The sequence below is a fragment of the Hydrogenophaga sedimenti genome (assembly GCF_051857515.1).
Lineage (GTDB): Bacteria > Pseudomonadota > Gammaproteobacteria > Burkholderiales > Burkholderiaceae_C > Hydrogenophaga.
The window spans coordinates 1-56816 of the sequence record NZ_JBPZHA010000007.1 but is presented as its reverse complement, the minus strand read 5'-3'; the positions used below and the strand labels follow the sequence as shown (position 1 = coordinate 56816).

Sequence of the window (56816 nt, the reverse complement as noted above, 5' to 3'; positions counted from 1 at the left end):
ATCCTGAATGTGCACATGCGCAAGGTCCCGCTCGGTACCGATGTGAATGCCAGTGTGATCGCCCGTGGCACGCCCGGCATGAGTGGTGCCGATCTGGCCAACCTGTGCAACGAAGCTGCCCTGATGGCCGCGCGTCGCAACGCGCGCGTGGTCGAGATGCAGGACTTTGAAAAGGCCAAGGACAAGATCTTCATGGGCCCCGAGCGCAAGAGCATGGTGATGCCCGAGGAAGAGCGCAAAAACACGGCCTACCACGAGGCTGGTCACGCTCTGATCGGCAAGCTGCTGCCCAAGTGCGACCCGGTGCACAAGGTCACCATCATTCCTCGTGGTCGTGCGCTGGGTGTGACCATGAGCCTGCCAGTCCAGGACCGCTACAGCCAGGACAAGGAGTTCATGCTCAACCAGATCGCCATGCTGTTTGGCGGGCGCATCGCGGAAGAAGTGTTCATGCACCAGATGACCACCGGTGCCAGCAACGACTTCGAGCGTGCGACCCACATCGCCCGCGACATGGTGATGCGGTACGGCATGAGCGAAGCGCTCGGCACCATGGTGTACGCAGAAAACGAAGGCGAGGTGTTCCTGGGTCGTTCGGTGACCAAGACCACCAACATCTCCGAGCAGACCATGCAGAAGGTCGACGCTGAAGTGCGTCGCATCCTGGACGAGCAATACGGTCTGGCGCGCCAGCTGATCGAAGAGCACAGCGACAAGATGCACGCCATGGCGACCGCGCTGCTGGAATGGGAAACCATCGACGCCGACCAGATCGACGACATCATGGCCGGCAAGCCTCCGCGTCCGCCCAAGGACTGGACGCCACGCAATCCTTCGGTGGGTGGCGGCGGCAGCGGCGGGACGCCGGCAGTCAGCACCGATACGGCGCCGACTGCGGCCTGACCGAGCGTCGGACATCACTCTCACGGGGCCCCAGCGGCCCCGTTTTCATTGCACGAGCAAAACCATGCGCTGGACCACATCCCGATTCGACATCGACCTGAACCAACCCAAGGTCATGGCCATCATCAACGTCACGCCAGATTCCTTCTCCGATGGAGGACAGTTCGACAGCGTGGCCGCCGCGTTGCGCCAATGCGAACAGGTGATCAAGGATGGCGCGCACATGCTCGACATCGGTGGCGAGTCCACCCGCCCGGGCAGTCCGGCGGTGCCGCTGGAGCAGGAACTGGAGCGCGTGCTGCCGGTGGTGCGCGAAGCGGTGAAGCTGAACGTGCCGGTGTCGGTCGATACCTACAAACCGGAGGTGATGCAGGCGGTGCTGGACCTGGGTGCCGACATCGTGAACGACATCTGGGCGCTGCGGCGCGGTGACGCAATGCGGGTGGTGGCCCATCACCCGCGTTGCGGCGTCTGCCTGATGCACATGCACCGCGATCCGCAGACCATGCAGGTGGCACCGATGGACGGAGATGTCGTGGCACCCGTCAAGAGTTTCCTGGCCGAACGCGCCCGGATGCTCGAAGCGCTGGGCGTGGCCCGCGAACGCATCGCGCTCGATCCCGGGATCGGATTTGGCAAGACCGTGCAGCAGAACTTCAGCTTGCTGGCGCAGCAGCCCCAGCTTGGCGAGTTGCCATATCCATGGCTCGTCGGCTGGTCACGCAAGTCGTCCCTCGGGGCAGTGACCGGTCACGAACGCCCGGCAGACCGGGTGTCGGCTAGTGTCGCCGCCGCGTTGCTGGCTGTGGAGCGGGGTGCACTCGTGGTGCGTGTGCATGATGTGCGCGAGACGGTGGATGCGCTATCGGTGCTTCGTTCAGTAAGCGAATGTTCATAGCCACACAGTGAGTTACAAGTCGTCACAACAAAGTTCACATCCCCTGGATGTGGCCTGAAACGAACTAGTACCCAAGTTACAATGCCGCCCTGCCCAAAAATATTCAGGAGGATGCGGCAGCAAGTCAGGCGCAAACGCGAGACAGCGTGGCGTGGCTTGCACGCCCGACGCAGCCGTCATGCTGGACTGTCCGGATCTCGCGGTACCCAAGGAGGTGATGCAACACGTCGTGCACGTGGAGTCATCGCGCAACCCGTTCGCCATTGGCGTGGTGGGTGGGTATCTGGCACGCCAACCCCGAAACCTTGAAGAAGCACTGGCGTCTGTGCGCCAGCTCAAGGAAGAGGGCTACAACTTCTCCGTCGGCATTTCCCAGGTCAACCGCTACAACCTGGCGAAATATGGTCTGCGTACCTACGCCGAAGCCTTCGAAATCTGCCCAAACCTGCAGGCCGGCTCACGCATCCTGAGAGAGTGTTACGACCGCGCCCAGGATTGGGGCAAGGCGTTCAGCTGCTACTACTCCGGCAACTTCGTGACTGGCTTTGATCACGGATACGTGCAGAAGATCTTTGCGTCGATCCGAAAATCGCAGGTCGAGCAGACGGCTCCGGAATCGATTCGCGTGATTCCGTATGGGAACGGACAACGCAAGCCTGCGCGGGATGATGGGTTGCCGTTGGGTGGGGCAACGGCAGCCGCTACAGCGTCAGCTGCCGCCCCGACTTATCCGGAACCTGCACCCATACGGAAGACGCAAAAGGCAGTTCTTGTGACCAATATGGACACAGCGGAAGCCCGCCCCGCCATTCCTGTGCCAGGCCCCGGAGCTCTGTTGCCCACCTCAGTTGCCGCGTCCAAGCCAAAGGCACTGGATTTAAGTCAGATCCCTACTCAGGTTGTTGGAATCAACGGTGATCCTTACCTAACCAGAGTTTTACCTGTTCCGGCCGCATTTGGGAAAAGCTCGGACAAGTTGCAACCTCCTCAAGCGGCAGATTCGCTTGACGTGGGTGTGAGTTCTGCGCGAGGTGCTATGGCGAGATCCAAAGCGGCTACTCCCGTGCTTTCCCGTAGAGGAGGGAGCCTCTTGGGAGTCAACGAAACTGCTGCTGAAGTTCTGGTGAGGCCTGCAGCATCTGCGGAGGGAAAAAGACCTGCCCAAACGGAAAATCCTTCAGATAAATCATTTGTTTTTTAATAGGAGTCAGTATGAGCATCAATAAATCAAGGGTTCTTTATAAGGTAGGTGTGTCACTTTGTTTACTTGCTTGCTCTGGCGCACTGTTTGCAGCAGTTGATCCAGGCTTTGTTGGTGCATGCAAGAATGTGACTGGTTTCTTTGAAAACTTCGAAACAATTTTAAAAGTGGCATCTGTTTCGATTGTTACTATTGCAATTGTGTTTGCTGGGTACCAGATTGCTTTTGCGCACAAGCGGCTGTCTGACGTTGCGCCAATCTTGATTGGTGGCTTGTTGATTGGCGGGGCTGCGACGATTGCCGGGTGGTTTGTTAATGATTGGAAAACGGATGCTGGCGCCAATCAAACTTGCGCCATTAATAGTCCGACATGATTTTGAGTGCATTCAGGGGGTTTTGTGAATAAGGATGCATTGTTTCGTGGGTGCACGCGTCCTCCAATGATTTTGGGGGTTCCGTACGCTCCTTTTTTGATTGGGGCTGGGGTGCCGCTGTTGTTGGCAATGTATTTCTCTTTGTATATTTTGCTTTTGATTCCATTTGTCATTTTTTTGATGCGGATGATGGCAAAAAAAGACGAAATGATTTTTCGTTTGCTGGGGTTGAATATGGTTTTTCGATTTCTTCCTCGCAACGTTAAGGAAAGTGGAGGGGCTTGGGCATTTGGCCCGTCCGTGCGTGGCCCAGCGGCACGCAAGTCCATGCGGCCTTACGCCTGATCCTTCTTCAAGCCTGAATCGTCATGTCGCTTTTCTCCCCCGACGCTGATTACAGCAACTTCATCCCGTTCAGTACCCACGTGGACACCCACGTGGTGAAGTCGCGGGAAGGTGACTACATGGTCACCTGGCTGCTGAGCGGGTTTCCGTTCGTGGGACGGGAGGACTGGGAGCTCGAGCACCGGCACAAGTCGTTCAACAACCTCTTGCAGAGCCTGCGCGCACCGGATTTCGAAAATGTCGCGTTCTGGGCGCACGACATTCGTCGCCGCCGTCCGATCAAGGCGGAGGCGCGGTATCCGCACAGCTTCAGCCAGGAATTGCACGACAAATACATCGAACGCCTGTCTGGCAAGCGTCTGATGCAGAACGAGTTGTACCTGACCATGATTTACCGCCCGGTGGTCAGCGGCAAGAAGTTTGCGGCCATCGCGCGCGACGTCGAGGTGTTGCGAAAGGAAGAAAAGGCCTACCTCGAGAAGATTTACGAACTGGTCGGCAACGTGGAAGCGCTTCTGCAGGACTATTCGCCTTACCGGTTGGGCCTGTATGAGAGCGTGCACAAGCAGGTGTTTTCCGAGAATCTGGAGTTCTTCGGTTACCTGATCAATCACGTGGATGAGCCGGCTCCCGTGCTGCCGGCGCCGATCTACAACTATCTGCCGACGAGCAAGCACATGTTCTCGACCGGCAGCGGTGACTTTGCGATCCGCACGGCCAACGGCGAGAACTTCTACGGCGCGATCCTGAACATCAAGGAATACGCCGACAGTTCCTGGCCGGGCATTCTCAACGGCCTGAAGTACCTGGAGTTCGAGTACATCGTGACCCACTCCTTCACGCCCATGAGCCGCTACGACTCGATGAAGGCGCTGGAGCGGACCAAGGGCGCAATGCTGTCGTCGGAAGACAAGGCGGTCAGCCAGATCGTCGAGCTGGATTTCGCGATGGATCAGCTGGCTTCGGGCAACTTCGTGCTCGGGCAGTACCACTTCAACATGGCGATTTTCGCCAGCAACCAAGACGAGCTGTACAGCCACATCGCACAGGCGCGCGCGCAGCTGTCCGGCGCGAGCTTCGTGACGGTCAAGGAGGACGTGGCGATTCCCGCGGCTTTCTACGCGCAACTGCCTTGCAACTGGCGCTTCCGTCCCCGCATTGCGAATCTGAGTTCGCTCAACTTTCTCGGCCTGAGCCCGCTGCACAACTTCGCGACCGGCAAGCCCAACTTCAATCCCTGGGGCCCGTCGGTCAGCATCCTGCAGACGCTGAACAATCAGGCCTACCACTTCAACTTCCACGCCACCAAGCCGCACGAGTACTCGCTGGGCGAGAAGGCCATTGCCAACACCATGGTGATCGGCAAGTCGGGTACCGGCAAGACCGCGCTCATCAACTTCCTGCTGGCGCAGGTGCAGAAGATCGAGCCCGAGCCAACGATCTTCTTCTTCGACAAGGACCGCGGTGCCGAGATCTTCATCCGCGCTTGTGGCGGTCGCTACTTCACCCTAGAGAAGGGCAAGCCCACAGGTTTCAACCCGCTGCAGTGCGAGAACACACCGGATAACGAACAGTTTCTGGTCGAGCTGATCCAGACGCTGTGTGGCAAAGAGAAGTACTCGGCCTCCGAGCAGGAAGACATGCTCCGGGCGGTGCGTGCGATTCTCGACACGCCGATGCATCTGCGAACCATGACCAACCTGCAGAAGAGCCTGCCCAATATGGGTGAAAACAGCCTCTTCGAATGCATCTCGGTCTGGTGCAAGGGCGGCCCGGCGGCCTGGGTGTTCGACAACCCCAAGGACAACATCGACTTCTCGGGCTCCAACATCATCGGTTTCGATTACACCGAGGTGATCGAAGACTCGAAGACCCGCGAGCCAATCATCCAGTACCTGCTGCACCGCATGGAAGGTCTGATTGATGGCCGGCCGTTCATCTACGTGATGGACGAGTTCTGGAAGGTGCTGGAAGGCAAGGGCGGCCTCAAGGACTTCGCGAAGAACAAGCAGAAGACCATCCGGAAACAGAATGGCCTGGGCATCTTCGCGACCCAGTCTCCGCAGGACGCGCTCAACAGCGACATCTCTGCCGCACTGATCGAACAGACAGCCACACTGATTCTGCTGCCTAACCCGAACGCCGACCCGAAGGACTATCTGGAGGGTCTCAAGCTCACCCGGGCCGAGTTCGAATTGGTTGTGGGTCTGGACGAACGCAGCCGCTGTTTTCTCGTCAAGCAGGGTCACAACGCCGTGCTCTGCCAACTCAATCTCAACGGCATGGACGATGAACTGGCCGTGCTGTCCGGCTCCAGCGACAACGTTGAAATTCTCACCGCGTTGCTGGCCGAGCATCCAACACCGGATCTGCCGGATACCTGGCTGCCGGAGTTTCATGCGCGGCGCAAGGGCATGCGGTCCCAACGCAAGGCCTTCATGGCCAACAGCAATGAGTACCTGCGACATGCACCGACTGCGGAAGAAGAGGGAGTTTCCTGAAATGCATGGCTTCCATTCCCCGTCAACCGAACACGGTTCAACGCCCATGATCAAGAGTGCAGCTGCGGTGGTCGCGGTTTTTGGAATGTGCGTCTCGGCGTCTCTGGCGCACGCCGAGACTGGGCCTTGGCCGACCGCCCTGTCAAAAGGGAGTGATTGCGCGGCATGGACCATCAGTGCGAAAAAGACGGAGGTCGCCCGGCGCGCTGAAAAGAGCTACTGCGAAGCGCATAACCCAGGTGACCAGTCCAAACGGGAAGCCTGCTTGAACAACGCGAATGCCAAGAAGTTGGTGGAGTTTTTCACCAACCGCTGCGGCACTGACTACGTCATCGCTCTGGATGGTCAGGAGTGGCCATTGAAGCGTTTGTCGTCAGCCACCAAGCCGCCTTACCTGACCGGGCGCTATGTTGGGGACGGTGTCCGTGTGACTGTGGAGTCGCCGCGTCTGTTGAGCAAGGAATACGAAGCAGGGGAGGCGCACACCGAAGCCAACGTGGTCAGCGCCCGCTACTCGGTCAAAGTCCAGGTGGTGCAGGGACGCCGGACAAACCGGTTCTCGGGGGAGGTGTGGTACGGACGCTGAACGCGCCGACCACGACCGGGAATCAGAGAGAAAAACATGGCAAACCCCATCGACTTCAACATTCGCGGCAGCGCGGACGACATCGTGCGCCTGCTCAACGAAGGTCAGGGAGCGGCGGCATTGCTGCAGTTGCAACAATTGCGCGAGGGAAAGTCTCTGGTGGTCCAGGAGGCCATGGACCGCTATGTGGTAAGCCTGGCTCCGGAACAACTGCAACGTTTGCGGTCGTCCGGTGCGGATCCATTGACGGCATCCGTTCTTGACCGGCTCGATGCAGCCAAGGGGACTCCTCGCATGCCCGCCCAGGACAAGTCCGTGGGTGGCATGGACGAAGTTCCGCTGACGACCGCGCAGCGCCATGATGTGTACGCCAGCATGGTGTACACCCGTGGCAACGATGCAGCCCGTGCGGCTCTGGCGCGTGGGGACAGGGTGATTCTGGGGATGCGTGAAGAAAACTCCACGCTGGCCACGATGCAAAGCAGGGAGGCGCCGTCGGTGCCTCGACAGGACGATCCTGCCACTTCAGCCGTGGATGAAAGCCTGGCCGGGCGTGGCGTCTACAACGACCGTCTGGTGGTGCTGTGGCAAGGGGAAAACGGGGAGCGCGGGGTGGCAGAGGCCAACCGAGCCAACACCGAACCCACCGCCATTTATGACGAGCATGCACGGCCTGGAGACGGGCAAGCAGGGGCCTACAGACATGTTTCCGGCTGGAGAAAAGCCGAGGGTGACGATGTCAACGGGGATGACATCCGGGATCTCGGCCGTTTGCGTGAAGGTACCGTTGAGATGAAACGCACCACGCATGGCACAGACAACCACACCGCTTTCCGTCCCACGGAAGCCGCTGTCACCAACGGTGCAGGTCAGGTTCAGCGCGACACCAATGCCGATGGCCGTTTTGACAGCACCGATGTCAACGGCACCCAGGACTTGAATGACACCTTCAAGATCCATCGGGGATCGCGAGGCGCCACCGATTCAGCGGGTTGCCAGACGATTCATCCCGACGACTACGACAGCGTCATGGCTGCGGCTCAGGGCAAGGCGGATCAACGCAGCTGGCAGTATGTCCTGACAGAAACGCAACCTGCCTCGCAGCGGATGCAGGCGCCGGAACACCAGCCAAACCAGCCTGCGCTCCATCCCACAGAGCTGTCGCCACAGTCCCGCAGCTTGCTGCAAGACAGTCTCACGCAAGTGCAGCGGGTAGCCCAGGAGCGTGGCCAGACCTGGGACACGGGCATGACCAACACCGCATGCGCCGTCGCCTGTGGTGCCCGTGAAGCGGGCATGGACGGCGTGAACCTGCTGAACGTCAAGGACGGCTTGATCCGGTTTGGTCATCGGGCCGATGGACGCCTGATCGATGGCGCCATTGACGCACGGTTGGCGGCCAACACGCCTTCTGGCGAATCGCTCCTGCGCATGGCGGAGCTGGACATTGCCAGGGAGCCGAATGTGCGCGGCGAACCGGGTTTGACGAACCCCACGGCAATGGGGCGGGAAGCCGTCCATGGGCTGGAGTTGCGCATGTGAATTCGGTTTGGGGCACAGAACAAATTGAACAGGGTGGATTCAGGGGGGTTAAACAAGAATGAACATCAAGATCAGCAAAACATTGAGGCTGGTGGCCGTGCTGGGTGCGCTCGCTGTGCCGCTGGGAGCACATGCTGCGGCAGGGCAGTCCAACTGCGGAGGCATTGCCAAAGGCGCCAGCACCGGCGGTGCCTTTTTTGACAACGACCTGCCCGCCGGGCAAGACGTATTTTCTTTCTGCGCCTATGGCTATCCGCCGCACTGCTGGGTCGGCGTGAACCCGATTGCAGGCACTTGGAAGATCGTCAACCAGTATTGCTTCAACCCCAAGTGGACCAACAAATACGAGTCGGTGTGTCCGCGTGGGCTGAAGCCCGGTACCTGGAAAAGCCCCGGCAAGATGCCCTTCGACTACAAGGGCTCGCCCAACGCCCCGGACGGCCTCGAGGAATGCCAGCACTTGATGGAAGAGTGATGGCGACAAAGACAACAACATCAGGAGGAAAAACAATGCCATTGAACTGGATGCCCGGCATTCACCTTTGTAGCGTGGCGGTGTTATCGCTGTGCGCGATCAGCGCCCATGCGATCGACCTGCCCAAGCCTGAAGTTCCCGACACGGAAATCCTTTCGAAGCTGCCGGAGGGTGTCGAGATGCCTGATCCCGGCCAGATCAAGGGGGTAGTTGTGTCGTGCCTGCAGAACGGCAACATGGACATCACCCGCCCCACTTTGCCTTTGCTCAGTTGCTGGGAAAGCGCCAGCAACGGCAGCGACAGCGTTCAGGACCTCCAGAAGGCCTGTACCCAGCAGATGACGCCGATGAAGATCGATTCGACGCTCGTACCCAAGTGCCCCCCGAAGGCGCTTGGCACCTGCATCGGTGCACAAAACGGTGGCGGTGCCAGCGGTGAGAAGTCCGTTTCCAACCACTACCACTACACCCCGCAGTCACTGCTGGACTGGCGCAAGAGCAAGCAGAACTGCGAGCGCTCGGGTGGCAAATGGTATGGCTTGGGCAACAAGTTCAGGCTCTTCTGACAAACGGCTTATTCACCTGTATTCCAAACTCGATCGGGTTCACCAATCACTGTCAAGGAGCGAAATCGATGAGATCCACACTGAACAAACAACTTCCAGCCGTCACCCGGCGTGTAGCGATGCGTCTGGCTGCCGGTGCCGCGATGGGGCTGGTGCTGGCGGCTTGTGGAGGTGGAGGTGGAGGTGGAGGTGGAGGTGGAGGTGGAGGTGGAGGGGGAAGTAGTTCCTCTGAAGGATCTCATGACTTGCGTGCTGCGCTGGATCGGTTGCAGCCTGGGATGACGCTCGCGCAAGTTATTGCAGCTGTTGGTTGGGAGCCAAACGATCTTGGTGGTATTGCAGACTGGCAAGATGGTGATGAGTGGCTTCATGTATCGGTCAATTCTTTGGATGGAAGTGGCGTTTTGATCATTACTGCAGCGCATTGGCATAGGGTCTCAGAAAACATTGATCGGGCCTATGTCTGAAATGTTAAGCAGCATTGTTGTTTATTTATTTTTATCTGAGTTGGGTTTAAATTATGGCTAATGAAAATAACAAGATGAGCGTGGGTCGCCGTAGCCTGTTGGCGAATCTGATGCTTGCAGGCACAGCCGGATTGGCGTTGTCCGCGTGTGGCGGTGGTGGCGGCGGTTCAGATGACTCCCGGAATTTGCGAGCAGCATTTGAGCGCCTGAAGCCTGGAATGACGTACGAACAAGTTATTTCAGCTGTTGGATGGGCTCCCAATGAAGACTCCATTACCTGGGATAATGGTGAGGAATATCTGATTGTGACATTTGCTAATTATTATAATGACGGTATTTGGGTGATTACTACTGCTGTTTGGGGTGGTGGAGGGCGGTCTGAGCGGAGGTCTTATGTGGAATAAGCGTCTGACTAATGGTTTTCTTCTTTTTGTGCTATTTGCGTCGGTTGGTCCAGCAAATGCACAGTGGGCTGTTTATGATGATGAAGTAAAAAAGATTCTTGAGAAGATTAATAACGTTAAGTCTGTTGGCTCAAAGAGCCTGTCTGGATTTGATGATCAAGCGTTGTTGAGTGAGAAATTTGAATTGTCGTCTGTTTCGAGTCCTGAGAAGTACATTGGGACGGAGGTGGATTGTGGTGATGAGAAGTTGAATTTGATGCATTACAACGCGTGCCGTGGACTTCGAAACCTTAGACTGAAGACTTTAGAACAGACTGAGGCTATTCTGGAAAAAATAAAGAAGCGGCGCGATGAGATTAAGGCGTTAGTTTCCGATGCGCGAAAGGGCCAAGCTTCTGACGAGTCAGGGCAACTCCAGCGCTATCAATTCGAACTCCAAGGCATACAAGCCCATTTGCAAAATGACGCCATGGAGCTAGAAGCCCTGAGGTACGGCTACAAGCAGCGCGAAAAGATGTACGAGGTGCAGATGGCGGAGGCGCGCCGTGCCACGGACACGCGTCCGCCTGGGGGCGCGGGTGGCGTGAGCATCAATCTGGGCACGGTTCCGTTCGTGCGCGGCAAGTAATGCTGCGTTCGAACGGATAGACAAAGGAAAGTCACCTTATGGCGTGCCCCACCATCACATTTCCATCGCTTCTGGCGACTGCGCTCACTGGTCTGGATGGCCAGTACCAGTCGATGATCAGTGGCGCGAACTTCATGTGCCAGGTTCGCGGCTATCTGGTGGAAGACATGCTGATCGGCACATACCGCGATCAGGTGGCCTCGCAATTGGCCACAGCCCTGTTTTACATGTCCACCACGATCATGACGATCTGGGTGGTGTATCACGGCTTCATGATCATGACGGGTGGTAACCGCCAGCCGATTCTTCCGCTGTTTCTCAAGACCGGAAAGATGGCGCTGATCATGTCGCTGGTGTCGCTGATTGCTGCCAAGTCGCCCATCATCGCCGACTGGGTGGCCGATTTTCAGGCGCTCATCACGGCGGCCATCGTCGGTTCCGACATCGATCTCTACCAGATGATTGACATCAACATTGCGTTGGCGCAGGTGTTCAACGCGTTGGTGAATGGTCTGGTGGGGGGCAAGCAGGTGGCTGCCGACGGCAATCAGCTGACGACGATCGCCGGCTTGATCGGGCAGAGTGGTCCGGCGGTGCTGCTTTCGGTGCTGTCGGTGATGGCCGAGATTTCGATCGTCCTGGCGATCATGCTGGCGCCCTTGTTCCTGATGTTCCTGCTGTTTCAGCAGACATCGGCGATGTTCTGGACCTGGGTCAAGTTCCTGCTGGGAACCATGGTTTCACTGGCGGTGATCACGCTGGTGGGCAGCATCGTGCTGGACATGATGATGCGTTACGGCGCTTCGGTGGTGGTGGCCTTTTTTGTGAACGGTGCAATGGGAGCGGCCGGTGTCGGAGGCGGCTTTGACATCGGGGGCAGCGTGGTGCAGCTCGGGGCGTTGGGCGCGTTGTCTACCGCGCTGCTGACCATGGTGCCGCCGCTGATCATGCAGTTCTTCAATTCCGGGGCTTCGTTCGCGGCGAGTGCCATGTCAGGCGCAATGGGTGGCGGCGGCGCGGCGGGTGGCATGGCGGGTTTGATGAAGTCCGCATCGGCTGGTGGCGGAGGTAGTGCTTCTGGCGGTGGGGCACTGCAAGGTGGTGGGGCTGGAGGCAGCCTGGGATACGACGTCGGCGCCGGTGCTGCTGGTGGTGGTGGGGCTACCGGTGGACAGGCCGGATCTACGGTCATGAATCGGGATCTCCAACAGCACTCTGCAAGGGTGCTTGGCGACCAAAACGGTGGCTCTGTTCAAACGGCTGGCGGAGGCAATGTGCTGGGGAGCAGAGGGATCGCAGCCGCCCAGTCCGCAGACAACCCCAACGTTGCCGCCATTCAGCAGAAGCAGACCGATCTGGGTCACGCAAGTGAGCTTCGCCTGAACCCGAAAACCGGAATTTACGAGTCAGCGGATACGCAGCGACAGATGGCGGCCAACCCAACACTGGGGAGTGGCGGATCCCTGCCGGTGACTGGTTCGGACCGCCGCGTCTCGTCGGCAGCCGTCGCCAGCGAAGCGGGCTCGTCGTCGAGCGCCGGTGCGAACACGGTTGGGGCCTCAACACCGTCTCAGTCCGCAAGTGGGGGCGGAACAGCAACCCACATGGCTGACGCCAAGGGAGCAGGAACTGCTGCCGCAGGCGCCCGAAGCAGGCCAGTGACGCTTCCTTATGGCGAGGGACGTGTGCCAAGCCCTGTGCGTCAAGTGTGAAGACATCGATCGTGAATCCAGTTCCAACATCAATATGTATCCACAAGAAATGAAAAAACATTCCATCCACCTGTGGAGGGCAGGCACAGGACTCGTTCTGATTGCTTTGCTGCAGGCCTGCGCAGCCCCCAAAGCCACCGACATTTCCGACAACTGGAAACCGGTGAACTCGCTGGCCGCCAAACCGCAGGAAATCCCCCTGAAGGAAGAGGCCGAGCTGCCCAAGTTCCAGATGTTGCCGACTGACGCAACCCTTCGGCACATGCTGGAGCGTTGGGCCAAGGAAAACGGTGGTGCGCTGGACTGGCAGTACCCGAGCGACCTGACCTTGGTGACTGGTCTGGACAGCATCAAGGACAGCAACCTGCAACGCGCACTGAACTCGGTGCGCAAGACCTACGCGGCGCAGAAGCTGCGCATCCAGGTGTCGGCGAACAAGACCATGCTGGTCACGAAGATGCCCTGAGCGTTCACCAAAGTCGACGAACCCCACTCAAGAACACAAGGGATTTATGGCGTTGTTCAAGCGCGAGGTCTCCGAGGCCTCGCAAGAGATTCTCAAGAAGTCGATGGACTTCGAGTCGAACGTGATTTCGATGGTCAAGCGCAGCGAGCGCCGCGCATGGATCGTGGCGATCTGCGCGTTGGTGCTGTCGCTGATGATGGGTGGCGCGATCGCCTACATGCTGCCGCTCAAGGAGAAGGTTCCTTACTTGGTGACGGTCGATCTCAAGCGCAGCACCAGCACGATCTCCCCGCTGAGGGACAACGTCGCAGCGACGGGCATCTACGCCAGCGAAGCGCTCAACCGCAGCCATGTGGCGCGCTTCGTCCAGGCGCGTGAAGGGTACGACTACGACACGATCAACGAGTACGACTGGGAGTACGTGGCGTCGATGTCCAATGACCAGGTCAAGGGGCTGTTCGTCAAGCAGTTCGACGGCACCCCCAACAGTCCGGAGAAGAAGTGGGGGCGCAACAACGCCATCCGCATCAAGGTCAACAGCATCGTGTTCAACGGTCTGGACGAAGAACGTGGCGCGATTCCCACCGGCGCCACGGTGCGCTTCGAGAAGTGGCGTTTCGACAAGACGACCGGCAAGAGCGACTACCTCAGCAGCCACGTCGCCACGGTCCGCTACGAATACAAGACCAACCTGAAGATGAGCGACAACCTGCGCCTGCGCAATCCGCTGGGTTTCCAGGTGACTGCCTTCCGGGTGGACGACGAGTTCAATGCGCCGGTGTTCAAGGCCACCAACAAGGATGTGGGTGTGCCGCTGTTGAACGAGGAAGAGGGCGTGACACACCGCGGGGCGGATGCCCCCGCCAACGCCGGGCCGGCGGCAGCAACTGCCGCACCCAGCCAGCCGGCAGGTTTGCCCGGTGCTCCCGCCACCCCTCACCAAGGCCAATGATCTGGTGACCCCATGAACAATCGATTGAGCAACAGGGAACAAGCAACGATGACAAGCATGAAACGAATCAGCGGCTCCTGGCGCGCGGTGGGATCGACGCTGGCGTTCGCGACGGCACTTTTGAGCACCGGCGCAATGGCGCAGGAAGTGCGGGAGATCCCCTACCGTCCAGACCAGGTGGTCCGGGTCAATACGGGTCTGGGCATCGCGACGCAGATCGAGATCAGTTCGCAGGAACAGATCAAGGACTTCGGCACCGGCTTCAGCGACGGCTGGGAACTGGTCCGTCGCGACAACATCTTCTATATACGCCCGAAGAATGTGGATGTGGACACCAACATGTACATCCGCACCAACATGCGTTCGTACCTGCTGGACCTGCGCGTGTCGGCGACCAAGTGGAAGACGCTGGAAGAAGCCAAGAACGCCGGCGTGTTCTACAAGATCCGCTTCGTGTATGGCAGCGAGGAACCGGACAAGGCGAGCCCGCTGGCCTCGGCCAATGCGGTGCTTTCGCCAACGGCCGCTGCGCTGAACTCGCAGAGCAACTACCACCTGAACTACGACTACTCGACCAACAGCGATGTGTCGACGATCGTGCCGACCCGGGTGTACGACAACGGCCAGTTCACCTACATCCATCTGCCCCCGATGGCGAACTTTCCCGCCGTGTTCGGTCGCAACGACCGCAACGGGGAAGAGTTTCTCGTGAACACCAAGAGCGAAAAGAACGTGATGGTGGTTCTGGGTGTCTATCCGTTTCTCGTGATGCGGCTGGGCAGTGACGTGGTTGGACTCAGGAGGAACAAATGAGCATGCAGTTTCCCAACGGCAACGGACAAGGCCCTGTGCTGTCCGACAACATGCCCAAGCTCTCGGCGGGTCTGACCCGCGGAGTGAACAAGACGGCCATTGCCTACATCGTGCTGGTGTCGATTGCGACCATCGGCATGACGCTCTGGGTGGCGAGCAATGCCTTCTCGGCCAACGACAAGAAGGACAAGCAGGTCTCCATGGAGGAGGTCACGGTGCCGAAGAAGCCGGAGTTGTTGCTGCCGCCGCCCGCGGAGCCAGCGCAACTGGTGGCCAAGAACAACATGCCGCCGCTGCCGACGGACATGCCCCCCATGCCTGAGGGCAGCACGGTCGAGAAGAAGGACGACCTGCAGCAGCGCCGCATGGCCAGCGAGAACAACCTGGTGGCCGCCAATGCCGACAAAGGCAAGAAGAACCAGTTGTTCGAAGACGAGTACTCGACAGTCAAGCGGGGCGCCGTGGAGGTCCTGGCCAATGCCGAGTTCGTGATGACCCGTGGCACCTTCATCCGCTGTGCGCTGGAGACCAAGATCGTGTCGACGCTGCCGGGCATGACGTCCTGCATCGTGACCGAACCGATCTATTCGGTGAACGGTCGCCGCCTGCTGATCGACAAGGGCTCCAAGGTCACGGGTGAATACAAGTACGTCGACGAGAACTACGACCGCGTTGGCGTCGTGTGGACCCGCGTGCTGACGACCACGGGCCTGGACGTGCGCATCGACAGCGCGGGCACCGACGCATTGGGCGGCGCCGGCATCCCGGGCCACTACGACGGTCACTGGGGCGAGCGCATCGGCGCCGCCATGCTGGTGAGCCTGCTGGCCGACGGCATCGATGCGGGTGCACAGAAGTTCGCCAACGACAACGACATCCGCGGCCGGACGACCGTCTCGGCGGCGGGCGGCGTGGGCGTGGTGACCATCGACCCGTGGGAATCACAGACGGCTGCAACGGCCAAGAAGGCGGCCACCGACATGCTGGCCCGCTCGGCCAACCGCAAGGCGACGGTGACGGTGCTCAACGGCACGGTGATCAACATCTTCGCGGCGCGCGACGTGGACTTTTCCAGCGTGATGCGCTGAGCAGGGTGGTGGCTTCGACATGACGGAACGGTCCGATGGCGAAACCATCGCAAACATCTCGACGGAGTTTCTGGAGTACCAGTACCACGTGCTGGGGATTACCCAGTTCCTGAACGATCCGCAGGTCACGGAAATCTGCATCAACCGTCCGGGCGAGGTGTTTCTGGAGACGGTCAAGGGCTGGCAGCGCATCGATGTGCCGGGGCTGACCTTTGACCGTGCGCGCCAGTTCTGCACGACGGTGGTCAATGAGAGCAAGACCGGGCAGCGCATCACGGCGGTCGACCCGGTGGTGTCGCTGACCTTTCCGACTGGCCAGCGTGCGCAGTTCGTGCTGCCGCCAGCGGTGCCGGCGGACCATGTGTCGATCACCATCCGCTTGCCGTCGCGCTACACCAAGTCGCTCAACCAGTACCAGGAAGACGGCTTCTTCGCCCAGATCCTGGACGACACGGGCGGCATCAGCACGATGGACGAAGAACTGCTGGCACTCAGGAAAGCCAAGGACTACCACGGCTTCTTCAGCAAGGCGGTGTTCTACAAGAAGAACATCGTGGTTTCCGGCGCCACCGGCAGCGGCAAGACCACGTTCATGAAATCGCTGGTCACGCACATTCCCGAAGACGAGCGGCTGATCACCATCGAAGACGCGCGCGAGCTGTTCATCGAGCAGCCCAACCGCGTGCACCTGATCTATTCGCGTGGCGGACAGGGCACGGCCAACGTGACGGCCAAGGGCTGCATGGAGGCTTGCCTGCGCATGAAGCCGGATCGCATCATCCTGGCCGAAATCCGGGGCGACGAATCGTTCTATTACATCCGCAACTGCGCGTCGGGCCACCCGGGCTCGATCACCAGTTGCCACGCCGGCAGCACCAGCCAGACCTGGGACCAGATGGCGCTGATGGTCAAGGCCTCGCCCGAAGGCGCGGGTCTGGACTTCAACGAAATCAAGCGGCTGCTGATGCTGACCATCGACGTGGTGGTGCACATCAAGGCCCATGCGGGTCAGCGCTACATCACCGGCATCGACTTCGACCCGCAGCGCAAACAGGCGCTGGAGTCATGACATTCAAGGAGGACATCGTGAAAATCAAAACAACATTGACCATCGGCCTGCTGGGCCTGTGCGCTGCCGCCGTGCAGGCCGCCACGCCCGCGCCTGCCACCGGGCTGACCCCCGTGGACATGCGCGGCCTCTGGTTCCTGAAGAACGAGCAGGGCGCCGCCAAATGTGCGGCATACCTGGGCCGCAAGCCGGTCGAGCCCGATCCGGGGGCGCTGGTGATCAGTGAGCGCCAGTTGCAGCTGTGGGCGGAAAACACCCAGACCACGATGTTCTTCGTGACCGACATCCAGGCACGCCGCGCCAACACCTGGCGCCTGCAGGCCCTGGTCGACGTGCCGCCGTACGAAAAACCCAAGGTGCTGGAGACCTATGTCTTCGAGCTGCGCCAGGACGAGCTGCTGTGGTCCAAGCGCCGCAACGACGACCAGTTGCCCGAGCAGGTGGACACCGAGGTGTTTGCCCGCTGCGGATACTGAACCGGTCAGACCGCAGGGGGACGAACCATGGAAAAATCAAAAATCTGGCGTAGCGTGACGGGCCTGGGGCTGTTGCTCGCGGTCTCCGCATGTTCGAACATGCCCCTGGACTTCCTGCGCCCGCAGGCACAGGGCCTGGAGACGCTGTCGCAGAAAGTGGGGCCCGAAGGTTCACCGCTGAGCTTCGCGTTCGAGTTCGACGACAAGGCCGATGCCGCCGACGGGGAGGTCGGGTCCGGCTACATCGTGGTCAGCCAGGACGGCAAGGAGCTGCAGGCCCTGCCGCATGCGTTTGAAATGCCCCGGGATCGCCTGGACCGCCGCGAGTGGCTGTCCTTCAAGGACTTCAACGGCGACGGCTTGATGGACTTCAAGGTCACGCGCATGTACGTGATGGATGGCAAGGTGTCGGTGGACAGCCTCTACCAGTTCGACGCCAAGACCGGCCGCTTTGCCCAGGTCGACGTGGTGTCCAACGCGGGGGAGATCCAGTCGACGGCGCCGAACTGCGTGTCGTTGAAGGTGGTCGCCGCATCGGGCACCACCAAGATGGAGAGCCACTGCTATGTCGCTGCGTCGGGCCGCTGGGTGCGCGGCAAACCGGAGAGCGTGCGCAAGACCCAGGTGGCCGAACGCGTGGACGCTGCATGCGAGGCCGGCAGCCCGGAGCTGATCGCCTGTCGCCGCGCCCGCATCGAACAGGACAAATCCCTGCTGACCCTGGTGCGTGACTACCGCAATGGCCGCATGCAGACCCTGCAGGCGGTGCATGGGAAGGACTACGCCCAGGCCTACGCGCGCAGTCAGGACCTGGACCACAGCAGCTGGCGCACCTACCGGGACGCGCGTTGCGCCTCGCAGTCGCGCGAGCAGTCGGTGCCGGTCAAGGATTTGCCCGCCGCCACCGAGCTGTGCCGCTACGAATGGTCGCGCGACCAGCTGCGCCGCTACAAGGACCAGATCGCCCGCCTGTCCGACGGCAAGGGCAAGGCACGGCAATGAGGCGTGCCGCCTGGCTGCTGGCTCTGGTGCTGCTGGTGGTGGCACTCGCGACCGGGACCTACCTCAGCACCTACCTGATGGCCTGGTGGCTGGACCTGCCGCTGCAGCAGCTTGGCTGGACGGATTACTGGCGCTACTGGTCGGCGTATGCCGATGCGCCCAGGTACGGCCGCGTGATCAAAAGCAGCGGAATGATCGGTTTTGCGGTGCCGGTGCTGCTGCTTGGCGGCCTGGCGCTGGTGCTGCTGATGCGCAAGAAGCCCAGCCTGTATGGCGAGGCCCGCTTCGCGACGCTGGGTGACCTGCGCAGCCGCAAGATGCTCAAGCCCGAAGACACCGCGCTGGTGGTGGGCAAGAAAGACGGGCAGTTCGTCTATTTCAATGGGCAGCAGTTCGCACTGCTGGCAGCGCCAACCCGTTCGGGCAAGGGCGTGGGCATCGTGATTCCCAACCTGCTGAGCTACCAGGGCTCGGTGGTGGTGCTCGACATCAAACAGGAAAACTTCGACCTCACCAGCGGCTTCCGTGCGCGCTACGGACAGTCGGTCTATCTGTTCAATCCGTTTGCCGAAGACCGGCGCACACACCGCTGGAACCCGCTGTCCTACGTGTCGCAGGACCCCAACTTCCGGGTCAGCGACGTGCAGAGCATCGCGGCCATGCTCTACCCGGTGTCGGACCTGCACAAGGACCCGTTCTGGGCCAACCAGGCGCAGAACGCCTTTGTCGCGTTCAGTTTGTACGCCTTCGAGCAGTCCGCCTACATGGCCGAGCAGTACGACGTGCCGTTCGAAGTGCCGACCATGGGCGGGCTGTACCGACTGGCCTCGGGCCGGCCGGGGCAGGAATTCAAGGCCTACCTGGGAGAGCTGGCCGCCTGGCCGCACCTGAGCCCCAGCGCGCGCACCGCGTTCTCGACCCTGCTCGGACAGGCCAACGAGACCTTCGCCAGCATCATGGGCACGTTCAAGGAACCGCTCAACCCCTGGCTCAACCCGGTGGTGGACGCGGCGACCAGCGCAGACGACTTCGATCTGCGCGATGTGCGCAAACGCAAGATGAGCATCTACGTCGCGATCCAGCCCAACAAGCTGGCCGAGAGCCGCCTGATCCTCAACCTTTTCTTCAGCCAGCTGATCAACCAGAACACGCGCGAACTGCCGCAGGCCAACCCGGACCTCAAGCACCAGTGCCTGTTGTTGATGGACGAGTTCACCAGCATCGGCCGCATCGACATCATTGCACACGCGGTGAGCTTCATGGCCGGCTACAACCTGCGCCTGATGCCCATCATCCAGAGCATGGCGCAGCTGGAGTCGACCTACGGCAAGGAAAACGCCCGCACCATCATGACCAACCACGCGTTGCGCATCATCTTTGCGCCGCGCGAGCAGCAGGACGCCAACGAGTACAGCGAGATGCTGGGCTACACCGGCGTGCGCAAGGACAGCGTGAGCCGCAGCCGCTCGCGCGAGAGCAGCGTCACGCGCAGCGAGAGCGAGGAGCGCCGGGCGCTGATGCTGCCGCAGGAACTCAAAGCCATGGGCGACGACAAACAGATCCTGCTGGTCGAGGGCATGGCGCATCCGGTGATGTCCGAGAAGATCCGCTACTTCCAGGACGCCATCTTCAAGGAGCGGCTGTTGCCCAAGGTCGACGTTCCGCCGCTGGTGCTGCCGTCGGACCGCCCCGCTGCGACAACCACCCGCGTGGCATCCGCGGTGGTGCCCCTGCGGCCCCAGGACCTGCCTGCCGATGTGCCCAGCGTGCAGCAGTCGCTGGAACGGCAGTTCGAGGTCCACCGCGAACGCACGCCGGATACCCCCATGGAATACACCGGCCTGGGCGGCGTCACCAGCGAGATCGACGCCGTGCTGGCGCAACTGGAGCGCTGAGTTGCGGCGGTGAGCCGTGCTTTCCCGCGAGGCTGACCGGTGTCGGTCGCGTAAGGTCGGGCGCCTAAAATCGCCGTCCCAGGGCTGGGCACTCCTTCGCGCCAGCCGATCTTCCGATTCCTATGACCCGCAAATATTTCGGTACCGACGGCATCCGCGGTACGGTTGGCCAGGCGCCGATCACGCCCGATTTCGTTCTCAAGCTGGCGCACGCCGTGGGCCGTGTGCTCAAGCGCACCGAGGAGCATCCGACGGTGCTGATCGGCAAGGACACGCGGATTTCCGGCTACATGCTGGAAAGCGCGCTGGAGTCTGGCTTCAACTCCGCGGGCGTGGATGTCGTGCTGCTCGGCCCGGTGCCGACACCGGCGGTGGCCTACCTGACCCGGGCGCAGCGCGCCAGTCTGGGCGTGGTGATCTCCGCCAGCCACAACCCGTTCGGCGACAACGGCATCAAGTTCTTCAGCGCCCAGGGCAACAAGCTCTCGGACGAGTGGGAGCAGGCGGTTGAGGCGGAGTTGGCGCTGGACCCGGTCTGGGCCGATTCGCGCAATCTGGGCAAGGCGCGGCGCATGGACGATGCGGCCGGGCGCTACATCGAGTTCTGCAAGAGCACCTTTCCGAACGACCTGACGCTCAAGGGCCTGAAGATCGTGGTCGACGCGGCCAATGGGGCGGCCTACCAGATCGCGCCCGCCGTGTTCCACGAGCTGGGTGCCGAAGTGGTGCGCATCGGCTGTTCGCCCGACGGCCTGAACATCAACGACGAGGTCGGTGCGACCCACCCGCAGGCGCTGGTCGCGGCCGTGCAGGTGACCGGGGCCGACTACGGTGTGGCGCTGGACGGGGACGCGGACCGGCTGCAGCTGGTCGACGCGGCTGGCCGGCTGTTCAATGGCGACGAACTGCTGTACCTGATCGCGGCCGACCGGATCGCCCGCGACGACGAGGTGCCCGGCGTGGTCGGTACGCTGATGACCAACATGGCGGTCGAGGTCGCCTTCAGGAAGAAGGGCGTCAAGTTCGTGCGCGCCAAGGTCGGTGACCGCTACGTGCTCGAAGAGCTGGAACGCCACGGCTGGATTCTCGGCGGTGAGGGGTCCGGCCACCTGCTGGTGCTGGACAAGCACACCACCGGCGACGGCCTGGTGTCCGCGCTGCAGGTGCTGCAGGCTTGTGCCGGCAGCGGAAAGACCATGGCGCAGCTGCTGGCCGAGGTGACCCTGTTTCCGCAGACGCTGATCAATGTGCGGCTGCAGCCGGGACAGGACTGGAAAGCCAACCAGCAGCTGGCCGACGAAACGACGGCGGTCGAGGCCGAGCTGGGCGAGACCGGCCGCGTGCTGATCCGGGCCAGCGGCACCGAACCGCTGTTGCGCGTGATGGTCGAGGCACGCGACCCCGATCAGGCCAGGGCCTGCGCCGAGCGGCTGGTCGCCGCGGTGAAGGCCGGCTGATGGCAGCCGCTTTCTCGGTCCGTCTGGCCGATTACAGACGCCCCTCCGACGCGGACGCGCTGGTGCGCTTGCTGGACGCCTATGCCAGCGATCCGGCCGGCGGCGGCGAGCCCCTGAGCGACTACGCCAAGGCCCATCTGGTGCCCGAACTGGCGGCCCGTCCGCAGGCCTTCAGCATCCTGGCCTTCGACGGCGAACAGGCGGTCGGGCTGGTGAACTGCATCGAGGGTTTTTCGACCTTCAAGTGCAAGCCGCTGGTCAATGTGCACGACGTGGCCGTGCTGGCCAGCCACCGCGGGCGTGGCATTGCCGAGGCGATGCTGGCCGAGGCCGAGCGCATCGCCGTGGAGCGCGGCGCGGTGAAGATGACGCTGGAAGTGCTCTCGGGCAATGCGCCGGCGGTCAAGCTCTACCGGCGCATCGGTTACGAGGGTTACCAACTGGACCCGGCGATGGGCACGGCCCAGTTCTTCCAGAAGTGGATTTAGGTCCACCCCCGCGCCGACTGCGGCGTCACCCCCTCAAGGGGGCGATGCTTGCGGCCCGGCGGAGCCGGTTCCAATGCATCCTGGCCTGAAGGCACTTCTCTTGTTGCTCAGTAGAGCAGGAACGGCTTTCTGGTTTCGGTCCAGGCCGCTTCGTCGGGTGCGGCGACCGCTTCCAGGTCGGCCGCGGTTGCGTTCATGTCGTCGACCCACTCGCGCAATGCCGGCCCGCCGTTGATCAGGTCGATGGCCAGGCGGTCGCTCTCGTATTCGTAGGGGAAGTCGCGCCAGAGCGGGTAGTCGAAGGCCTGTTCGCGCAGCGCCTTGAAGGCCAGGGCCTGCAGGCGCCAGGGCTGGAAGGCTGCGTGGTCGTAGTGCTGCGGGTCTTCGACGTGGATCTGCACGCCGGCGCAGAGCTTGCCCGCATGCTTGTGGAAGGTGGGCTCGAACCAGCATTCGCGCAGCCGGCAGCCGGCGAGCCATTGCGGCGCGATGCGGCGCATGTCGGCCAGCAGGCGGGTGGTGTCGATGTCGGGGGCGCCGAAGAGTTCGAGCGGGCGCGTGGTGCCACGGCCTTCGCTGAGCGTGGTGCCTTCGAGCATCACGGTGCCGGCGTAGGCCCGCGCCATCCAGAGGTTGGCGGCGTTGGGGCTGGGGTTGACCCAGGTTCTCTCCAGCGGCCAGCCGAAACCCGGCGCCGCGTCGGGCTGCCAGCCCTGCATGGTGATGACGCGGTACTCGACGTCCAGCTTGAGCCGGGCGATGAACCAGTGGCCGAGTTCGCCCATGGTCATGCCGTGGCGCATGGGCATGGGGCCGGCGCCCACGAAGCTCTCCCAGCCTTCGCGCAACAGGGTGCCTTCGACCGGCCGGCCGGCCGGGTTGGGGCGGTCCAGCACCCAGACGGCCTTGCCGTGCTTGGCCGCGGCTTCGAGCACGTAGCGCAGCGTGGTGATGAAGGTGTAGATGCGGCAGCCCAGGTCCTGCAGGTCGACCAGCAGCACGTCAAACGTGTCCATCATCGCGTCGGTCGGACGGCGGACTTCGCCGTACAGGCTGAACACCGGAATGCCCAGGCGCGGGTCGTGGAAGTCGGGCGACTCGACCATGTTGTCCTGCTTGTCTCCGCGCAGGCCGTGCTGCGGGCCGAAGGCGGCGCTGAGCTTCACGTCGGGCAGGGCGGCGATGGCGTCCAGCGAATGGGTCAGGTCGCGGGTGACCGAGGCCGGGTGGGCCAGCAGGGCAACGCGGCGGCCCGCCAGCGGCGCGCGCAGCGCGGGGTCTTCAAGGAAACGTTCGAGGCCGAATTTCATGCGGACACTGTGGAAAAGAGGATCAGGCCGGCGCCAACGAGCGGCCGGCCGGGTGGTGGAAGTCGGGGCGGTCGGCGTGCGGGTGTCGCAGCGCCCAGTAGCTCAGTGGGCCGCCGGTGGTTTCGAGGACGGCGGTGAGGCCGACACGGCCGGGCGCCGCAGGCAACAGCGCGCGGGGTATCCAGGCGCGCAGCTGCAAAGCGTCTGTCGTGGTCTGGACCTCTATCGACGGCCCGATGGCCGGCGGGGTGTCGTCGGCGACACGCTCGCGCTCGGCGGCGAAACGGTAGACCGCCCACTGGCCCGACGGCGAGAAATTGAATTCGCGGTAGCCCGGGCCGTCACCGTCCTGCACGAAGGCTTCGAAGCAGGTGTGGCGCCATAGACCATCGGCGGGGCCGGGTGTCTGGGGCACCGGAACGGCCAGCGTGCCAACCAGTCCTTCGACCAGGTAGTGCAGCCACCAGCCTGGTTCGGCCGCACCGTCGACGATCTGTACACCGGCGCGGATGGAAAGACCACCGGGTCCCGGAGCGGCCGGATGAGCCTGCAATGCCAGGAGGCTGGCGGGCTCGGCAGGAACAGGGGAATCCGGCATCAGGGCTGGTAGCACTTGCCGGCAGGGTCGACATCGATGCGGATCAGCTCGTTGCCGCCCGCCGACCAGAAGTTGCCACTGGTGAAGGTCAGACAGCCCTCGCCGCGGTAGAGCGCGATGCCGCGGCGCGCATCGTTGCCGAGGTAGAACGGAATCCAGCGCTTGGCGGTTTCGCTGCCGTACATGCCGTCGTAGGGGCCGATCAGCTTCACCACCTGCTGCAGCTCCATGCCGACCTTCAGCCTGGCGAAGCGGCTGTCGGGCGCGGGCGTGCCGCTGATCTCGCCTTCGGTCTTGCCGTCGGCCGAGCGCACGGTGCGCACCTCGTTGCCCGACGCGGCCTTCGGCACGGCCGGCGCTTTTTCTTCCAGCGAGGTGCTGGCGCAGCCGGCGAAGCTCGCGGCCAGCACCAGCGCGGCGGCAAGCAGAACAGGCTTGTGAGCGGACATGACGGACTCCTTGATCGCCGTGAGACGGTGCCGCCGATTGTAGTGAGCGGGGTTGGAGGTCTTAGGGCGTGGCCGCGGGGCCGAAGCGGTGCTGCGAACGGTTCACGAAGGCCACCAGCGACAGCATCACCGGCACCTCGACCAGCACGCCGACCACGGTCGCCAGCGCGGCGCCCGAGTGCAGGCCGAACAGCGAGATCGCGACCGCCACGGCGAGCTCGAAGAAGTTCGAGGCGCCGATCAGGCAGGCCGGGCCGGCGATGTTGTGCGGCAAGCGCAGCCAGCGCGCACCGAGGTAGGTAAGAGCGAAGACGCCGTAGGTCTGGACCAGCAGCGGGATCGCGATCAGCACGATCACCATCGGTTGCGCGAGGATGGTTTCCGCCTGGAAGCCGAACAGCAGCACGACGGTGGCGATCAGGCCGACCACCGACCAGGGCTTGAGCCGGCCGACGAAGGCGGCCACCGATGCCGCGCCGCCCCGGGCCAGCAGCGCCTGCCGCGTCAGGACACCCGCCACCAGCGGCAGCACGACGTACAGCGTGGTCGACAGCAGCAGGGTCTGCCAGGGCACGGTCAGGTCGGTCACGCCCAGCAGGAAGGCCGCGATGGGCGCGAAGGCGACGACCATGATGAGGTCGTTGAGCGAGACCTGCACCAGGGTGTAGTTCGGGTCGCCCTTCATCAGCTGGCTCCAGACGAACACCATCGCGGTGCAGGGCGCCACGCCCAGCAGGATCATGCCGGCGATGTAGTCGCTGGCCGACTGCGGATCGACCCAGCCGGCGAAGACGTGGCGGAAGAACAGCACGCCCAGCGCCGCCATGGTGAAGGGCTTGACCAGCCAGTTGATGGCCAGGGTGAGCAGCAGGCCCCTGGGCCGCTTGCCGACGTCGCGCACGGCGGCGAAGTCGATCTGGATCATCATCGGATAGATCATCACCCAGATCAGCACGGCGACCACGAGGTTGACGTGGGCGAGCTCGAGCGCGGCGATGGCGGCGAAGGTGGTCGGCGTGAGCAGACCCAGGCCCACACCCGCGAGGATGCCCAGACCGACCCAGACGGTGAGATAGCGTTCAAAGAGTCCCATGGGTGTGTTCTCAGCCTTGTTGCACCAGGTCCCGGGCCGTCTGCTGCAGCCGCAGCCGGTCGACACCTTCCAGCGGCAGGTTCACCAGCAACTCGATGCGCCGGCGGATCGCCAGCAGCGTGAGCCGGAACGCGTCGAGCCGTTCGGCTTCTGTGCCGGTGGCGTTGGAAGGATCGGGGTAGCCCCAGTGCGCGGTGGCCGGATGGCCGGGCCAGAACGGGCAGGCTTCACCCGCCGCGTTGTCGCAGACGGTGATCACCAGATCCATGTGCGGCGCGTCGGGCTGGGCGAACACGTCCCAGCTCTTGCTCGACAGGCCTTGTGTGTCGATGCCGGCGTCCTGCAGGGCGCGCAGCGCCAGCGGGTTGGGTTGCTGGTTCTCGCGCGGGCTGCTGCCGGCGGAGAAACCGCGGAAGCGCTGCACGCCGTCCTTGTGGCCCAGGTGGTTGAGCAGGGCCTCGGACAGGATGGAACGGGCGGAGTTGTGCGTGCAGAGGAACAGCACGTTGAGGGTGTCTGGCATGGGTGTGTTCAGTGAAGAGGTTGGTCGGGTTCGGGCAGCACGACGACGGGCGAGAAGCCGCCGCCCTCGGTGCGGAAATTGGTGGTCTGGCCGGTCCAGGTGCGGGCGGCCAGCAGCTGTACCTGGCCGCGGTAGCTGTAGGCGCGCAGGTCGAGCTTGAGGCGCGCGGTCTGTTCGCCGACGCGCACCAGGCGCTCGCTGGGTGGCACGGTGGTCTGCGCCACGTAGTCGCCGGCCAGGATTTCTTCCCAGACCCGGCGCGTGAGCTTGTCGCCGCGGTAGGTGGCACGGGCACCGAAGCCGGCGGCGGGCTTGAAGAACAGCGTGCGGCGTTGGGCCCAGAGGGTGTCGGCAATCTCTGGTGTGACGCGCCGGGTGGTCGGGACCACGCGGCGCAGGACGTCCCGGTCCGCCTCCGTCACGCCCCAGGCCGCGAGCTGCGCGTCGTCGGACAGCGCGATCAGGTTGTGCTTGTGGGCATGGAGCGCGTGGGTGCGCGGGTGCGGCGTGAGCACCACCGCGCCGGCTTCGTGGGCCAGGCGCAGTGCGGTGTGCGCTTCGTCCTGCAGGTAGAAATCGGTCAGGCGGTTGTAGACCATGTCGACCGGCTGTTCCGGCCACGCGGGATGCCAGAGCGCGCCGTCGCGCCATTGCAACTCGCCCGGATCGGCCACGACGGCCTGCAGCCCGTGGGCCGCGAACAGGGCGCGGGCCAGTTCGAATTCGGGCGCCAGGTACTGCGCCTGCGGTGCGTCGTCGACGATCAGCACATTGCGCCAGGGCGCCAGGCCCCGTTGCGCGGTCCACTCGGCGCGGAACATCGCCACGAACACCTCGTCGAGCGTCTTGAGCTGGTCCTGCGGATCGAACAGCAGCGGGAACGACGCACAGCAGGCGCGATGGGCACGGGCCAGGGCGGCATTGAGGAAAGCGCCGCCGGCGTTGCTGTTGATCTCGATCAGGCGTGGACCGTCATCGCCGAGGTGAAAGTCGATGCCCATGAACACGCCGGCCGGACCGTGGTCGAGACGGGCAATCTCCGGCGCGCGCGCCAGCGCCTGCTGCCGCCAGGCGGGCAGGGCGACGACGCGCTCGATGGCAGCGACCGCCCGGGTGATCTGCGTCTGCACACCGGGGTCGAGGAACACCGCCGATCTCGAGAACAGGTGCGGGTGGGTCTGCGCCAGGCGCTCGGTCAGGCCGGCCAGCGCGGGCGAGGTCTCCAGCTGCTCTCGCAGGCGCGGTGTTTCCAGCGTCTGGCAGGCGCAACCGAGGTTGAGGGTCTCCGCGAGGTTCATGCCTGGTCTCCGCAGTCGACGCAGCCGGTGGGCGTGACCTCGCAGGCCTGGCCGCCGCAGCAGTGTTCGGTCAGGTAGCCGAGCAGGGCGCTCATGCGGTCGAAGTGCGCGCGGTAGATCAGGCGGCGGCCCTGCGGCTCCGCGCTGACCAGATCGGCGTGCACCAGCTCCTTGAGGTGGAACGACAGCGAACTCGGCGCCACGTCCAGCCGCTCGGCGATCGCCCCCGGCGTCATGCCGGCCGGCCCGGCGACCACCAATTCCCGAAACGCCCGCAGGCGCACCGCCTGCGACAGGGCCGTGAGCGCACGCAGGGTCTGCTGTTCGAGGGGGGTAATGGTTTCCATATTTCAATGATAGTCGAAATATGGAATCGATAAAAAAATGTTGGCCGGAAAGACCGCTGCGCGGCTGGCACAGCGGACGCAGGGCGTGTGCTCGGCCTCAGGGGGGGGTGGCTTGGCGCGCCACCCGACCGGGCGCAGGCGTGGCGGTGCCTCCGATCAGGTCGCGGGCACGGTGGCACGCGACCCGCAGTCGATGCCCTCCCGCATGGCGGTCCATTTGTGGTCGCTCGCGGCCGAGGCCAGCACCCGCTCGATGAACCGCACCCCGCGGGCACCGGCTTCGATGCGCGGGTAGTCCGCCGCCAACGGGTCGGCGGCCACGCCCTGCAGGCGCGCGCGGATGTCGGCGGCCACGCCCAGGTAGACGTTGGCAAAGGCCTCGATGAAGCCCTCGGGGTGGCCGGCGGGCAGGCGCGAGGCGCGCACGGCGGCTTCGCACAGGCCAGCCGAGGCGCGGGTCAGGGTGCGCGGCGGGCCGTCCAGCGGCAGGTGCAGCAGCTGGTTGGGGTTCTCCTGGCACCAGACCAGGCTGCCGGTGGTGCCGCTCACGCGCAGGCGCAGGTCGTTCTCGCTGCCGGAGCAGATCTGCGAGGCGATCAGCACACCGCGCGCGCCGCCCGCGAGGCGCAGCAGCAGGTTGGCGTCGTCGTCGAGCGTGCGGCCCGCGCCCATGGCGCTGAGGTCGGCGCAGAGCGCTTCGATTTCCAGCCCGGTCACGGTGGTGAGCAGGTTTTCGGCGTGCGAGCCGATGTCGCCCATGGCGCCTGCGGCGCCGCTGAGCGCCGGGTCCACGCGCCAGGCCGCCTGCTTGCTGCCACTGGCTTCCACGGCCGTGGCCAGCCAGCCCTGGTGGTACTCGACCACCACCTTGCGCACCGTGCCGATGGCGCCGCTTTGCACCATGTGGCGCATCTGGCGCACCAGCGGGTAGCCGGTGTAGTTGTAGGTCACGCCGAACACCGTGCCCTGCCGGTTGACGGCGGCCACCAGTTCCTGGGCCTGCGCGCTGGTGTGCACCAGCGGCTTGTCGCACACCACATGGAAACCCGCCTCCACGAAGGCCAGGGCCACGGGGTGGTGCAGGTGGTTGGGCGTGACGATGGAGACGAAGTCGATGCGCTCTTCGGGCGGGCGGCGCAGCTCGTCGGCCAGCAGGTCCTGCCAGCGGCCGTGGTTGCGGTCGTCGGCCAGGAAGAGGTCGCGGCCCGAAGCCCGCGCCTTGTCGGGGCTGCTGGAGAGCGCGCCGGCCACCAGTTCGATCTGGCCGTCCAGCGCGGCGGCCTGGCGGTGCACGGCGCCGATGAAGGCGTCGCGGCCGCCGCCCACCATGGCGTAGCGCAGGCGGCGTGGTGTGTGGGCAAAGCTCATGGGGCTTGCTGGTCTTTGGCGAACACGGCGTCGAACGCGCCGGCCGCCGGTTTGAAATCCAGGCGCTTGCAGAAGGCCGCGCTCTCGGTGGCGCCGTGCTCGCGGTCCATGCGGCTGTCTTCCCACTCGACGCTCAGCGGGCCCTGGTAGCCCACGTCGTTGAGGGCGACGATGATGGATTCGAAATCGATCATGCCGCGGCCCACGCTGCGGAAGTCCCAGCTGCGGCGGGCGTCACCAAAGCTGGTGTGGCCGCCGAAGGTGCCCACGGTGCCGTCGCCCTTGCCCCACCAGGCGTCTTTCATGTGGGCGTTGAAGATGCGCGGGCCGAAGCTGCGGATGAAGCGGATGTAGTCCACCCCCTGGTAGGCCAGGTGGCTGGGGTCGAAGTTGAAGCCGAAACGGCGGTGCTGGTTCACCGCGGCCAGCGCGCGCTCGCTGGTGGCGATGTCGAACGCGATCTCGGTGGGGTGCACCTCCAGCGCGAAATTGACGTCCACCGAGTCGAAGACGTCGAGGATGGGCGTGAAGCGCGCGCCGAAGTCGGCAAAGCCTTTGTCCCAGTAGGCCTGGCTGGTGGGCGGGAAGGCGTAGATGGAATGCCAGATGGACGAGCCGGTGAAGCCGGTGACGGTCTTCACGCCGAATTTTTGGGCCGCCCGGGCGGTGTCCTGCAGCTCGGCGGCGGCGCGCCGACGCACGCCCTCCGGGTCACCGTCGCCCCACACGTGCGAGGGCAGGATGGATTGGTGGCGCTCATCGATCAGGTCGCACACCGCCTGGCCCACCAGGTGGTTGCCGATGGCCAGGCACCGCAGGCCGTGGCTGGCGAGCAGGGCGTGTTTGTCTTGCACGTAGGTGGCGGAGGCCAGGGCCTCCTGCACGTTGAAATGGTCGCCCCAGCAGGCGAGCTCCAGGCCGTCGTAGCCCATGCATTTGGCCATGGGGGCCAGCTCGGCCAGGGGCAGGTCGGCCCACTGGCCGGTGAACAAGGTGACAGGTCTTGCCATGGAGAGGCTCCGGAGATGAGAGGGGTGGCCTGTGGCGGAACGCCGTTGAGGTCAGCGCGGCTGGCGCTGGTTCAACGGGGGCCACAGGCCGGGGGCGGGTGGGGTCATCCACCCGGGGCCTCAGAACGGGGAGTTGGGGAAGTAGAAATTCCGCGCCGTGTCCTTGGTGATCAGCACCGACGGGATGATGGTGTTGGCGGGCAGCTTGGCGCCTTTCAGGCGGGCTTCGGCCGTCATCTTCACCGCGTCGTAGATGAACTTGGGCGAGTAGGACACGTTGGCCTGGATGCGCGGGTCGCTGCCGTCCATCAGGGTCTTGATGGAACCCTTGGCGCCGGCACCGCCGAACACCAGCTTGATGTCGGTGCGCTTGGCCTGGTCGATGGCCTTGAGCACGCCCACCGACATGTCGTCGTCGGCGGCCCAGACGGCGTCGATCTGCGGGAAGCGGGTCAGGTAGTCCTGCATGACCTTGAACGCATCGTCGCGGTTCCAGTTGCCGTACTTGGCGTCCAGCACCTTGATGCCGGGGAAGGCTTTCAGGCCGGCGTTGAAGGCGTCGTTGCGTTCGTTGTCCACGTTGGAGGCGATGCCGCGCAGCACCACCACATTGCCCTTGCCGCCCAGCGCCTTGCCGATGTAGGCGGCCGGCACTTCGCCAAACGTGGTGTTGTTGGGGGCCACGTAGGCGTCTTGCGCGCTGGTGTCGGTCAGGCCGCGATCCACCACGGTCACGTACACGCCTTTGCCCTTGAGCTGGGCCACGGGCTTGGTCAGGGCGGCCGATTCGAAGGGCAGCACCACCAGGGCGTTGATCTTGTTCACGGTCAGCAGGTCCTGCAGCTGGTTGGCCTGTTCGGGCGAACCGCTGGCGGTCTTCACGATCACTTCCAGGCCGGGGTTGGCTTTCTCCAGCTCGGCCTTGGCCTGGTTGGCCCAGAACACCACGCCCGCCATGAAGCTGTGCGTGGCGGCCGGGATGGACACCCCGAGCACCACCTTGTTCTGCGCGAAGCTGGGGGTGGCGCCGAGAGCGGCCATGGCCACGGCGGTCAGTGCGAGTCTGCGTGTGATGGTTGTCATTTCAGTTGTCTCCTGGGTGCAGGTGGAAAAAACAGCGTTGTGCTGTGGTGGAAAAATTTATCTTTTTGATCGCTGCATGAAAGCGACCGCGATGATCACGAAGCCTTGGACGGCCGCGTTGAGGTACACGCTGATGATGCTGGTGAGGTTCAGGATGTTGCTGATGACCGAGAGCAGCACGGCGCCCACCACCGTGCCGGTGATGGTGCCCGCGCCGCCCTTGAGCGCGGTGCCGCCCACGATCACGGCGGCAATGGCTTCCAGCTCCCACAGCAGGCCGGTGGTGGGCGAGGCCGAGCCCAGGCGCGGCACATAGAGCAGGGTGGCGATGCCCACGCACACGCCCAGCAGCACATAGGTCAGCACCTTCACCCGGTCCACGTCCACGGCGGCGTAACGCGCCACCTGTTCGTTGGAGCCGATGGCCTGCACATAGCGGCCGAAGGTGGTGCGGTTCAGGATCACGCTGCCCAGCAGCGCCACGGCCAGGAACACCCACACGGGGATGGGAATGCCGGCCACGCTGCCGTAGTACACCGGGCTGTAGACGTCGGTCAGCTCGTTGTCCAGCGTGATGGCGCCGCCGTTGGAGAAGTAGGTGAGGTAGGCGCGGAAGATGCCCAGCGTGCCGAGCGTCACGATGAAGGGCTCGATGCGCCCCTTGGTGATCAAGAGGCCGTGCGCCAGGCCAAACGCGGCGCCCAGCACCAGCGCCAGCGCCATGCCCATCACCACGGTGCCCACGGGCGAACCCAGCACGGGACCGAGCTGGTTCATGGCCAGGATCACGCTGCCCGCGATCAGCGCGGCCATGGAGCCCACCGACAGGTCGATGCCGCCCGAGACGATGACGAAACACATGCCCACGGCAATGATGCCGATGAAGGCCGTGCGCGTGAGCACGTTGGTGATGTTGTCCAGCGTGGCGAAGTTGCTGTTGAGCAGCGTGCCCACCACGCACAGCACCACCAGGCCGATCACCGGGCCCATGCCCTGCAGCTTGGCAAGCCACTGGCCGGCTTGGCCGGTCGTGGCCGTTTCAGTGGGTTCCTGTGGCATGGGCGATGAGCTCCTCTTCGGTGAGTTGTCGGGATTCCAGAACGGTCTGCAGCCGGCCCGCGCGCATCACCGCCACGCGGTGGCACAGGCCAATGAGTTCCATGAGTTCGCTGGACACGATGACCACGGCCAGGCCCTGGCTGGCCAGCTTCTGGATCAGCAGATAGATGTCGCGTTTGGCGCCCACGTCCACGCCGCGCGTGGGTTCGTCCAGCACCACGACCTTGGGGCCCGGGTGCAGCACCTTGGCCAGCGCCACCTTCTGCTGGTTGCCGCCCGACAGGCTGGACGCCTTGATGTGCAGGCTGCCGGTGCGGATGCCGAATTCGTCCACCGCGCGGGCCAGCGCCTGGTGTTCCTGCGCGGGTTGCAGCAGGGGCGTGGCGTAACGCTCCAGCGCCATGAGCGTGAGGTTCTCGCGCAGGCCGAAGTTGACGTGCAGGCCCTTGCCCTTGCGGTCTTCGCTCAGGTAGGTCAGGCCCAGGCGCACGGCGTCGCGCGGGTGGCGGATGGTTTGCACGCGGCCTTGCAGCTCGACGGTGCCGGCGCTGCAGGCGCGCAGGCCCATGATGCCTTCGAAGAGTTCGGTGCGGCCCGCGCCCACCAGGCCGGCAAAGCCCAGGATCTCGCCGGGGCACACTTCAAAGCTCACGTCCGTCGCCCAGCCCGGCACGCTCAGGCCTTGCACGCGCAGCGCCGGTGTGGCGGCGGCGGGCGGCGTGGCCTTGGGCGGGTAGAGGTCGGCCAGTTCGCGGCCCACCATCAGGTTGGCCATCTGCTGGCGCGTGAGGCTGGCCGTGGGCTGCTGGGCCACGCAGCGGCCGTCGCGCATCACCACCACCTGGTCGGTCATGCGCTCCACCTCGTCCAGCTTGTGCGAGATGTAGACCAGGGTCACGCCCTCGCTTTTGAGCTGGCGCATCAGGCCGAACAGGCGCTCGGTCTCGGTGGGCGTGAGCGTGGCCGTGGGCTCGTCCATGATGAGCAGGCGCGCCTTGCGCAAGAGCGCCCGCGCAATTTCCACCAGCTGCTTCTCGGCCACGATCAGGTCTTTGACCCGCGTGTTCACGTCGGCCGTGAGGCCCACCTGCGCGATGGCCTGCTGGGCCTCGGCGCGCATGGTCTCTTCATCCAGCCACAGGCCGCCCCAGCCGCGTTTCTTTTCGTGGCCCAGGAACAGGTTCTGCGCGATCGTCAGGTCTTCGGCCAGGCTGAACTCCTGGTGGATCAGCACGATGCCCTGGGCCTCGGCGTCGCGGGAACTGGCGAACGCCCGGGGCTGGCCGTTGAGCAGCACGGCGCCGCCGCTGGCCTGTTCAAACCCGGCCAGGATCTTCATCAGCGTGGACTTGCCCGCGCCGTTTTCGCCCAGCAGGCCCAGCACCTGGCCCGTGGGCACGGCGAAGTCCACGCCGTGCAGCACCTGCACCGGGCCGAAGGACTTGGTGGTGCCGCGGAATTCGACCTGCATGGCGTGCGGGTTCATGCGCTGACCCTCCGGTGCTTCAAAGTCTCCTGCATGGCCAGCACGCCGGCGCCCACCACGCCCGCGCGTTCGGCCAGCGGCGTGTACTGGATCTCCAGGTGCCGCGTGGACAGGGCCAGCGAGCGCTGGTACACGCTTTGCCGCACCGAGGCCAGCAACTGCGGCCCCGTGCGCGTGAGCCCGCCGCCAATGAACACGTGCGAGGGGTTGAAGAAGTTCACCACCGAGGCCAGCATCTGCCCGATGCGGTTGCCCGATTCCTGGATGATGCGGTTGGCCGCCGCGTCGCCGTTGCGGCTGGCCTGGCCCACCAGCTCGGGGGTGATCACGCCGTTGGCTTCCAGCGAGGCGGCCAGCAAGGGGCTTTCGCCCGAGGTGGCGGCTTCGGTGGCGGAGCGCACGATGGCCGGGGCGGCCGCCATCACCTCCACACAGCCCAGCTTGCCGCAGTGGCAGCGCGGGCCGTCCACGTCCACGCAGATATGGCCCACATCGCCGGCCGAGCCGTTGGCGCCGCGGTAGACCTCGCCGTGGCAGACGATGCCGCAGCCGATGCCGGTGCCGACCTTGATGACCAGGAAGTTCTGCAGCCCGCCCTGCAGGCGCCACAGTTCGCCCAGCGCCATCAGGTTCACGTCGTTGTCCACGAACACCGGCGCGCTGTACTCCTCGCGCAGGTAGTCGCGGATCGAGAAGCTGTCCCACTCGGGCATCAGCGGCGGGTTGACCAGCTGGGCGCTTTCAAAGTCCACCGGGCCGGGCACGCCCAGGCCGATGGCGATGACCTGCTTGGGCGTCACGCCGCACTGGGTAAGCAGCTGGCGCATCAGCACGCGCAGGCGGGCCAGCACCACGCCGGGGCCGGTGCGCACGTCGGCGGTTTCGGTGTGGCGGGCCAGCACGGTCAGGTCCGGGCGCAGCACGGCCACGTCCAGGCTGGTGGCGCCCAGGTCCACGCCCACCAGCACGCCCAGGCCGGGGCTGAGCTTGATGGTCTCGGGCCGGCGCCCGCCGGTGGAGCCACGCAGGCCGCTCTCTTCCAGCAGGCCCGCGTCCAGCAGGCCGGTGATCAGGTTGTTGGTCTTGCTTTTGGAGAACGCCAGGCGCTCGGCCAGCGCCAGGCGCGAGCTGTCTTCAGACCAGAAGATGGTCTGCAGCAAGGTCGTCTCGTTCAGCGACAGGTTGTCCCAGGGTGCCAAAGTCTGTCTCCTGCATTGTTGTGTGTCACCGCCTGGCCCAAGGGGGTGCGTGCGGATCGTAGGCGTGCGTCTTCCGCCATACAAGATCGAACTTAGGACAAATTCAGGTCAAAGTCGAGACGTTCCAGACCATGGAAAGCGTTCGGAAACGGCAAAGCCGGCCCCAACAGGGACCGGCAGACCGGGCATGACCCGTCGGGGGTCAATAAACCGATGGGATCAGGATCTCGTCCGGCACTGCCTGGCGCTTGTAGTCCTCGTGCCGCTCGCGCGGCGGCAGCACGATGGCCGGGCGCTCGATCTCGTGGTATGGCATCTGCTCCAGCAGGTGGTGGATGCAGTTCAGGCGCGCCTTCTTCTTGTCGTCGGCCTGCACCACCCACCAGGGCGACTCGGGAATGTGCGTGCGCTCGAGCATCACTTCCTTGGCCTTGGTGTATAGCTCCCAGCGGCGGCGCGATTCGAGGTCCATCGGGCTGAGCTTCCACTGCTTGAGCGGGTCGTGGATGCGGCCCATGAAGCGCATGTGCTGCTCCTCGTCCGAGATCGAGAACCAGTACTTGATGAGCTGGATGCCGTTGCGCACCAGCATCTTCTCGAACTCGGGCACGTCGCGGAAGAAGGCCTCGTACTGCTCGTCGCTGCAGAAGCCCATCACCTTCTCGACGCCGGCGCGGTTGTACCAGCTGCGGTCCAGCAGCACGATCTCGCCGCCGGCCGGCAGGTGCGTCACGTAGCGCTGGAAGTACCACTGGGTGCGCTCGCGGTCGTTGGGCGCGGGCAGGGCGACCACGCGGCAGACCCGCGGGTTCAGCCGCTGGGTGATGCGCTTGATCACGCCGCCCTTGCCGGCCGCATCACGCCCCTCGAAGATGATCACGACCTTGTGCCCGGTCGCGACCACCCAGTCCTGCAGCTTCACCAGCTCGCCCTGCAGCCGGAACAGCTCGCGGAAATAGCCGATCCGGCTGGAGGCGCTGGTCTGGGGACGCGCCGCGTCCTCGCCCAGCCGGTCCTCCATCTCCAGCTCGAACTCCTCGTCCAGCGAGTCCAGCAGGTCTTCACGCAGTTGCGCAATCTGCTGCTCGGTGTGCTGCGGAGCGGTGGTGTGCGTGCGGTCGTCCACGTCAGCTCCCGATCACGCCGCCGTCGTTCTTGGTGATCACGATGGTGGCCGAGCGCGGGCGCTTGCCGGCGCCGTAACCGGCGTTGGCGGGCCACTGGCTCTGGTACTTGCCAGGGTCGGTCACATCGGCCATCTTGGTGTTTTCGCCCGGGTGCTGGATGTTGATGAACACCGCACGGCCGTCGGCGGTTTCGCACCAGCCGGTGATCTCGCAACCCTTGGGGCCGACCAGGAAGCGCGCCAGCGTGGTGGGTGTCGGGGTCTTGCCCACGTAGGTGGTGACTTCGCGGTCGCCGTGCTTGAGGGTGCGAGCGGTGCCGTCGCCGACCTTGCCGGGGATCGCGGCCAGCATCATGCAGTTGGTCTTGTCGGTGTAGGCGCCGTCGTCGGTCTGGATCCAGCAGATGCCGGTGGCCGGGCTGAACACCAGACCGTCGGGCGAGGACATGTCGTTGACGTCGGTCAGGCTGGAGAGGTTGACGCTGGACTTGTCGGCGTCCGCTTCCGAGCCGAACACATAGATGTCCCACTTGAACGCCGAGCCCGACGGCGAGGCGTCGGCCAGGCGGACGATGTGGCCGTTGACGTTGCCCTTCTGCTCCTTGCCGTCCTTCAGGTCGGTGTAGGCGCGCGGGTTGGCGCTGTCGGCCGTGGCGGCGGTGCGGTTGCTGTTGTTGGTCAGCGTGAAGTAGACCTCGCCGGTGTGCGGGTGCACGCCGTTCCATTCGGGGCGGTCCATCTTGGTGGCGCCCACGGCGTCGGCCGCCAGGCGGGTGAAGATGGCGACGTCGGCGTTGCTCTTGAACTCGAAGTACGAGCCGCCGGCCAGCACCGGGTTGTCGATCGACAGTTCCAGCCACTGGCCGCTGCCATCGCCCTTGAAGCGGGCGGCGTACAGCGTGCCCTTGTCCAGGTACTTGTCGCCGGCGGCCAGGCGGTTGGCGGGCGACGCGTCCTTGGGGTCCCACTTGGCGTCGGACACGAACTTGTAGATGTATTCGCCGCGGGCGTCGTCGCCCATGTAGCAGACGATGGGCTGACCGGCCACCGGCCTGGCGAAGGCCACGCTTTCGTGGGCGAAGCGGCCCAGGCCGGTGCGCTTGCGCAGGGCGGCCTGGGGGTCGTAGGCGTCCACCTCGACCACATAGCCGAAGGTGTTCATCTCGTTGCGGTAGTCCTCTTTGGCGCTGGCGCCGATGGCGCCGTTGTTCCAGCGCACGAAGCGGTCTTCGCTGCCGCCGCTTTCCCAGCCGTGGCGGCTGGCATCGCCGGCCTTGCGGCCGTAGCGCTTGAGCGCCTGCACCTGCTTGTCTTTCTTGCGGGCGTCGTCGTCCTTGGCATCGCGGAAGAAGTAGCCGTTCCAGTTCTCTTCACCGCTGACCAGCGTGCCCCAGGGCGTCTTGCCGGTGCCGCAGTTGTTCAGCGTGCCGCGGCACTGCGTGGCGTCGGCGCTGTGCTTGGTGACCAGGTGTTCGCTGCCGCGGGCCGGGCCGTGGATGGCGCCGGGCGTCATGGTGGTGATGCGGCGGTTGAACGGCGAGGCGGCCTTGTAGGCCCACTGCTTGCCGTCGGACTGCACCTCGACGAAAGACAGGCCGTGGATGGCCAGTTCCTTGTCGATCTCGGCCGCAGGCCGCGGCAGGGTGGAGGTGCCGCCGTTGGCGTGGATGAAGAACGACGAGAGCTTTTCGTCGGTCGTGGCTTCGTGGTTCACGCCCAGGATGCCGCGGCTGTTGTAGCCGGCCGAGGGCTTGCCCTGGGCGTCCAGGCCGAACCACTCCATGCCGTCGTGGTGGTCGCCGGCGCGCTGTTCGAAGGCGGTGTCGGTGCCGTCGTTCTTGTAGGCCGGCACACCGGCGGCCAGCGGGTCGCCCAGCGCGTAGATCACCTGGGCCGTGTAGCCCTCGGGCACCACCACCGTGTCGGCCAGGCTCTTGGCCACCGGCTTGAAACCCAGGCGGTCCATGTGGGTGGCACTGCCGCCGCCGGTGGTCGCACAGGCGGTCAGCGCCGAGGTACCGGCCACGGCACCGGCCAGGCCCGCACCGCGCAACAGACCGCGGCGGCTCAGGCGCGACTGCAGGATCTGGTCGAAAGCGGGGTTGTCGGAGGTGTTGGAGTTCTCGTCGTTGAACAGGGATTCGGCTTTCATGGGTGTTCCGGCGTAGGGGTTGGAAATGAACGTGCCGCAGTCTGTCTGCCGGTGATGAATGTTTTGTGACGCTTGTGCGGCATGGCCATGACAGGTGGTCTTGCGCCGTCACGAAAGATTCATGGGACTGCCACGTCCGGTACACGGTGCCCCACCAGCATGACAGGACATGAGCAACACCTACCCCCAACCTGCGTCGCTGGTCGACGCAATCGTCACCCAGGAGTCTTCCATGCGCGAACTGCCGACCCCGACACTGGACCTCTCTCCGATGCCCGACTTCCGGAGGTCGCTTCATCCAAGCTCGCCAACAACTGCCGCGGTGGTGGTCCCTGGCGGCGTGGAAAAACTCGCCGCCGGCATCGAGATCGGCTGGGCCCGGCATCTGGATGAGGTTCGCGAAGCGCAACGCCTGAGGCACGAGGTGTTCGCCGGCGAGATGGGTGCGATCCTGTCGAACGCGGTGCCGGGACACGATGTCGACCTGTTCGACGACTACTGCGAACACCTGCTGGTGCGCCACGGCGAGACGCGCCAGGTGATCGGCACTTACCGCGTGCTCACGCCCGAGCAGGCCAAGCGCGCCGGCAGCACCTACAGCGACACCGAATTCGACCTGGTGCGCCTGCGCCACCTGCGCGGACAGATGGTGGAGCTGGGCCGCAGCTGCGTGCACCGCGACCACCGCCAGGGCAGCGTGATCATGGCCCTGTGGGGCGCACTGGCCGCCTTCATGCAGCGCAACGGCCTGGACACCATGATCGGCTGCGCCAGCATTCCGATGAACCACGAAGGCGAACACGGCGTGGTCGGTGGCGGGCACGCCGCCGCCAGCATCTGGCGCCAGGTGAAAGACAAGCACATGGCGTCCATCGACTGCCACGTGCGGCCGCGCCTGCCGCTGCCGATCGAGCAGCTCGACAGCTCGCTGGACGTCGAGCCGCCGGCCCTGATCAAGGGCTATCTGCGGCTGGGCGCCAAGGTCATGGGGCCGCCGGCCTGGGACCCGGATTTCAACGCCGCCGACCTGCCGATGATCATGCGCATCGCCGACATGCCGCCACGTTACCGGCGCCACTTCCTGGGAGCTTGAAATGGCTCCCCCCCGCGCCACCTTCGGTGTCACCCCCCAGGGGGGGCGGTGCCTGTGGCCCGGCGGAGCCGGTTCCACGGCACCTCTGGATGGGGTCACTTCTGTGGCCGCGCATCGGTTTCGCGCGGTGTTTGTTTCGGACATCCACCTCGGGACGGCCGGCTGCCAGGCCGAGGCGCTGCTCGATTTCCTCAAGCACCATCCGAGCGAAACGCTGTACCTGGTCGGCGACATCGTCGATGGCTGGCAGATGCGGCGTCGCTGGTTCTGGCCGCAGGCGCACAACGACGTGGTGCAGAAGCTGCTGCGGCGGGCCCGCAAGGGCTGCCGGGTGGTCTTCGTGCCTGGCAACCACGACGAGTTCGCGCGCCAGTTCGACGGCCTGCACTTCGGCGGCATCGAGGTCGCCAACGAGGCGGTGCACACCACCGCCGACGGCCGGCGCCTGTGGGTGATCCACGGCGACCACTTCGACGGCGTGATCCAGTGCGCCAAGTGGCTGGCCTATGTGGGCGACCGCGCCTACGGCATCACGCTGGAAATCAACCGCCATTTCAACCGCGTCCGCCACCGCCTGGGCATGCCGTACTGGTCGCTCTCGCAATATCTGAAGCACAAGGTCAAGCGCGCGGTCAGCCACGTCAACCACTTCGAGCAGGCGGTCGCCGCCGAAGCGCGGGCGCGGGGCTTCCAGGGCGTGGTCTGCGGCCACATCCACCGGCCCGAGATGCGCAAGATCGACGGCACGCTCTACCTGAACGACGGCGACTGGGTCGAGAGCCTGTCGGCGCTGGTCGAACACCTGGACGGGCGCCTGGAGCTGGTGCACTGGCACCGCCTGGGCCACGGCGACCTGTCGATGCCCGAGCCCGAGCCGGAGGCCGAGACCGCCGACATGGTGCCCGCCTGAACCGGGAACCAAGGAGACCCACATGAAGATCGTGCTCGTGACCGACGCCTGGCAGCCCCAGGTCAATGGCGTGGTGACCACCCTGGTCGAACTGGTGCGCCAGGTCCAGGACCTGGGCCACCAGGTGGTGGTGATCCACCCGGGCCAGTTCCGCACCCGCCCGTGCCCCGGCTACGCGGGCATCGACCTGGCGCTGTTTCCGGGGCGGCGGCTGCGGCGCCTGATCGACGAGTCGCGGCCGGACGCGATCCACATCGCCACCGAAGGGCCGCTGGGCTGGGCCGCGCGGCGCCACTGCCTGCGGCGCGGCCTGCCGTTCACCACCGCGTACCACACGCGGTTTCCCGAGATGCTGCACGTGGCGCTGAAGGTGCCGCTGTCCTGGGCCTATGCGCTGTTCCGCCGCTTCCACCGACCGAGCCGCGGCGTGCTGGTGCCCACCAGCGGCGTGATGGACCTGCTGCGCGCACGCGGTTTCGGGAATCTGCGTGCGTGGACCCACGGCGTCGACACCACGCTGTTCGGCTTTCTGCCCGAGCCGCGCGAATGCGCCGGGCTGGGCGACCTGCCGCGCCCGGTGAGCCTGTTTGTCGGTCGTCTGTCGCACGAAAAGAACATCCAGGCCTTTCTGGATCTGGACATTCCGGGCAGCAAGGTGGTCTGCGGGGTCGGTCCGCTGGAGGCATCGCTGCGCGCGCGTTATCCCGAGGTGCACTGGGTTGGCGTGCTGCCGCGGCGCGAACTGGTCGAGGTCTATGGTGCGGCCGACGTGTTCGTGTTCCCCAGCCTGCACGAAACCTTCGGCCTGGTGATGCTCGAAGCCATGGCCTGCGGCGTGCCGGTGGCGGCGTTTCCGGTCGACGGCCCCCTGCAGGTGATCGCCGATTCGCCGGGCGGGGTGATGCACGAGAACCTGCGCCAGGCCTGGTCCGCGGCGCTGCGGATTCCCCGCCAGCACGCCCGCGACCGCGCGCTGGCATTTGGCTGGGACATGGCCGCAGAGCTCTTTCTCTCCAACCTCGTACCGGTCGAACAGCCCCGGCGCGCATCGCGTTCGCGCCCGCACACCCTGGACGAAGAGTCGGCCGTTCTGGCCCTGCAACGCATGCCAGTGTCACAAGAACGTCATCCTTTGGTCGAATAATCGTCATTGACTCGGAGCAGCGGCCCCACTTCCGTGGACCCATCCGGCCGCCGCAGATGCCAATGAACGCCACCCCAAAGACCCCTTCGCCGACCTTTCTCGACCGGGACCAGAGCATCCTGGCCTTCAACGAACGCGTCCTGGACTGGGCCCAGCGCGACACGGTGCCGCTGCTGGAGCGCCTGCGCTACCTGTGCATCGTGTCTTCCAACCTCGACGAGTTCTTCGAGGTGCGCATGGCGCCGCAGCTGGCGGCCTTCAACGCCAACGAGCAGCGCGGCCCGCAGACCGCGGCCGGCTACGGGCGCCTGAGCGCCCGTCTGCACGACCTGGTCACCCGGCAATACGCGATCTACAACGAGCAGTTGTTGCCCCTGCTGGACCAGGAAGGCATCAAGCTGGTCTCGCACGGCGAGCGCGACGCGCGCCAGCGCCGCTGGGTCAAGGAGTTCTTCGAACGTGAGGTGCGGCCCCTGCTGCTGCCGGTCGGGCTGGACCCGGCCCACCCGTTCCCGCAGGTCGCCAACAAATCCCTCAATTTCATCGTCCGCCTGCGCGGCAAGGACGCTTTCGGGCGCGAGAACGAGGTGGCGATCGTCAAGGTACCGCGCAGCCTGCCGCGTTTCGTGCGCATGCCGGCCAGCCGCGGCTCCAAGCAGAACCTGTTTGTCTCGATCTCCAGCCTGATCCGCTCGCACCTGGCCGACCTGTTCCCGGGCCGGCAGGTGACGCAGTTCTCGCAGTTCCGCATCACGCGCCATTCCGACCTCGCGGTCGATGAAGAAGAAGTCAAGAACCTGCGCACCGCGTTGCGCCTGGGCCTGCAGCAGCGCCACTATGGCGAGGCGCTGCGGCTGGAGGTCTCGGCCGGCTGCTCCGAATTCCTGTCGGCCTTCCTGCTGGAGCAGTTCGCGCTGCCGCCGCAGGCCCTGTACCGCGTGCCGGGGCCGGTGAACCTGGTGCGCATGAACCAGCTGATCGACCAGGTGGAGGCGCCGGGCCTGCGCTTTGCGCGCCACACGCCGGGCTGGCCGGTGCAGCTGGTGCCGGGGCAGTCGTTCTTCGAGCGCCTGCAGCAGGGCGACGTGCTGATCCACCAGCCTTACGAGAGCTTCGACGCCGTGCTGGCCTTTCTGCGCGAGGCGGTCGAAGACCCGGACGTGCTGGCCATCCGCCAGACCATCTACCGCACCGGCAGCAAGGCCGAGATGATCGACCTGCTGCGCGAGGCGGTGCGCCGCGGCAAGGAAGTCACGGCGGTGGTCGAGCTCAAGGCGCGCTTCGACGAAGAGGCCAACATCAACTACGCCGAGCGGCTGGAGTCGGTCGGGGCGCAGGTGGTCTATGGCGTGGTGGGACTCAAGACGCACGCCAAGATGCTGCTGGTGACCCGGCGCGAAGGTGCGGCGCTGCGGCGCTATGCCCACGTGTCGACCGGCAACTACAACCCCGGCACCGCGCGTCTGTACACCGACCTGAGCATGCTCACCGCCGACCGCGCACTGACCGAAGACATCGAGCAGGTGTTCCTGCACCTGGCCAGCCAGAGCCGGTTGCCGCGCCTGAAGAAGGCGCTGATCGCGCCCTTCAACCTGCACAAGGCCATGCTCGACCTGTCAGAACGCGCAGGGCGTGCGGCCGAAGCCGGCAAGGAGGCCCGGATCATCCTCAAGATGAATGCGCTCACCGACGAACCCCTGGCGCGTGCGCTGGCGCGGGCCTCGCAGCAGGGCGCGAGCATCGACCTGATCGTGCGCGGCGCCTGCATCCTGCCGGCGCAGGTGCCCGGCGTGACGGAGAACCTGCGGGTGCGCTCGGTGATCGGTCGCCTGCTGGAGCACTCGCGCGTGTTCTACTTCCGCATCGACGGCGAGGAGCAGCTCTGGCTCTCCAGCGCCGACTGGATGAACCGCAACATGCTGCGGCGGGTCGAACTGGCCTGGCCCGTCACCGACCCGGCGCTGCGCCAGCGGATTCTGGACGAATGCCTCTCGGCCTACCTGCACGACAGCCGCGACGCCTGGCTGCTGCAGCCCGATGGCGAATACCGCCGCGCGGCCGGTCTGCTGCCGGCGGGCGAGGAACCGCTGTCGGCCCAGACGGCGCTGATGGCGCGCTATGGCAACCACCAACCGGAGTCCGGCCCATGGAACTGATTCTCTGGCGCCACGCCGAAGCCGTGGAGCATCCGTATGGCGAAGACGGCGTGGGCGGCGATCCGCTCGATCTGGAACGGCGCCTGAGCACGCGTGGCGAGAAGCAGGCCGCGCGCATGGCGGCCTGGCTCGACCGGCAACTGCCCGACGGTGCCCGGGTCTTCGCCAGCCCGGCGCAGCGCACGGTGCAGACCGCGCAGGCGCTGGGGCGCAAGTTCAAGCAGCGCGACGAGCTGCTGCCGGGTGCCGGTCCGGCGGCGGTGCTGGCGCTGGCGGGCTGGCCCGACGGCCGTGGCCCGGTCGTGATCGTCGGTCACCAGCCGACGCTGGGGCAGGTGATCGGTGAGCTGCTGGGCCTGCCCGACACCGAATGCCCGATGCGCAAGGGCGCGATCTGGTGGCTGCGCCAGCGCGAACGCGGCGGAAAGATGCAGACCGTGATCGTGACGGTGCAGACACCCGAGCTGGTCTGAGCCGGCGGGCTCAGGCCGCGGCCAGGGCCTCTCGCGTCCCCTGGATAACCTGATCGAGGGTGCCGTCGTCGGCGAAGGCCTCCGGGTCTTCGATCAGGGACCGCATCTCCAGCGCCTCGCAGACCTGCGCCAGCCGCGAGGCGCAGGTGTTCAACGCCGCGCCCTTGAGCTGGTGTGCCGCGTTGCCCAGCGCCTGGTGGTCGCGCGCGGCCATCGCACGCTGGATGTCGCCCATGCGGGTGTCCAGCTCGGCCAGGAAGTCCTGCACGATGGCGCCACGCACCTTGCCCACACCGTTGTCGAACTCGCCCAGCATGGTCCAGCGCTCGACGTGGATCCAGGGTGCGACCTTGGTCTCGGCGGGCAGCAGCGGCGCACCGGTCATGGTCTCCGGCCCCAGGGCCTCGTTGTCGCCCAGCCAGCGTTGCAGGGCCAGGCCCAGGGTGTGCAGTTCCAGCGGTTTGGCCAGGTAATCCGACATGCCCGCCTCGAGGCAGCGGGTCCGGTCGTTGGGCAGGCTCGACGCCGAGACGCCCAGCACGATCGGTGCGTCCGGCCCGAGCCGCTCGCGGATCTGCCGCGTGGTGGCCGCGCCGTCCATCTCGGGCATGTGGCTGTCCATCAGCACCAGCGCGTAGGGCCGGTGTTCGCGCTGCGCCTGCTCCACCGCCTCGACCGCACGCAACCCGTTGTCGCGGGTGTCGTGCAGGTAGCCCAGCCGGGTCAGCATGGCCGAGGCCACCTTGAGGTTGGTCAGGTTGTCGTCGACCACCAGCAGGCGGTAGGAGCCCACGGCCAGCCGCAGTTCCGGCACCGCGGTCGAAGGGATGTCGTCCGCGTGCGCCGGGGCCGTCTGGACGGTGAACGAGAAGGTCGATCCGACGCCGGTCTGGCTGTGCACCTGGATCTTGCCGCCCATGCGCTCGACCAGGTAGCGGCAGATCATCAGGCCCAGGCCGGTGCCGCCATACACCCGCGCGGTCGAGGTGTCGCCCTGCGAGAAGGGCTGGAACAGCTCACCCAGCCGCTGCTGGGAAATGCCCACGCCGGTGTCGCTCACGGCGAAGCCCAGGGTCATGGGCTCGCCCGCCTGCTCGACCCAGGCGCGCAGCGTGACTTCGCCGTGGTGGGTGAACTTCACCGCGTTGGACAGCAGGTTCAGCAGGATCTGCCGCAGCCGGGTGATGTCGCCCACGATGGCCTGCGGCAGGTCCGGCCGCAGGTCGACCCGCAGCTGCAAGCCCTTTTCCTGCGACTTGATCCGCGTGATGTCGCAGACGCTGCGGATCGCGGCGTGCAGGTCCATCGGCAGGTGCTCCAGCGCCAGCTTGCCCGACTCGATCTTGGAGAAGTCCAGGATGTCGTCGACCACCGACAGCAGCTGCTCGCTCGACACCTTGAGCACGCCCAGCAGTTCCTTCTGCGAGCGGTTCAGGCCGGTGTCGCCCAGCAACTGGCTCATGCCGACCACGCCGTTGAGCGGGGTGCGGATCTCGTGGCTCATCACCGCCAGGAAGCCGGCCTTGGCCCTGACGGCCGCCAGCGCCTCCTCGCGCGAGGTGGCGAGCTCGGCGGTGCGCACGCGCACGCGCTCTTCGAGCAGCAGCGTCGCGTCGCGCAGCGCCTTGTTCTTGCGCTTGACCGCCCGGTTGTAGGCCTGCAGCTTCACCGCGCTGTCGTGCATCACCCGGGACAGGTTGTAGACCTCGCGGAACGGGGCCTTTTCCTGGATCCGCGGGACGCTGCCGGTACCGACCAGCATCGCGGACTTGTTGAGATGCTGGAACTGGGCCGACAGGCGCCGTGCCACCAGGAAGGCCACCATCGCGCCGACGCCGATCAGCGCCGCCATCGCCAGCAGCGCCCACTGCCGCGCCTGCAGCACGTGGGCGGTGAAGTCCTGCTCGGGAGCGACCACCACCAGCTGCCAGTCGAGCTGGTACTTGCCACCGAAGGGGCGGTGCAGGGCGATCAGGCGGTTGCTGGTCAGGCCAAGGCGCTGCAGCCAGTCCTGGCTGGTCTCCAGGCGGACCAGGCCCTGTTCGCCCCGGGATTGCTGCCCGTCCGGTGCAAACAGCTGGGCGTAGGACTCGCGCACCAGCGCCTCGCGGCTTTGCAGCGGGGTGATGCGCTGTTGCTTGTCGTTGACCAGGGTGCTCAGGTCCTCGTCGACCGACGAAGCCACCATGCGTCCCTGTCCGTCGACCAGGTAGGTCACCGCATGGTCGCTGATCCGGGTGCTGCGGATCAGTTCGGTCAGGCGGGCCAGGCTCATGTCGACCGCCATCACGCCCAGCAGGGTCTGGCCGTCGGCGTCGAAGATCGGCTGGGCCAGCGTCAGGTCGAACTGGTTCTTCACCGCCGAGCGGTAGACGTCGGTGAACACGCGCTTGCCGGTGCTGGCGGCCAGCTGGTACCAGGGGCGCTTGCGCGGGTCGTAGATGGTGGTTTCGGTCTTGATCAGCCGGCTGCGGTCGCCAGGCTGGGCGATCTCGTAGTGGCGCCGGCCGGTGTCGCCCGGCTTGATTTCGCGCACGACAAAGCGGCCGTCCTCGCGCTCCAGGCCGAAGAAGCTGCCGTCGGTGGTGCCGAAATAGAGATACGGCACGTTGGGTGACTGCTGCGTGAGCGCATAGGCCATCAGCTCGAAGGCGGCCGTGTCGTGCAGCCAGTTGCGGGTGCGTTCGGCCTCGGCGCCGCTGGTGGTCACGGGCGGCACCAGGGCGTTGACCACGGTGTGCGATTCACCGAGATGGGCCAGCGCCCCGACGTCGACCCGGTGCGCGGCCTGGCTGATCGCGTTCTCGGCCAGGGTGTCGATGGCCTGCGAGCTGTTGGACGAGAGCAGCCAGGACACCAGCAGCGCCGGCAGCAGCGCCGACAGCACCAGCGCGGCGATGAGCGTCGGGCCCAGCGAGAGGCGGCGCCGCGGCGGCGCGGGCGAAGCGGTTTCGGTCACCATGCTCAGCTGGCGGGCAGCGGGTCGACCGCGCACACTTCGATCGCGACCCGCCGGTGGGGCAGCTGGATGACCTGTCTGGCCACCGGCTGTATGGCCCCGGTGACGCTGCGCAACACCGGGATGGTCACGGTGATGGGGTGCTGCACCTGCGGATGGCGCTGGATCGCCAGCGTGTCGACCACGGTTTCTCCGACCGGTAGCAACTGCGTCGCGCCGCCCAGCAGCCCTTCCAGCCGCATCATCGCCACCGGGCCGGCGTGCAGCGCGATGCCGACCTCGAAGCGTGGCAGGTCCTTGCCGGGAAACTGCTGCCGCAACCAGGCCTTCATCGCCGTGGCCGCGTTGCGCAGACCCAGTGCGGCCTTGATGGCGCGCAGGCCGTGGCGGGCGGTGGTGCCCGCCGGCGGGTCGGCGAACAGGGTGAGCAGGCCGTCGCCCACGAAGTGGACCGAACTGGCGCCAAACAGATGGACGGTGTCGCCGCTGCTTTCATAGAAGCGTTGCAGCACCCGGGCCAGCTGCGGCGGTGCCAGCGCCGACAGCCAGTGGCCGTAGTGGCGCAGGTCGGCGAACAGCATGGTGGCCTGCGGATGCAGGGTTTCCTGGCTGCCCTGCGACTCGCCGGGCCACTGCTCGCTGAGTTCGCGGGCGAGCCGTTTTTCGAACTGTTCCTGCAGGGTCCAGGCCTGCGACTCCAGCGCCTGCGTCACGGCGTCCTTGACCACCAGTTCCCGTGCGGCGGCGCGCATGGCCTGGCGGTTGAGCTGGGCCGAGACGGCCTGCGCCAGCTCGGTCGGGTGCACCGGCTTGGTCAGGTAGTCGTCGGCACCCAGGTTCATGCCCTGGCGCATGTCGCTGCGCTCCTGCATCGAGGTCACCAGGATGAAGGGCGTCTGGTTCAGGCTGGGGTGTTCGCGCACCTCCCGCAGCAGCTCGAAGCCGGACAGGCCTGGCATGTTGATGTCGCTGACCACCAGGTCGGGCTGGCATTGGCGGATCGTCAGCCAGGCCGACTGGCCGTTGTTGGCCGCCATCACCGTGTGCCCCTGCAGATGCAGGGTTGCCTCGATCAGTCGCAATGTTCCGGCGTCGTCTTCCGCCACCACTATCAATGCCATCGTTGCCCGTTTCTCCGCCCGTCCGGGCTGACAAGCCCGATCCTACCGGGTCGGTGCACCGATTTCCGTCAGGAACCTCTTGGGCGGAGGAGGGCGCGACCGGCCCGTGGCTGCCGATCGACGCCGGTGTGCGGCTTTCAACGGATCTCGGCCTGGAATTTCCAGCCGGACTTCTGCCAGGCCAGCAGCTCCTCTCCCAGCAGCCAGGCCGACTGGGGGAACTTGCGCGACCAGCCTTCGGGCGTCGCCAGCCGGAAAGCGCCGGACTTGTAGCTCAGCCGCAGCGTCTCGTGCTCCGGCGCCCGGCGCGCATGGCACAGGATCACCGCCAGCCGCAGACAGAGCAGCTGCTTGGCGAACAGCTCGTCGGCCAGCTCGGCCTCCAGCTTGCGCAGCTTGCCCCGCTGGCCCAGCACCAGCTGGCTCATGCGGTGCAGTTCCGGGAAGGAGAAACCCGGTGCGTCCACGTTGTCGAGGATGTAGGCGCCGTGGTGGTAGGAGCGCTCGTGGGAAATGTGGGTGCCGATCTCGTGCAGCCGCGCGGCCCAGGCCAGCTTCTGCGAGAAGCGCTCGTTGGCTTCACCGGCCGCGACCTGGGCGAACAGGGCGGTGGCGACGGCACTGACGCGCTGGGCCTGTGCCGCGTCGACCGAAAACCGCTCGCTGAGCCAGCGCACCGTGCGCTCGCGCACGTCTGCGCCCTGGGTGTCGCGCTCGATCAGGTCGTACAGGGCGCCGTGGCGCAGTGCGCCCTGGGCCGGCAGCATGTCGCGGATGCCGAACAGGTCGAACACGGCGCGCAGCACGCTGACGCCGCCGCCGATCACCGGCCGGCGATCGTCTTTCATGCCCTCGATCTTCAGCTGGTCGGCGCTGCCGGCCTTGACCAGGCGCTCGACCAGCCAGTCCAGCCCGTCGCGGGTGACCGCACCGGCCGGCCAGCCGTTGGCCGTCAGCACATCGGCGACCGCGCCCACCGTGCCCGAGGAGCCGTAGGCCACCTGCCACTGAGAGCGGGGAAACACGTCCAGCGCCTGGTCGAGCACGGCCTTGGCGGCGACCTCGGCCGTGCGGAAGGCATCGTGGTTGAACTGGCCCTTGGGAAAATAGCGCGCCGACCAGGCCACACTGCCCAGCCGGTACGACTCCATCTGCTCGGCCCGGTAGCCCTGGCCCAGGATCAGCTCGGTCGAGCGGCCGCCGATGTCGACCACCAGCCGGCGTTCGTCCGACTGCGGCAGCAGGTGCGAGACGCCCTGGTAGATCAGGCGGGCTTCTTCGTGGCCGGAAATCACTTCGATGCCGAAACCCAGGATGGTCTGGGCCTTCGCGAGGAATTCGTCGCGGTTGCGCGCTTCGCGCAGGGTCTGGGTCGCCACCGCGCGCACCTGTGCCTTTCGGAAACCGTGCAGCCGCTCGGCGAACCGCGCGAGGCAGTCCCAGCCACGCTGCATGGCCGCCAGACTAAGCATTTTGTTTTCATCTAGCCCGTTGCCCTGGCGCACGGTTTCTTTCAGGTACTCGATGCGCTCGATGTGGCCCGACTGGAAGCGCCCGATTTCGAGGCGGAAGCTGTTGGAGCCAAGGTCGATGGCGGCGAGCAGGGTACCGTTTTGCATGGGGAGAGGGTTCTGGTTTGCGGCGATTGTGACGCATGGCCGGCGTCGCTTCGGGGTGGTTTCGGGCGCTTCATTTGTGACATCGCCGATTTGTCACAGTGCTGTCACAGAGCGTCCATAGAGTGCCGGGTGTGGACTTTTTCCCCAACCTCTGAGGAACCGAAATGAATACCAAGCGCACCCTCCTGAAGACCCTGGCCGCCGCCGCCCTGGCCACCATGGCCATGGGCACGGCCTTCGCCGCCGACATCACCGGCGCGGGCGCCACCTTCCCGTTCCCGGTCTATGCCAAGTGGGCCGAGGCCTACAAGAAGGAAACCGGCACCGGCCTGAACTACCAGTCGATCGGTTCGTCTGGCGGCATCAAGCAGATTCGCGCCAAGACCGTGACCTTCGGCGCCACCGACGCACCGGTGCCCGGCGCCGACCTGGACAAGGACGGCATGATCCAGTTCCCGGCCATCATCGGCGGCACCGTGCCGGTGGTGAACCTGGAAGGTTTCCAGCCGGGTGAGCTGCGTGTGACCGGCCCCGTGCTGGCCGAGATGTTCCTGGGTGCCATCACCAAGTGGAACGACCCCAAGCTGGTCGCCCTGAACCCGGGCAAGAAGCTGCCCGACGAGAACATCACCATCGTGCACCGCGCCGACGGCTCGGGCACCACCTACAACTGGACCGACTACCTCACCGCCGTGAGCAAGACCTGGGCCGACAGCGTGGGCAAGGGTGCCGCCGTCAAGTGGCCGGCCGCTTCGTCCGTCGGTGGCAAGGGCAACGAAGGCGTGGCCGCCAACGTCAACCGCGTCAAGGGCGCGCTGGGCTATGTCGAATACGCCTACGTGAAGAAGAACAAGATGAACTTCATGCAGCTGCAGAACGCCAACGGCAAGTACGTCAGCCCCGACGACACCACCTTCGCCGCCGCCGCCGCCAGCGCCGACTGGCTCAGCGTTCCTGGCATGGGCATCTCCATGGTCAACGCCAAGGGCGACAGCGCCTGGCCGGTGTCCACCGCTTCGTTCATCCTGATGTACAAGCAGCCGGAAGACAAGGTCGCCTCGGCCGAAGCATTGAAGTTCTTCGACTGGGCCTTCAGCAAGGGCAAGACCCTGGCCACCGACCTCGACTACGTGCCGCTGCCCGACGCCCTGACCGCCCAGATCCGTGCCAAGGTCTGGAACCAGGTCGCCAAGTAAGCAACACCCTTCGGCCCGGGCCCTGGTGCACACTGTGCGCCGGTCCCCGGGCCTTTTCAGCGGTATGAAAGCACCTGGAGGGGACCCAACATGAGCGTGGGCATCACCATGAGTACGACACCGGTGGCCGAGGCATCGGCCGCACCCCGCATGCAGTCGATCGCGCGCCGACAGCGGCTGCAGGACCTGTTTTTCCACCGTGCCACGCAGGGCTTTTCGCTGCTGGTGCTGGTCGCCCTGATGGGCATCCTGGTTTCCCTCTTCGTCAACGCGCTGCCTGCGTTCCAGAAGTTCGGCGCCCGTTTCATCTGGTACGTCGAGTGGGACATCATCAATGAAGAATTCGGTGCCGCGATCGCCATCGTCGGCACCCTCGCCAGCGCCGGCATCGCGCTGATGATCGCGGTACCGCTGGCCTTCGGCATCGCGCTGTTCCTGACCGAAACTTGCCCGACCTGGCTGCGCCGCCCGCTGGGCACGGCGATCGAGCTGCTGGCGGCCGTGCCGTCGATCATCTACGGCATGTTCGGCCTGTTCGTGTTCGCGCCGCTGTTCGCCGACTACCTGCAGGTGCCGTTGCAGAAGATGCTGGGCGGCATGCCGCTGATCGGCTTCCTGTTCGGCGGCTCCACCAACGGCATGGGCATCCTGGCCGCCGGCATCGTGCTGGCCTTCATGGTGCTGCCCTTCGTGGCCGCCGTGATGCGCGACGTGTTCGAGATCGTGCCGCCGATCCTGCGCGAATCGGCCTACGGTCTGGGCTGCACGACCTGGGAAGTGGTGCGCCGTGTCGTGCTGCCCTACACCCAGAAGGGCGTGATCGGTGGTGTGATGCTCGGCCTGGGCCGCGCGCTGGGCGAGACCATGGCCGTCACCTTCGTGATCGGCAACGCCAACCGCATGCCCACCTCGCTGTTCTCGCCGGGCACTTCGATCGCCTCGACCCTGGCCAACGAGTTCGGCGAAGCCGCCGACTTCCACATCTCGGCCCTGTTCGCACTGGGCTTCCTGCTGTTCGTGATCACCTTCGTCGTGCTGGCACTGGCCAAGTGGATGATCATCCGCGGCGAAAAGGCCAAAGGACTCTGACCATGAAGGACTTCAACCAGGCGATCTACCACCGCCGCAAGTTCTCCAACGCCATCGGCCTGACGCTGTCCATGGGTTCCATGGTGCTGGGTCTGGCGGTGCTGTTGTGGATCCTGTTCGTGCTGCTCTCCAACGGCCTCTCGGCGCTGGATGCCAACCTGTTCACCCAGGACACGCCAGCGCCCGGCACCGAAGGCGGCGGCCTGCGCAACGCCATCGTCGGCAGCCTGCTGATGGTGGGCTGCACCGTGCTGTTCGCCACCCCGGTCGGCATCCTGGCCGGCATCTACCTCGCCGAGTACGGCGACACCAGCAAGACGGCTGGCCTGACCCGCTTCGTGACCGACATCATGCTGTCGGCCCCCTCGATCGTGCTGGGCCTGTTCGTCTACGCCATCGCGGTCGCGACCATGGGCGGGTTCTCCGGCTGGGCCGGCACGCTGGCTCTGTCGCTGATTGCGGTGCCGGTGATCGTGCGCACCACCGAGAACATGCTGCGGCTGGTGCCGGGCAGCCTGCGCGAAGCGGCGTTTGCCCTGGGCGCACCGCGCTGGAAGGTGGCGACCATGGTGACGCTGCGCGCCGCCAGAAGTGGTGTCATGACCGGCCTGCTGCTGGCCGTGGCGCGCATCAGCGGCGAAACCGCACCGCTGCTGTTCACCGCGCTGAACAACCAGTTCTTCAACGCCGACATGAGCAAGCCGATGGCCAACCTGCCGGTGGTGATCTTCCAGTTCGCGATGAGCCCCTACGACAACTGGATCCGCCTGGCCTGGGCCGGCGCGCTGCTGATCACCCTGGCCGTGCTGCTGCTCAACGTCGTGGCCCGCATCTTCTTCCGGGACCGCTCGGCCCACTGAACCCCAACATTCCTGAAGGCACCCCCCCATGCCCACCACCATGACCACCGGGAAGAACGCGCTCGAAGTGCGTGACCTGAACTTCTACTACGGCAAGTTCCACGGCCTCAAGGGCGTGACGATGGACATCGCCGAAAACAAGGTCACCGCCTTCATCGGCCCGTCGGGCTGCGGCAAGTCCACGCTGCTGCGCACGCTCAACCGCATGTACAGCCTCTACCCCGGCCAGCGCGCCGAAGGGCAGATCAACTTCTACGGCGAAAACATCCTGGACGCCAAGCAGGACCTGAACCTGCTGCGCGCCCGCATCGGCATGGTGTTCCAGAAGCCGACGCCGTTCCCGATGTCGATCTACGACAACATCGCCTTCGGCGTGAAGCTCTACGAGAGCCTCAGCCGCAGCGAGATGGACGACCGCGTCGAATGGGCGCTGACCAAGGCGGCGCTGTGGAACGAAGTGAAGGACAAGCTCGACCAGAGCGGCCTCTCGCTGTCGGGCGGCCAGCAACAGCGCCTGTGCATCGCGCGCAGCGTGGCGGTCAAACCCTCGGTGCTGCTGCTGGACGAGCCGACCTCGGCCCTGGACCCGATCTCGACCGGCAAGGTCGAAGAGCTGGTGCACGAGCTGAAAAAGGACTACACCATCGCCATCGTGACGCACAACATGCAGCAGGCCGCGCGCTGCAGCGACTTCACGGCCTACATGTACCTGGGCGAGCTGATCGAGTTCGGTTCCACCGAACAGATCTTCTTCAAGCCCACGCGCACCGAGACCGAGGACTACATCACCGGCCGCTTCGGCTGATCCAGGCCATCCACACAGGGAACAGACATGGGTGACAAACACATTTCAAGCCAGTTCGACGCCGAACTCAACGCCATCTCCACGCACGTGCTGGAGATGGGCGGTCTGGTGGAGTCGCAGCTGCACCAGGCGGTCTATGCCCTGGTGCACCTGAGCCTGGAGACCGCCGAGCAGGTGATCGAGACCGAAAACCGCATCAACCTGATGGAAGTGAACATCGACCACGCCATCATCTCCACCATCGGGCGGCGTCAGCCGACGGCGCGCGACCTGCGCTTCCTGATGGCGATCTCGCGCACCACGCAGAACCTGGAGCGCGCCGGCGACGAGATCGCCCGCGTGGCACGCATGGTCAAGTCCATCATCGAGAGCGGCTCGCCGCGTTCGCTGCCGATCTCCGAGCTGCGTCTGGCGGCCGATCTGGCAGCCGGCATGCTGCGCAAGACGCTCGACTCGTTTGCCCGTCTGGACGTCAACATGGCGCTGGCGATCATCAAGGACGACGACGCGATCGACGGTGAATACAACGGCTTCCTGCGCAAGCTGATCACCTACATGATGGAAGATCCGCGCACCATCTCGCCGAGCCTGGACCTGCTGTTCCTGGCCAAGTCGCTGGAGCGCGTGGGAGATCACGCCAAGAACATCGCCGAGCAGATCATCTTCGTGGTCAAGGGCGAGGACGTGCGCCACAGCCCGATGGACAGAGTGGAGTCGGTCGTCGGATGAATAACACGAGACCCCCACGCTTCCTCGCTTCGCGCGGTGCGCTGCCCCCCGAGGGGACGCTTTTTCATCTTGGGACGGCCCGGCAATGAAAAAGCTTCCCCGCATCCTGGTGGTCGAAGACGAACCGGCGATCGCCGAGCTGATCGCCGTGAACCTGCGCCACAACGGGTTTGCACCGACCGTGGTGTATGACGGCGCAGCGGCGCGGCGCGAGATCGACGCGGTGCTGCCCGATGTGATCCTGCTGGACTGGATGCTGCCCGGCGAGAGCGGCGCGGCGCTGGCGCGCCAGTGGCGCAAGCAGGAGCGCACGAAGACCGTGCCGATCCTGATGCTGACCGCGCGCAGCGACGAGGCCGACAAGGTGCAGGGCCTGGACGCCGGTGCCGACGACTACATCACCAAGCCGTTCTCGACGCAGGAACTGCTGGCCCGCATCCGCGCCGTGCTGCGCCGCCGTGCGCCCGAGATCGTCAACGACTCGGTGCAGGTGGGCGAGCTGTCGCTGGACGCCGCGACCTACCGCGTGAGCTACCGCGACACCGAGCTCAAGCTCGGTCCGACCGAGTTCAAGCTGCTGCACTACCTCATGAAGCACCCGGAACGCGTGCACACGCGCGGCACCTTGCTCGACAAGATCTGGGGTGACCATGTGTTCATCGAAGAACGCACGGTGGACGTGCACGTCAAACGCCTGCGCGAATCGCTGGGCGAGGCGGCCAGCATGGTCGAGACCGTGCGCGGCGCCGGCTACCGCATCACGGCCCGCCAGCCGGTGGGGCAGGGCAGCGACGACAATTCGGCATGATTGTTCGTTTTCTGGGGTTGCTGCTGCTCCTGGCTCTGGGCGGCGCCTGGGGTGTGCTCAAGGGATCTGTGCTGCAAACCCTGGCGGGCGTTTTTCTGGGCGCGCTGCTTTGGCTGGTCTGGGACAGTGTGCCTGCCGCACGCCTGCTGCGCTGGCTGAGCCGGCCCGATGCACCGGCGTCCCTGCGGCTGTCCGGCCTCTGGGGCGAACTGTTTGAGCGCACCCGCAAGCGCCTGCGCGCGCTGGAGCAGAAGGCCGAGAGCAGCGATGGCCGGCTGCAGGATTTCCTGGCCGCCCTGCAGGCCTCGCCCAACGGCGTGGTCCTGCTCGACGCGCAATCGCGCATCGAATGGAGCAACCAGACGGCCCAGCACCACCTCGGCCTCGACCCCGAGCGCGACCTGGGGCAATACGTGCGCAACCTGGTGCGCCATCCGGCGTTCACGGCCTACATGGACAGCGGCGATTTCGGCCACGAGATCGAGATCGATGGTGCTGGCCAGAGCACGTCCCAGCCCCACAAGATTTCGCTGCAGGTGCACCCTTACGGCGACCAGCGCCAGCTGATGCTCACGCGCGATGTCACGGCGGTGCAGCTGGCCGAGGCCATGCGGCGCGACTTCGTGGCCAACGTGTCGCACGAGATCCGCACGCCGCTGACGGTGCTGTCGGGCTTCGTCGAGACCATGCAGAGTCTGTCGCTGGAAGAGGAAGAGCGCCAGCGCTTTCTGGGTCTGATGAGCCAGCAGGCCCTGCGCATGCAGACGCTGGTGAACGACCTGCTGACGCTCTCGCGCCTGGAGGGCAGCCCGGCACCGGGCAGCAGCGAATGGACCGATGTGCGCGACTGGATGCAGCAGGTGGTGCAGGAAGCACGGGGCCTCTCGGCAGCGATCGCCGATCCGGTGCACGAGATCACGCTGGCGTCGGGACCGGCGTCCCAGGTCGCCGGCAGCCGCAGCGAACTCTACAGCGCCATGTCCAACCTGGTGAGCAACGCCGTGCGCTACACCCCGCCAGGCGGATGCGTGCGCGCCGGCTGGCGCACGACCGCAGACGGAGGTGCCGAGTTCTTTGTCGAAGACACCGGGCCGGGCATTGCGCCCGAACACCTGCCGCGGCTGACCGAGCGCTTCTACCGGGTGGACCGCAGCCGCTCTCGCGAAACCGGTGGCACCGGCCTGGGGCTGGCCATCGTCAAGCACGTGGCGCAGCGCCACGGCGGGCAGGTCACCGTGCGCAGCACGGTCGGGCAGGGCTCCACCTTCTCGATCCTGCTGCCGGCCTCGCGGCTGCGGCCGTCTGCCGCGGCGCTGAACTAGGGCTGCGCTGAACAAGTAGCCGAATTGAGTGGCCCGCTGCGCAAAGGGTTGCCGACGCGGGCAAGCGGCGCGATTCGACCGCGTTCGCTGGACATACCAGCCGTGCTCGCGCACCCACCGTGC

General features: G+C 65.3%; 54 protein-coding genes (1 of these 54 running past the window's edge). 36 read left to right on the top strand and 18 right to left on the bottom strand.

All coding sequences use genetic code 11. The annotated features are described in order from the left end of the window. The 24 genes from ftsH to ACS5NL_RS12945 form a co-directional block, all read left to right on the top strand. Positions 1–903: the 3' portion of an ATP-dependent zinc metalloprotease FtsH gene (gene ftsH / locus ACS5NL_RS13060; protein ID WP_439354263.1), read on the top strand. 1014 nt of this gene lie to the left of the window's left edge; the window shows 903 of its 1917 coding nt (coding positions 1015–1917); its start codon lies off the left edge, out of view; its stop codon occupies positions 901–903. 64 nt (positions 904–967) lie between these two features. Continuing rightward, on the top strand, positions 968–1801 hold the full coding sequence (gene folP / locus ACS5NL_RS13055; protein ID WP_439354262.1) for a dihydropteroate synthase: 834 nt from the start codon (positions 968–970) through the stop codon (positions 1799–1801). A gap of 178 nt (positions 1802–1979) precedes the next feature. After that, on the top strand, positions 1980–3002 hold the full coding sequence (locus tag ACS5NL_RS13050; protein WP_439354261.1) for a lytic transglycosylase domain-containing protein: 1023 nt from the start codon (positions 1980–1982) through the stop codon (positions 3000–3002). Between the two features lie 11 nt (positions 3003–3013). Then, a complete protein-coding gene (locus ACS5NL_RS13045) occupies positions 3014–3376 on the top strand; it encodes a TrbC/VirB2 family protein (protein ID WP_439354260.1) in 363 nt (120 codons plus the stop codon). 66 nt (positions 3377–3442) lie between these two features. Continuing rightward, the gene (locus ACS5NL_RS13040; protein WP_439354445.1) at positions 3443–3721 is read left to right on the top strand and encodes a VirB3 family type IV secretion system protein; all 279 of its coding nucleotides are present in this window, start codon (positions 3443–3445) and stop codon (positions 3719–3721) included. Between the two features lie 23 nt (positions 3722–3744). After that, positions 3745–6222 carry a VirB4 family type IV secretion/conjugal transfer ATPase gene (locus ACS5NL_RS13035; RefSeq protein WP_439354259.1) on the top strand — a complete coding sequence of 826 codons (2478 nt, stop codon included), beginning with the start codon at positions 3745–3747 and terminating at the stop codon, positions 6220–6222. Further along, on the top strand, positions 6188–6808 hold the full coding sequence (locus tag ACS5NL_RS13030; RefSeq protein ID WP_439354258.1) for a hypothetical protein: 621 nt from the start codon (positions 6188–6190) through the stop codon (positions 6806–6808). Before ACS5NL_RS13035 ends, ACS5NL_RS13030 begins: the two co-directional genes overlap by 35 nt. A gap of 36 nt (positions 6809–6844) precedes the next feature. Then, positions 6845–8350 carry a hypothetical protein gene (locus ACS5NL_RS13025; RefSeq protein WP_439354257.1) on the top strand — a complete coding sequence of 502 codons (1506 nt, stop codon included), beginning with the start codon at positions 6845–6847 and terminating at the stop codon, positions 8348–8350. A 58-nt stretch (positions 8351–8408) separates the two neighbouring features. Then, a complete protein-coding gene (locus tag ACS5NL_RS13020) occupies positions 8409–8825 on the top strand; it encodes a hypothetical protein (protein WP_439354256.1) in 417 nt (138 codons plus the stop codon). A 35-nt stretch (positions 8826–8860) separates the two neighbouring features. After that, a complete protein-coding gene (locus ACS5NL_RS13015; protein WP_439354255.1) occupies positions 8861–9391 on the top strand; it encodes a hypothetical protein in 531 nt (176 codons plus the stop codon). A 245-nt stretch (positions 9392–9636) separates the two neighbouring features. Further along, entirely contained in the window at positions 9637–9858 is a 222-nt protein-coding gene (locus ACS5NL_RS13010) for a hypothetical protein (protein WP_439354254.1), read from the top strand. Between the two features lie 74 nt (positions 9859–9932). Beyond that, positions 9933–10262, top strand: coding sequence for a hypothetical protein (locus tag ACS5NL_RS13005; protein WP_439354253.1), 330 nt, complete (start codon positions 9933–9935; stop codon positions 10260–10262). Then, positions 10252–10890: a TrbJ/VirB5 family protein gene (locus ACS5NL_RS13000; RefSeq protein ID WP_439354252.1), complete on the top strand. Its 639-nt coding sequence runs from the start codon at positions 10252–10254 to the stop codon at positions 10888–10890. Before ACS5NL_RS13005 ends, ACS5NL_RS13000 begins: the two co-directional genes overlap by 11 nt. A 38-nt stretch (positions 10891–10928) precedes the next feature. Continuing rightward, positions 10929–12602 (top strand): TrbL/VirB6 family protein, encoded by a 1674-nt coding sequence (locus tag ACS5NL_RS12995; protein ID WP_439354251.1) that lies wholly within the window; start codon positions 10929–10931, stop codon positions 12600–12602. Beyond that, on the top strand, positions 12574–13068 hold the full coding sequence (locus ACS5NL_RS12990) for a TcpQ domain-containing protein (RefSeq protein ID WP_439354250.1): 495 nt from the start codon (positions 12574–12576) through the stop codon (positions 13066–13068). Before ACS5NL_RS12995 ends, ACS5NL_RS12990 begins: the two co-directional genes overlap by 29 nt. Before the next feature lie 46 nt (positions 13069–13114). After that, the gene (locus ACS5NL_RS12985; protein ID WP_439354249.1) at positions 13115–14020 is read left to right on the top strand and encodes a VirB8 family type IV secretion system protein; all 906 of its coding nucleotides are present in this window, start codon (positions 13115–13117) and stop codon (positions 14018–14020) included. 57 nt (positions 14021–14077) lie between these two features. Continuing rightward, positions 14078–14833, top strand: a complete 756-nt coding sequence (locus tag ACS5NL_RS12980; protein WP_439354248.1) for a TrbG/VirB9 family P-type conjugative transfer protein — start codon at positions 14078–14080, stop codon at positions 14831–14833. Further along, positions 14830–15921 carry a TraB/TrbI/VirB10 family type IV secretion system protein gene (locus ACS5NL_RS12975; RefSeq protein WP_439354247.1) on the top strand — a complete coding sequence of 364 codons (1092 nt, stop codon included), beginning with the start codon at positions 14830–14832 and terminating at the stop codon, positions 15919–15921. Before ACS5NL_RS12980 ends, ACS5NL_RS12975 begins: the two co-directional genes overlap by 4 nt. 19 nt (positions 15922–15940) lie before the next feature. After that, positions 15941–16990 carry a P-type DNA transfer ATPase VirB11 gene (gene virB11 / locus ACS5NL_RS12970; RefSeq protein WP_439354246.1) on the top strand — a complete coding sequence of 350 codons (1050 nt, stop codon included), beginning with the start codon at positions 15941–15943 and terminating at the stop codon, positions 16988–16990. A gap of 17 nt (positions 16991–17007) precedes the next feature. Beyond that, positions 17008–17466: a hypothetical protein gene (locus ACS5NL_RS12965; protein ID WP_439354245.1), complete on the top strand. Its 459-nt coding sequence runs from the start codon at positions 17008–17010 to the stop codon at positions 17464–17466. Positions 17467–17565: 99 nt separating this feature from the next. Beyond that, positions 17566–18468: a hypothetical protein gene (locus ACS5NL_RS12960; RefSeq protein WP_439354244.1), complete on the top strand. Its 903-nt coding sequence runs from the start codon at positions 17566–17568 to the stop codon at positions 18466–18468. Beyond that, complete coding sequence (locus ACS5NL_RS12955) at positions 18465–20363, top strand: type IV secretory system conjugative DNA transfer family protein (RefSeq protein ID WP_439354243.1); 1899 nt, start codon at positions 18465–18467, stop codon at positions 20361–20363. The genes ACS5NL_RS12960 and ACS5NL_RS12955 overlap by 4 nt, the downstream gene beginning before the upstream one ends. Before the next feature lie 122 nt (positions 20364–20485). Further along, positions 20486–21820 (top strand): phosphoglucosamine mutase, encoded by a 1335-nt coding sequence (gene glmM, locus ACS5NL_RS12950; protein WP_439354242.1) that lies wholly within the window; start codon positions 20486–20488, stop codon positions 21818–21820. Then, complete coding sequence (locus tag ACS5NL_RS12945; RefSeq protein WP_439354241.1) at positions 21820–22308, top strand: GNAT family N-acetyltransferase; 489 nt, start codon at positions 21820–21822, stop codon at positions 22306–22308. The genes glmM and ACS5NL_RS12945 overlap by 1 nt, the downstream gene beginning before the upstream one ends. A gap of 107 nt (positions 22309–22415) precedes the next feature. Here ACS5NL_RS12945 and ACS5NL_RS12940 read toward each other — a convergent pair whose 3' ends face one another. The 15 genes from ACS5NL_RS12940 to ACS5NL_RS12870 all read right to left on the bottom strand — a co-directional run bounded on the left by ACS5NL_RS12940 (position 22416) and on the right by ACS5NL_RS12870 (position 38409). Beyond that, entirely contained in the window at positions 22416–23618 is a 1203-nt protein-coding gene (locus ACS5NL_RS12940) for an exo-beta-N-acetylmuramidase NamZ family protein (protein WP_439354240.1), read from the bottom strand. A 22-nt stretch (positions 23619–23640) separates the two neighbouring features. Further along, the gene (locus tag ACS5NL_RS12935; RefSeq protein WP_439354239.1) at positions 23641–24216 is read right to left on the bottom strand and encodes a DOMON-like domain-containing protein; all 576 of its coding nucleotides are present in this window, start codon (positions 24214–24216) and stop codon (positions 23641–23643) included. Next, the gene (locus ACS5NL_RS12930; protein WP_439354238.1) at positions 24216–24665 is read right to left on the bottom strand and encodes a hypothetical protein; all 450 of its coding nucleotides are present in this window, start codon (positions 24663–24665) and stop codon (positions 24216–24218) included. The genes ACS5NL_RS12935 and ACS5NL_RS12930 overlap by 1 nt, the downstream gene beginning before the upstream one ends. Before the next feature lie 61 nt (positions 24666–24726). Beyond that, positions 24727–25758, bottom strand: coding sequence for an ACR3 family arsenite efflux transporter (arsB, locus tag ACS5NL_RS12925; protein WP_439354237.1), 1032 nt, complete (start codon positions 25756–25758; stop codon positions 24727–24729). A gap of 10 nt (positions 25759–25768) precedes the next feature. Next, positions 25769–26281 carry an arsenate reductase ArsC gene (locus ACS5NL_RS12920; protein WP_439354236.1) on the bottom strand — a complete coding sequence of 171 codons (513 nt, stop codon included), beginning with the start codon at positions 26279–26281 and terminating at the stop codon, positions 25769–25771. A gap of 8 nt (positions 26282–26289) precedes the next feature. Further along, positions 26290–27579, bottom strand: a complete 1290-nt coding sequence (locus tag ACS5NL_RS12915; protein ID WP_439354235.1) for a hypothetical protein — start codon at positions 27577–27579, stop codon at positions 26290–26292. Further along, positions 27576–27926 (bottom strand): ArsR/SmtB family transcription factor, encoded by a 351-nt coding sequence (locus ACS5NL_RS12910; protein WP_439354234.1) that lies wholly within the window; start codon positions 27924–27926, stop codon positions 27576–27578. The genes ACS5NL_RS12915 and ACS5NL_RS12910 overlap by 4 nt, the downstream gene beginning before the upstream one ends. Before the next feature lie 156 nt (positions 27927–28082). Beyond that, complete coding sequence (locus ACS5NL_RS12905; protein WP_439354233.1) at positions 28083–29294, bottom strand: Gfo/Idh/MocA family protein; 1212 nt, start codon at positions 29292–29294, stop codon at positions 28083–28085. Then, positions 29291–30304 (bottom strand): sugar phosphate isomerase/epimerase family protein, encoded by a 1014-nt coding sequence (locus ACS5NL_RS12900; RefSeq protein WP_439354232.1) that lies wholly within the window; start codon positions 30302–30304, stop codon positions 29291–29293. Before ACS5NL_RS12900 ends, ACS5NL_RS12905 begins: the two co-directional genes overlap by 4 nt. 120 nt (positions 30305–30424) lie before the next feature. After that, positions 30425–31345: a substrate-binding domain-containing protein gene (locus tag ACS5NL_RS12895; RefSeq protein ID WP_439354444.1), complete on the bottom strand. Its 921-nt coding sequence runs from the start codon at positions 31343–31345 to the stop codon at positions 30425–30427. 99 nt (positions 31346–31444) lie between these two features. After that, the gene (locus ACS5NL_RS12890; protein ID WP_439354231.1) at positions 31445–32446 is read right to left on the bottom strand and encodes an ABC transporter permease; all 1002 of its coding nucleotides are present in this window, start codon (positions 32444–32446) and stop codon (positions 31445–31447) included. Continuing rightward, positions 32427–33932, bottom strand: a complete 1506-nt coding sequence (locus tag ACS5NL_RS12885) for a sugar ABC transporter ATP-binding protein (protein WP_439354230.1) — start codon at positions 33930–33932, stop codon at positions 32427–32429. The genes ACS5NL_RS12890 and ACS5NL_RS12885 overlap by 20 nt, the downstream gene beginning before the upstream one ends. Beyond that, positions 33929–35131: an ROK family protein gene (locus tag ACS5NL_RS12880; protein WP_439354229.1), complete on the bottom strand. Its 1203-nt coding sequence runs from the start codon at positions 35129–35131 to the stop codon at positions 33929–33931. The genes ACS5NL_RS12885 and ACS5NL_RS12880 overlap by 4 nt, the downstream gene beginning before the upstream one ends. 202 nt (positions 35132–35333) lie before the next feature. After that, positions 35334–36209, bottom strand: coding sequence for a polyphosphate kinase 2 (gene ppk2, locus ACS5NL_RS12875; RefSeq protein WP_439354443.1), 876 nt, complete (start codon positions 36207–36209; stop codon positions 35334–35336). A 49-nt stretch (positions 36210–36258) separates the two neighbouring features. Then, complete coding sequence (locus tag ACS5NL_RS12870; RefSeq protein ID WP_439354228.1) at positions 36259–38409, bottom strand: PhoX family protein; 2151 nt, start codon at positions 38407–38409, stop codon at positions 36259–36261. Positions 38410–38641: 232 nt separating this feature from the next. Between ACS5NL_RS12870 and ACS5NL_RS12865 the strand changes: the two genes are divergently transcribed. The 5 genes from ACS5NL_RS12865 (at position 38642) to ACS5NL_RS12845 (ending at position 44185) form a co-directional block, all read left to right on the top strand. Further along, positions 38642–39502 carry a GNAT family N-acetyltransferase gene (locus ACS5NL_RS12865; RefSeq protein ID WP_439354442.1) on the top strand — a complete coding sequence of 287 codons (861 nt, stop codon included), beginning with the start codon at positions 38642–38644 and terminating at the stop codon, positions 39500–39502. Between the two features lies 1 nt (position 39503). Then, positions 39504–40412 carry a UDP-2,3-diacylglucosamine diphosphatase gene (locus tag ACS5NL_RS12860; protein ID WP_439354227.1) on the top strand — a complete coding sequence of 303 codons (909 nt, stop codon included), beginning with the start codon at positions 39504–39506 and terminating at the stop codon, positions 40410–40412. A gap of 22 nt (positions 40413–40434) precedes the next feature. Further along, on the top strand, positions 40435–41556 hold the full coding sequence (locus ACS5NL_RS12855; protein WP_439354226.1) for a glycosyltransferase family 4 protein: 1122 nt from the start codon (positions 40435–40437) through the stop codon (positions 41554–41556). Positions 41557–41618: 62 nt separating this feature from the next. Further along, the gene (ppk1, locus tag ACS5NL_RS12850; protein ID WP_439354225.1) at positions 41619–43712 is read left to right on the top strand and encodes a polyphosphate kinase 1; all 2094 of its coding nucleotides are present in this window, start codon (positions 41619–41621) and stop codon (positions 43710–43712) included. Beyond that, complete coding sequence (locus tag ACS5NL_RS12845) at positions 43703–44185, top strand: SixA phosphatase family protein (RefSeq protein WP_439354224.1); 483 nt, start codon at positions 43703–43705, stop codon at positions 44183–44185. The genes ppk1 and ACS5NL_RS12845 overlap by 10 nt, the downstream gene beginning before the upstream one ends. Positions 44186–44195: 10 nt before the next feature. Here the strand turns inward: ACS5NL_RS12845 and ACS5NL_RS12840 are convergent, their stop codons facing one another. The 3 genes from ACS5NL_RS12840 to ppx all read right to left on the bottom strand — a co-directional run bounded on the left by ACS5NL_RS12840 (position 44196) and on the right by ppx (position 49884). Then, a complete protein-coding gene (locus tag ACS5NL_RS12840; protein WP_439354223.1) occupies positions 44196–47147 on the bottom strand; it encodes a hybrid sensor histidine kinase/response regulator in 2952 nt (983 codons plus the stop codon). Between the two features lie 2 nt (positions 47148–47149). After that, positions 47150–48265 (bottom strand): response regulator, encoded by a 1116-nt coding sequence (locus ACS5NL_RS12835; protein ID WP_439354222.1) that lies wholly within the window; start codon positions 48263–48265, stop codon positions 47150–47152. Positions 48266–48402: 137 nt separating this feature from the next. Beyond that, on the bottom strand, positions 48403–49884 hold the full coding sequence (gene ppx / locus ACS5NL_RS12830; protein WP_439354221.1) for an exopolyphosphatase: 1482 nt from the start codon (positions 49882–49884) through the stop codon (positions 48403–48405). Positions 49885–50048: 164 nt separating this feature from the next. On the opposite strand from ppx, the gene pstS reads away from it, so the two are divergent. The 7 genes from pstS to phoR all read left to right on the top strand — a co-directional run bounded on the left by pstS (position 50049) and on the right by phoR (position 56693). Beyond that, positions 50049–51080, top strand: coding sequence for a phosphate ABC transporter substrate-binding protein PstS (pstS, locus tag ACS5NL_RS12825; protein WP_439354220.1), 1032 nt, complete (start codon positions 50049–50051; stop codon positions 51078–51080). 90 nt (positions 51081–51170) lie between these two features. Beyond that, positions 51171–52169, top strand: a complete 999-nt coding sequence (gene pstC / locus ACS5NL_RS12820) for a phosphate ABC transporter permease subunit PstC (RefSeq protein WP_439354219.1) — start codon at positions 51171–51173, stop codon at positions 52167–52169. A 2-nt stretch (positions 52170–52171) separates the two neighbouring features. Beyond that, positions 52172–53029, top strand: a complete 858-nt coding sequence (pstA, locus tag ACS5NL_RS12815; RefSeq protein WP_439354218.1) for a phosphate ABC transporter permease PstA — start codon at positions 52172–52174, stop codon at positions 53027–53029. Positions 53030–53057: 28 nt separating this feature from the next. Beyond that, positions 53058–53834 (top strand): phosphate ABC transporter ATP-binding protein PstB, encoded by a 777-nt coding sequence (pstB, locus tag ACS5NL_RS12810; RefSeq protein WP_439354217.1) that lies wholly within the window; start codon positions 53058–53060, stop codon positions 53832–53834. 27 nt (positions 53835–53861) lie between these two features. After that, on the top strand, positions 53862–54563 hold the full coding sequence (phoU, locus tag ACS5NL_RS12805; protein WP_439354216.1) for a phosphate signaling complex protein PhoU: 702 nt from the start codon (positions 53862–53864) through the stop codon (positions 54561–54563). An 85-nt stretch (positions 54564–54648) separates the two neighbouring features. Beyond that, the gene (phoB, locus tag ACS5NL_RS12800; protein ID WP_439354215.1) at positions 54649–55371 is read left to right on the top strand and encodes a phosphate regulon transcriptional regulator PhoB; all 723 of its coding nucleotides are present in this window, start codon (positions 54649–54651) and stop codon (positions 55369–55371) included. Beyond that, entirely contained in the window at positions 55368–56693 is a 1326-nt protein-coding gene (gene phoR, locus ACS5NL_RS12795; protein WP_439354214.1) for a phosphate regulon sensor histidine kinase PhoR, read from the top strand. Before phoB ends, phoR begins: the two co-directional genes overlap by 4 nt. Positions 56694–56816: the final 123 nt, after the last annotated feature.

Coding starts and splice junctions, on each gene's coding strand:
- folP (WP_439354262.1), top strand. CDS start 968: ATGCGCTGGACCACATCCCGATTCGACATCGACCTGAACCAACCCAAG.
- ACS5NL_RS13050 (WP_439354261.1), top strand. CDS start 1,980: ATGCTGGACTGTCCGGATCTCGCGGTACCCAAGGAGGTGATGCAACAC.
- ACS5NL_RS13045 (WP_439354260.1), top strand. CDS start 3,014: ATGAGCATCAATAAATCAAGGGTTCTTTATAAGGTAGGTGTGTCACTT.
- ACS5NL_RS13040 (WP_439354445.1), top strand. CDS start 3,443: ATGATTTTGGGGGTTCCGTACGCTCCTTTTTTGATTGGGGCTGGGGTG.
- ACS5NL_RS13035 (WP_439354259.1), top strand. CDS start 3,745: ATGTCGCTTTTCTCCCCCGACGCTGATTACAGCAACTTCATCCCGTTC.
- ACS5NL_RS13030 (WP_439354258.1), top strand. CDS start 6,188: ATGCACCGACTGCGGAAGAAGAGGGAGTTTCCTGAAATGCATGGCTTC.
- ACS5NL_RS13025 (WP_439354257.1), top strand. CDS start 6,845: ATGGCAAACCCCATCGACTTCAACATTCGCGGCAGCGCGGACGACATC.
- ACS5NL_RS13020 (WP_439354256.1), top strand. CDS start 8,409: ATGAACATCAAGATCAGCAAAACATTGAGGCTGGTGGCCGTGCTGGGT.
- ACS5NL_RS13015 (WP_439354255.1), top strand. CDS start 8,861: ATGCCATTGAACTGGATGCCCGGCATTCACCTTTGTAGCGTGGCGGTG.
- ACS5NL_RS13005 (WP_439354253.1), top strand. CDS start 9,933: ATGAGCGTGGGTCGCCGTAGCCTGTTGGCGAATCTGATGCTTGCAGGC.
- ACS5NL_RS13000 (WP_439354252.1), top strand. CDS start 10,252: ATGTGGAATAAGCGTCTGACTAATGGTTTTCTTCTTTTTGTGCTATTT.
- ACS5NL_RS12995 (WP_439354251.1), top strand. CDS start 10,929: ATGGCGTGCCCCACCATCACATTTCCATCGCTTCTGGCGACTGCGCTC.
- ACS5NL_RS12985 (WP_439354249.1), top strand. CDS start 13,115: ATGGCGTTGTTCAAGCGCGAGGTCTCCGAGGCCTCGCAAGAGATTCTC.
- ACS5NL_RS12980 (WP_439354248.1), top strand. CDS start 14,078: ATGAAACGAATCAGCGGCTCCTGGCGCGCGGTGGGATCGACGCTGGCG.
- ACS5NL_RS12975 (WP_439354247.1), top strand. CDS start 14,830: ATGAGCATGCAGTTTCCCAACGGCAACGGACAAGGCCCTGTGCTGTCC.
- virB11 (WP_439354246.1), top strand. CDS start 15,941: ATGACGGAACGGTCCGATGGCGAAACCATCGCAAACATCTCGACGGAG.
- ACS5NL_RS12960 (WP_439354244.1), top strand. CDS start 17,566: ATGCCCCTGGACTTCCTGCGCCCGCAGGCACAGGGCCTGGAGACGCTG.
- ACS5NL_RS12955 (WP_439354243.1), top strand. CDS start 18,465: ATGAGGCGTGCCGCCTGGCTGCTGGCTCTGGTGCTGCTGGTGGTGGCA.
- glmM (WP_439354242.1), top strand. CDS start 20,486: ATGACCCGCAAATATTTCGGTACCGACGGCATCCGCGGTACGGTTGGC.
- ACS5NL_RS12945 (WP_439354241.1), top strand. CDS start 21,820: ATGGCAGCCGCTTTCTCGGTCCGTCTGGCCGATTACAGACGCCCCTCC.
- ACS5NL_RS12940 (WP_439354240.1), bottom strand. CDS start 23,618: ATGAAATTCGGCCTCGAACGTTTCCTTGAAGACCCCGCGCTGCGCGCG.
- ACS5NL_RS12935 (WP_439354239.1), bottom strand. CDS start 24,216: ATGCCGGATTCCCCTGTTCCTGCCGAGCCCGCCAGCCTCCTGGCATTG.
- ACS5NL_RS12930 (WP_439354238.1), bottom strand. CDS start 24,665: ATGTCCGCTCACAAGCCTGTTCTGCTTGCCGCCGCGCTGGTGCTGGCC.
- arsB (WP_439354237.1), bottom strand. CDS start 25,758: ATGGGACTCTTTGAACGCTATCTCACCGTCTGGGTCGGTCTGGGCATC.
- ACS5NL_RS12920 (WP_439354236.1), bottom strand. CDS start 26,281: ATGCCAGACACCCTCAACGTGCTGTTCCTCTGCACGCACAACTCCGCC.
- ACS5NL_RS12915 (WP_439354235.1), bottom strand. CDS start 27,579: ATGAACCTCGCGGAGACCCTCAACCTCGGTTGCGCCTGCCAGACGCTG.
- ACS5NL_RS12910 (WP_439354234.1), bottom strand. CDS start 27,926: ATGGAAACCATTACCCCCCTCGAACAGCAGACCCTGCGTGCGCTCACG.
- ACS5NL_RS12905 (WP_439354233.1), bottom strand. CDS start 29,294: ATGAGCTTTGCCCACACACCACGCCGCCTGCGCTACGCCATGGTGGGC.
- ACS5NL_RS12900 (WP_439354232.1), bottom strand. CDS start 30,304: ATGGCAAGACCTGTCACCTTGTTCACCGGCCAGTGGGCCGACCTGCCC.
- ACS5NL_RS12895 (WP_439354444.1), bottom strand. CDS start 31,345: ATGGCCGCTCTCGGCGCCACCCCCAGCTTCGCGCAGAACAAGGTGGTG.
- ACS5NL_RS12890 (WP_439354231.1), bottom strand. CDS start 32,446: ATGCCACAGGAACCCACTGAAACGGCCACGACCGGCCAAGCCGGCCAG.
- ACS5NL_RS12885 (WP_439354230.1), bottom strand. CDS start 33,932: ATGAACCCGCACGCCATGCAGGTCGAATTCCGCGGCACCACCAAGTCC.
- ACS5NL_RS12870 (WP_439354228.1), bottom strand. CDS start 38,409: ATGAAAGCCGAATCCCTGTTCAACGACGAGAACTCCAACACCTCCGAC.
- ACS5NL_RS12865 (WP_439354442.1), top strand. CDS start 38,642: ATGCGCGAACTGCCGACCCCGACACTGGACCTCTCTCCGATGCCCGAC.
- ACS5NL_RS12860 (WP_439354227.1), top strand. CDS start 39,504: ATGGCTCCCCCCCGCGCCACCTTCGGTGTCACCCCCCAGGGGGGGCGG.
- ACS5NL_RS12855 (WP_439354226.1), top strand. CDS start 40,435: ATGAAGATCGTGCTCGTGACCGACGCCTGGCAGCCCCAGGTCAATGGC.
- ppk1 (WP_439354225.1), top strand. CDS start 41,619: ATGAACGCCACCCCAAAGACCCCTTCGCCGACCTTTCTCGACCGGGAC.
- ACS5NL_RS12845 (WP_439354224.1), top strand. CDS start 43,703: ATGGAACTGATTCTCTGGCGCCACGCCGAAGCCGTGGAGCATCCGTAT.
- ACS5NL_RS12840 (WP_439354223.1), bottom strand. CDS start 47,147: ATGGTGACCGAAACCGCTTCGCCCGCGCCGCCGCGGCGCCGCCTCTCG.
- ACS5NL_RS12835 (WP_439354222.1), bottom strand. CDS start 48,265: ATGGCATTGATAGTGGTGGCGGAAGACGACGCCGGAACATTGCGACTG.
- ppx (WP_439354221.1), bottom strand. CDS start 49,884: ATGCAAAACGGTACCCTGCTCGCCGCCATCGACCTTGGCTCCAACAGC.
- pstS (WP_439354220.1), top strand. CDS start 50,049: ATGAATACCAAGCGCACCCTCCTGAAGACCCTGGCCGCCGCCGCCCTG.
- pstC (WP_439354219.1), top strand. CDS start 51,171: ATGAGCGTGGGCATCACCATGAGTACGACACCGGTGGCCGAGGCATCG.
- pstA (WP_439354218.1), top strand. CDS start 52,172: ATGAAGGACTTCAACCAGGCGATCTACCACCGCCGCAAGTTCTCCAAC.
- pstB (WP_439354217.1), top strand. CDS start 53,058: ATGCCCACCACCATGACCACCGGGAAGAACGCGCTCGAAGTGCGTGAC.
- phoU (WP_439354216.1), top strand. CDS start 53,862: ATGGGTGACAAACACATTTCAAGCCAGTTCGACGCCGAACTCAACGCC.
- phoB (WP_439354215.1), top strand. CDS start 54,649: ATGAAAAAGCTTCCCCGCATCCTGGTGGTCGAAGACGAACCGGCGATC.
- phoR (WP_439354214.1), top strand. CDS start 55,368: ATGATTGTTCGTTTTCTGGGGTTGCTGCTGCTCCTGGCTCTGGGCGGC.